This window comes from Mesorhizobium escarrei, assembly GCF_935825525.1.
Lineage (GTDB): Bacteria > Pseudomonadota > Alphaproteobacteria > Rhizobiales > Rhizobiaceae > Mesorhizobium > Mesorhizobium escarrei.
The window spans coordinates 66,203-123,252 of sequence record NZ_CAKXZT010000152.1 but is presented as its reverse complement, the minus strand read 5'-3'; the positions used below and the strand labels follow the sequence as shown (position 1 = coordinate 123,252).

Here is a 57,050-nt window from a genome sequence, read left to right as displayed (position 1 = left end):
CCGGGTTTGGTTCGGCGCACCCTGTCCTTGGGCAAGAACAGGTCGCGGCGGCTGACGCATCCGGCGATGCGGCGGCCTCGCCGGAGCCGTTGAGCGCCGACGAGATGGAGGTCCTGGTTGCGCGGATTGCGCTCTATCCGGACGAGCTGATCGCGGTGATCACGGCGGCTGCGCTTTATCCGCTGCAGATCGTCGAGGCGGGGCGCTTCCTCGAGCGGTACGAGAAGGACAAGAGTTTGAAGCCGAAGGAGAGCTGGGACGGGTCGGTGGTGTCGCTGCTCAACTATCCGGACATCGTCAAGATGATGAGCGACGACCTCGAATGGACGCAGACGCTCGGCGATGCCATCGCCTACCAGCAGAAGGACGTGCTGGTTGCCATCCAGCAGTTGCGCGACGAGGCGGTTGCCAAGGGCGTGATCAAGACCGACGACAAGATCCAGGTGGTCAAGGAGAACGACAATTTTGTCATCAAGTCGGCGAGCCCCGAAGTGATCTACGTCCCGCAATATCCGCCGCAGATGTTTTATGAGCCCAACTATGTGTGGGAGCCGATCCGCTATTATCCCGACCCCTATCCCTATTACTGGTATCCCGGAGCGACCTTCTTCGCCGGGGCGGTGACCGGCGCCATCTGGGCCGCCGCCGTCGACTGGAACGACTGGGGCGTGTGGGGAGGCCGCTGGAACGGCAACGACATCAACATCGATTGCAACAACTGCTTCAACAACCGCGACTTCAACGGCAAGATCAACATCAACGACGTCGACTGGAAGAATGTCGATCGCAGCAAGATCAACATCGATCGCAACCAATTCAACAAGTTCGACCAGAACAACATCAAGAACCGGATCGAAAAGGACGGCGACAACGCCATCCGCGACCGCGCCCGCGACATCAAGAAGAACGACAAGCTCGCCAACAGGGTTCCGGGCAAGACGGCTGCAACGAGAGACGTCCGCAAGAGCACGCTGGACGGGCTGAAGGCCAAGCCCGCCAACGTGACCCGTCCCGCCAAGCCCGCCAACATCCAGAAACCTGCGGCCAAGAAACCTACGGCCAAGCCTACCGCCAATCGCCCGGCGGCGAAGCCGGCCAAGGTGAACCGCCCGGCTGGCAAGCCGAAACCCGCAGCCAGGGTCGACAACCGGCCGAAGAAACCGTCGGGCCTCGGCAACGTCGATCGCGGAAAGGTGACGAGGGTGAGTTCCAACCGCGGCCACCAATCGATGGGCGGCGGCAGCCGAGGTGGCGGCCACAAGCAGATCAAGCGCGGCGGCGGCGGACGCCGGCGTTAACGGAACGGGAGGACAGGATCATGACACAGATGTTCAGCACCACCCGTCACACGGGAGTTTTGCATACGATCCTTCTCCGCTCTGTCTGCGCCCTGGTGCTTGCAGCCAGCATCGCCGTCTCGCAGCCGGCATCCGCGCAGGACGCGCCGCAAGCGCCGGAGATCACCGCCTTCGTGGCCGCTGCCGAGCCGCCCGTCTTCGACACGCAGGAAGCGGCTGTCGAGGCGTTCAAGAAGGCGCTGAACGATGCCGGCAACGGTGCGGTTGCGGCCCTTCTCGGCCTTGATGCGGAGAAGCTGAAGGCCGACGAGAACGCGGATGAGACGCTGGCGGCGATCAAGGAGGGTGTGGCCAAGCAGCTTGTCCTCGATGGCGAGGGCGACCGCCGCATACTGCAGATCGGCGACAAGTTGTGGCCGCTGCCTTTTCCGATCGTCAAGGGCGAGGATGGCAAGTGGGCTTTCGACACCTATGCCGGGCTCGAAGAGATCGTGAACCGGTATGTTGGCGAGAACGAGCTCACCGCGATCGAAACGATGCGCGCCTATGTCGATGCGCAGGAGGACTATGCGTCGCAGGATCGCGACGAGGATGGTGTGGAGGAGTTCGCGCAGAAACTGATAAGCTCGGAAGGTGCTACCGACGGGCTCTACTGGCCAACCGACGACATCAACGGTGAGAGCCCGGCTGGCGCCAATATCGATCAAGCCGAACTTCAGGAAGCGGCCAAGGGCGAAGGCTATTTCGGCTACAAGTACAAGATCCTGACCGGCCAGGGCGACCATATCGCCGGAGGCGCCTACGACTACGTCATCAACGGCAGCATGATCGCCGGCTTCGGCCTCATCGCCTGGCCCGCCAAATATGGCGAGACAGGCGTAAAAACCTTCGCCGTCAACCAGCACGGCGTCGTCTACGAGGCTGATCTCGGGCCAACCACCGAGCAGATCGTCAAATACATCGACCGCTTCAACCCGGACGAAACCTGGCAGGTCGTGGCCGACTGAGGGAAAATCGTTCGGATGTTCGCCACGGCCCAAGTGATGGGAACGTTATGTCCTCGCCGAATCTCAGGCCAGCGGCTTGCGCCAATGCTTGGAGCGCTCGCTTGAGGTCTTCCTGACCGATGTTGTTGCTAATCCACCAGCCGGACGCAGTCCGCATGAGAGCAGAGCGTGGGGGATCGCGCGTCACCGCTATTGGCAACGCGTTTCCGGATCGTCTTATCGCAAAGCCCCTTGGGCTAATAGCCTGTACTTTTCGAAGATCGCCAGCTTCTGCGGATAGGTGATCCGTACCCTGGCGTTGCACCCGTCGCATCTGAAGTGCGCGATCGTTTTCAGCGCAGAGCCCTTCCTTACCGCCGGATGCGAGCAATCCGGACAATCGAATGTGAGCGCAACATCAGACAAGTCTTGGGCTAAACCCATTTCCATCTCCTTCGCAAGCGCTGTGGCTACACTCTGTCGGGGCTCAAGGGGGCAATGCAGATGCCAATCCGGCTGCGCCAACGCGGCACTAGAACAATTCGCCTCGGAACGCCGCCAGGCTAGTGCGCCTCCTCTGCGCCCTTTGAAAGACGAAGAGACCTAACTTCATCCAGCAGTTCGCGCTCCTTGGTAGTAATGTTTCGGAAGATTGCGACAATCGCCACCGCTAAGGCCTCGGCATCCCGGCTTGAAGAGTCAATGTGTTCATCTGCGCAAACCTGATCGAACACGCGTTCGCAAAGAGCCAGATCATGAGGGCTGAGGCAGGTGCGATTGGAACGCCGACGCAGCATCTGTGCGAACCTTTCAGGGCCCGTTACCCGTGTTTGCGGCGGGCTTTTTTTGCCGATGAACCGCTGAGGCGTGTATTTGAATAAGTCTACTCGCTGACCGGTGATTGGTCTTTCAATAGTCCCAAATCAGCGCGCACTCGCGAGCTCTATACTGTCCAGCAATCATAAGTTGTCGGTAATCTCGCAGTTTTTGTTCGGGGACATGAAATCCGCGCCGAAATTCCGCCGCCTCTTTCGGAGTTCGAGTGCAACCGAGTTTACTGGCGGTGACTTTCAAACTCGCCAGTGAGCATCCGACCTTGGCTGCAATATCTTTCAAAGGTTCGTTATTAAAATATCCATCAAGAATTATCTTGCGACGAGCTTCAGCTTTTAGCTTTGCGTTCATTTCGTTGTCTTCTCAACTACGCTTTCACCGTGCCAGACTCTATACGCGCCAGGTTGAAGAGTGTCGTTATCGTCGCATCCAGAAACTTATCTCGGAATGCATTTCTTGCTGTAACCAAGCGTGATGGCTCTGTGGACTCGTGTTCCGCTAGTCTTGCCAGATGCCTGTGATACACCACATGATTGCGGTGGAGATGGGCATACCAGAATCGGATACGGCACTACGCGATGGACGCTAAGAGGCAGGACAAGGCGCTTGCGAGGCAGGCGCTTGAGCGCGATCGACGTCGTTGGCCGCGCGAAGCTCAACCTGACAATGAGGCTGCCCCGTCACTTGCACCGGCGCTCGAACCTTTGCGCTTTTCGACGCTCGAACTGGCGCCAGAGGATCAATTCGTCGCCTGGCAGGCGCATATGGCTCCGCTTGTCGAGATCAAGTTGCCGGATGACAAATCGCTCGACGATGGCTTTGCCGCCGACCACACGGCTTGGAACTTCGGCGGCATGCTGATCGTTCAACAGCGCGCACCAGCTCATGGTTATATGCGTTCTGCTGCGAAGCTTCGGTCCAGCTCGATCGATCACTGGTATATCGCTTTACCGCATACTGGCCGGTCGTGGACGGAGGTCGATCGCCGCGTAGCGGAAAACCAGCCGGGCAAATTGGAGATTCGATCGCTTGGCTACCCGTTTCGCGGGAGGGCAACGGAATCCCAAAGTCTCTTTCTCTATTTGCCGCGCGATTTGTTCGCCGATGCGGCGGCAACCCTGGACGCAAAGAATAATTCAATTCTGTCCGGCAACTTTGCCGACCTTTTGCTCGACTACCTCTACAGCATCGAAGCAAGACTGCGCAGTCTCACGGCTGATGATCTGCCCCGCATCGTGCACGCAACACGCAGCATGATCATTGCCTGCCTCTCGCCCCCGGCGGAACATGCCGCGGCCACCGAACAATTGATGAGTGTCGCGCTGATGGAGCGAGCCCGTCGATACGTCCACAACAATCTGGATGCGGCTCATCTGACGCCGGATTCAATGTGCCGGGCGCTCGGCGTCTCGCGCTCTCGTCTTTATCAGTTGTTCGAACCGAGCGGTGGTGTTCTCCACTACATACAAAGTCGCCGGCTTCTGGCAGCCCATGTTGCGCTTAGCGATCCGTCGGACAGCCGGCGCATTGTCAATATTGCCGAAGCCGTCGGGTTTAGTTCAGCGGCTAATTTCAGCCGAGCCTTCAGCAAGGAATTCGGTTACAGCCCCCGCGAAGTCCGAAGCTCCGTGGTGTTGCCGCGCCCCGCCCACTCTGTTTCGCATGCCGGACACGAGGAGGCCTCTTCCTTTGAACATTGGCTCAAAGCGCTCGGAAGCTGAGTACAGGATCGCGCATGGTTGAAGTGGGGCGGGCTCAAAACAGGGGCGGGGAAGATCAGCCGCCTCATGGACCATAGCCAATTCCCGATTTATTAAGCAACTGTTCATCGATATCGCTGCCAATCACAGCGGAGCATACACTGCAGCTAGGCAGCATGAGACGCTTGTTGAGACTGCGAGTTGTATGTTTGCCAAGCTTGACAGTTATGCTAATTCGGGGTGGGGGACGTGGATTCTCATCGCCTATGGAGGTGGCTATTGCAGCCGGAGGCATCAGGCGTCGGCACTGAAAGTGAGGGGCCTTCCTCAAGCGATGCACCACGTCCCGGCGAAGCGCTGCTCGCTGACCTTTTGGCGAACACGACCGAACTGTTGTCGTTCTATGATCGCGACTTCTGTCTGACGCACTACGCAACCAAGCTCAAAGGCGTATACGGAGGCGCGGTGGTGCCGGGTGCCGCCGTTTGGGAGATCTACCCGAGCTTCCTCGATGCCAGGTATCGCGACGAATTTCTTCGTGTGTTCCGCGGCGGCTCACCGGCAAGCATCGATTTGCCGCGATCATCGGGCGAAGCGCCGCGGTCCGCTTTCGTTTTCGCGACCGCAAATGGTGTGGGAATCATTGAATCACGCGGGCGCGATGGCCGGAGCGTAGTGGAGGAGCAAGAGCATGTAATTCTGCTCCATCAGGCGACGCACGACGTGCTGACCGGACTGCAGAATCGGCGGCGATTCGGCGAGCGACTGCAGCAGGCAATGGCGGCCCTCGGCGTATCAAAGCCGAAAGCCGCCCTTCTGCAAATCGACCTCGACGATTTCAAAGCGGTCAACGACACGCTCGGCCATGGAGCAGGCGACACTCTTCTTCAACTCGCGGCGGGTCGTATTCGCGACGCGCTGCAGGACGGCGAATCCGCATACCGGTATGCCGGCGATGAGTTCGCTGTCATCCAATTGGGAAAGGAGCAGCCGGCAGAGGCTGAGCGCCTCGCCGGATCGCTGGTCGACGCGTTCAAGAAACCGTTCGTCATTAACGGGATTCCCGTCTTCGTCGGCTCGAGTATCGGAATTGCTTTCGGGCCGGAGCACGGGACCGATGGCGAACAGTTGATGAAAGCCGCTGACATTGCCCTTTATGCGGCCAAGACAGATGGACGTGGCTGCGCTCGAACATTCAACCGCTCGATGCTGCTCTTGCTCGAGCAACGCGAGAATCTGAGGCGCAGCCTTCGAACCGCGCTGGAGCGGGGCGAGCTTTATCTGGAATATCAGCCGCTCATCCGGCCTCCCTCGTCGGTGATGGGTTTCGAAGCGCTGCTGCGGTGGCGGCACCCCGAGGTCGGAACCATTCCACCCAACGTGTTCATACCGATCGCCGAAGCCGACGGTCTGATGGACGAGATTGGACGATGGGTGCTCGAGGAAGCCTGTCGCCAGGCATTGACGTGGCCTTCCTCGCTGACAGTCGCAGTGAACCTGTCGCCGGCTCAGTTCCTTAGCGGTTCACTGACGGATACAGTCGCTCAGATCATCGACGCAGTTGGAATCGAAGCCGACAGACTTGAACTTGAGATAACCGAGACGGTCCTGCTTGAAAAGACGATCGACAATATCGACACGTTGAACACTCTGAACGTTTTGGGAATACGAATTTCGCTCGACGATTTTGGAACATACTACTCATCGTTAAGCTACCTTAAAAACTTTCCCTTCGATACTTTGAAGATAGATCGGTACTTTATTGCGGACCTGGAAACCGATCTCAAAAGCCAAACGATCGTGCGATCGATCATGACTCTGGCGCACGGCCTGGGGATAAATGTCACTGCCGAGGGGGTCGAGACGTCGGCACAGGCACGGTGGCTGATCAAGGAGAATTGCGATTGCCTGCAAGGCAACTTCCTGGGAAAGCCGCTTGGAGCCGAGGCGATCAACGATTTCATCAGGCGGTCCCCGCTGAGGGTGGTACGGGCGATGGAGGAATCAAATCGGGCGCTCTAGCGCCTTGCACCCTTTGTTAACGATGAAGTGGAGATTTGTAGAACGATCGAAGCAGATACCGCGCAATTCTTCGAGTTGGTACGAGACTGACTCATCACGGGCGCGTAAAAAACTTTTCGTCGCGGAGGCCATCACCCCGCGAGGGCTCAACACTGATGGAAGAAGTGAGGATGCCGATGGGAACTGTTCATCATGACCTGGCTGAGCCGACTTTTGAGCCGATGATTCAGATCGACATGGAAATCAAAGCTTTTGTCTCCGCGTGGAAACATTGCGACTATGTCTCGACGTACATGGCCCGGATGATCAGCCAAAACAGGTCAGACTCGGTCCGGCATTCAAATCTCTTTTCTTCCGCCTTTAACGAATTGCTGGAAGTCGCCTTTCGTACGCGCCATGCCGACGGCGAATTGGCATGCAGGGTGTCTCGCCATGGCGCGACGGACAGGATCGAGTTGACATTCCCGTGCGTGCCAGAGGAGCGTCAATTCTACGAACAAGCCGTGTCGCTGGTCGCAGGATCCGAGGTCCGGGAGCGATATCTCAATTCGGTATCCGGGGATCTCGCCCCGAGCCGGGAGGTGGTTCTTTTGGAACTGGCCATCGACTACAACGCGACTCTCAGGGTCGAGGAAGCCGACGGTGATGCGATCAAGCTTGTCGTGGATCTCCCGCTCGAGGGCTTGCAAAATTGAACCCTTACGACCTTCTCCCTCGTTTCAAGGCGCAATACGACGCCAACAATCAGGAGTTCTCCATATCGGGGGTGGTCCGACCTCAGGCAATCGATGAACTTGGACCCAGCATAGCATTGCTTCGCGATGCGATCGGCCGTGTGCGCGGCGTTCTCTACGTCAATGTCAGGCGCCTGACGCAGATGAACAATGCTGCGTTTCACAGCTTTTCGAGGATTATCATTGACGCTTGTCGGGCTCGACCCGATCTCAAATTCGTCGTCATCACGTCAAGCGTTGTCGGATGGACCTCGCGAAAATTCGGTCGCCTGAGCGGAATCGAACCGAACATCATCGTCGAGGAGTATGACACCGAATTTTATCCGGGGCAGGGCTTCCTCGAGGAAGGCGGGTTCGTGCCGATCCTGCGCACACAAACAAAGATGACCTGGCGCCACGAGCGCGCAATCTTGCCCCGACACGGCATGAGGCCCGGGATCGTGATGGCCGACATATGCTGCGGTATAGGTGATTTCGCCGTGCTCGTGCAGAAGGAGTTCCAGCCATCGCGGATCGTCGCCCTCGACCACTCCAGGTCGAGCCTCGCCTATGCGCGAAACGTGGCTGCGGAGTTCGACATCAAGGGCATCGAGTACACTTATGGTGATGCATCAGAAATGCTGCTCGAGGAAAATCAGTTCGACCTCGTCACGTGCCGCCATTCGCTGCAGGTGTTCAACAAGCCCGAACTGATCCTCAGGGAACTGTTTCGCATCTGCAAGCCGGGCGGACGTGTCTACATCACCAATGAAAAAAATTCGCACTGCCTGGGCGAACCACGCGCCGACAGCATCCAGTGGACCTATAACGAGGTCGCCAAGCTGTGGGCGCACTTCCAGATGGATATTGAGCTCGGCCCGAAGAGCAAACGCTACCTGACCGAAGCGGGGCTCGAAGACATTCGGGTCGAGTCCTTCATGGTCACCAACCACGACGGCGATCCACAGGACTTCGCGGACGTCATAGCGGCATGGGAGAATGTTTATGCAGGCGAGATGGCTACCAAGCGAGGTGACACACCGGCGTTTATCAGGCGGTTCCGACAGGGCTTCCAGGACCACATCTTCGCTGCGCTCCACTCCAAGGGCTATGCCGGCTGGCCGATCTGGGTTGCATCGGGACGCAAGCCGCTATGACCGATTTGGATGCAACACCGCCCAGACCCTGGCCTGTCCTCCGGCTTAACAGCTTCCGCGCTAAATTCTTGATCGTTGTGGGTGGGGCGGTGCTGTTCGACCTCCTCGTCGGCGGCGGCGTCGCACTGTGGAATGTGAACCGGCTTTCCCGGGACGCGACGCACCAGATCGAGAGCGGCCTCACCAAGGCAAGCCAGGAATATCTCCAGAACTATATCGCGACGACGGCGCTGCGCGCCGATCTCCTGTTCGGCCGCATGCACTCCGAGGTGACCGCACTTGCAGCCTCCATGCAGAGACTAATAGATCATCCGGAAGCAAAAGATGCGATCGGCAAGGCGTTGGCGAAGAACCCATATTTTAATGCGCCGCTTGCATATGACGCCACGGGAAACTGGGTACAGACCCGGCAAGGGTCACCTTCGGTCATGAGTGTCTGGGGATATCTCCTCTCCGCTGATCACCAACCAAAGCCCGAAATTCTCCGCGACATTCAGGAGAGTGCGATCTTCGATATTTTTGGCACAAGCCAGATGTCAACTGGCGCCAAGAAGCTGCAGGTCTACTACGTAGGGCCGAAGGCAGGGCCGATCATGCGCACGATTCCTTATTCCGATCAGGCGCAGACCTTCGACAAGCTTTATCCAGGCCACGACAAAGCGAATTTTTGGGATTTCTTCTTTCCTGGCGTCTATGAAGGCTGGGAAGGCTGGATCAGGGAGCCCGATTCGCGCCCCGTAAAGGGCAACGACATCACTGCGACTGCTCCTTATATCGACGCGATTACCGGCAAGCTCATAGTGAGCTTCTTCCACCCACTTTGGACGAAAGACCGCAGTAATGTCGCCGGCATGGTCGCTGCCGACGTTACGCTCGATCAACTCGCTGACATCGTCGAAAGCGTGAAGGTCGCCGATACGGGCTTCGGTTTTCTCACCATGTCGAACGGCAATGTGCTCGCGATCAAGCCTGAAGGCGAGAAAATGCTCGGGCTCAAGATCGCAAGTGGTGCGGCAGGTCAAGGCGTTACCGGCCTCGATCGCTCGCTCAAAAAGAGTACGCACGCGACCGTCGCAGCGCTCGAACTTCCCGCCGACGACAAGACAGTCATTAAGCATATTTCGATTGAGGAAAACGGCAAAGCCCAACCGTACATCGTCGCACTTCGCCGACTAAACCCAGTCAATCTCTGGAATAGTACGGGGTCCATCACGGCCGAAACTCTGATGCTTGGCTTCGTCGTCCCCGAACGGGAAATTTATGCTTCCCTCCTTGCAGCGCAGCAGAGCATTTCCAGCGCAACCAACCGGATCCTGATCACCCAGATCATCGCAGTTATCGTTTCGCTTCTGATCGTCTTTGCGGCTGTCTTCGGAATTTCAAAGCGGATCACTGCCGGCCTCAGTGCGCTTGCCGGGGCCGCCAAACGGTTGCAGGCGAAAGACTATTCAGTCCGGGTAAGCATTCCGACGCGCGACGAGGTTGGAGCGGTGGGGGTCGCTTTCAACCGGATGGCTGAGCAGATCAGCTTTCACACGGAAAACCTCGAGCAGCTCGTCGACGAACGAACCAGGGAGCTCGGGGACGCCAACCAGGAGATTTCGGCACTCAACGAAAAGCTGCGAGACGAGAACGTCCGCCTTGGTGCCGAACTCGCGGTTGCCAGGCAGATCCAGATGATGGTCCTGCCGAAACAATTCGAACTCGAAGCGATTCCGGGGCTGGAGATCGCAGCCTACATGCGGCCGGCCGATGAGGTCGGCGGCGACTATTACGACGTCCTGCAGAACGGGTCACGGGTTAAGATCGGCATCGGCGACGTGACCGGTCATGGTCTTGAGAGCGGCGTGCTGATGCTGATGGTCCAATCCGTTGCACGCGCGCTGCAGGAGACCGACGAAGCGAATCCGCACCAGTTTCTGGATCGGCTGAACAGAGCGATCTACAAGAACATCGAGCGGACGAACACCGACAAGCATCTCTCGCTGGCCTTTCTTGACTTCGAAGATGAGCGGGTAACGCTATCCGGCCAGCATGAGGACGTTCTTGTCGTGCGTGCGGATGGGGAAGTCGAACGTATCGATACGATTGATCTGGGTCTGCCGGTTGGCCTGGAGAATGACATCTCGAAGTTCATTGCCACGCGTGACATCCTGTTCGGAAGCGGCGACGTGATCGTGCTGCACACCGACGGTGTGACCGAGGCGGAAAACCACGAAAGAAAGTTGTTCGGGTTCGAGCGCCTCAGCCAGAGCGTACAAAGACGTCACGGCAGCAGCGCCGAGGACATCAAGACTGGGATCATCGACGATCTGATGGCCCATATCGGGATCCAGAAGATCCACGATGACATCACCCTCGTGATCATAAGGCACACATAGCAATGACAACGCTGTTCGGTACCCCTGATATTGCGATCGGGATGAAGGAGAGCGTCAGTCGCGTGCGGCTGTTCGACGGACCTCTCGATTTGAGTTGGCGTCATTGTGCCACGACCTCGGACTTCATCGCCGATGTTTTCGCGTTGCGCTTCCGGTCGTCCCGCAATGATTACATGGAAGTGCGGCACAGCATCGGATATCTGGTCAATGAGCTCATCGAAAATGCCGTCAAGTTTCGTGCACCGGGCGAGATCCTGATCGAGGCGTCGATGGATTCGGAGTGCTTCAAGCTCAAGGTGTCGAATGACGTCGATGGTAAAATTGCGCCTGGGTTCCAAAACCTCCTGGCGGACATCACGGCTGGCGACCCAGTGGACCTGCTGATACAGCGAATTGAGCTGAATGCCGCGAACCCCGAGGTGACAGGCTCCGGACTCGGATTGCTGACGTTGATGAGCGACTACGGCGCACGCCTGGCTTGGATATTCAGCGCCGCCGACGAATGCGATCGGATTTGCGTGGAGACATATGCCTCTATTCCGATCTCGCAAATTCACAACTAAATGAAACGAAGCCAGGCTATGGAAATCAAGACAGACGACTACCGCGTGTGGACTGAAGGAAGCGAAATTTTCTTCGACGGTGCAATGCGGCTTGCCAGTTCCGACGCCGGTGCGCCTATCACGGCGTTGGCGGCCAGTGTTCTTGCCTCGAATCCCGCTTCAATTACGCTCAATCTGAAGGACCTTCACTTCCTCAACTCTTCCGGCATCAACCTGCTGGCGAAATTTACCATCGAGGTACGCAAGCATCCCGATGTTCGACTCGTCGTGCGTGGAACGCCCGACATACCCTGGCAGTCGAAATCATTGCCTAATCTGAAGAAGCTGCATCCCGCTGTGGTGCTTTTGATGGACTGACCAAGGTAGTCAGCAATCAGAGCAATTCCAGGAAAAGTGCGAACGGTTTTCCGTCCGGATTGCAGTCAAAAAATAAAGAGATAGAGCGGTTCTGCGGTTCCGTGAAATGACGAACCGCTCTCGCCCGGATATCTCACTAACCAAGGGCTGCGTAGGCTGGCGGCGGACAGCAATAAGCCGGTCGGGAACGGTGCAAGAGCGCCGCGCCGAGCAAGATATGTACGCCAGGATAAGTATTAGGATGCAAAGCTAACGACAGATCGGCCTCGTGCGCAGATGCTTGCAATGGCTGGGCGGGGGCTTGGCGGGGGCTCGGCACAGGTGGCAGGCATCACGTTGGGGGATGTCGCGCTGCCTGTGCCGATTAGCCGCCGCTGCGCGGTCAAAGGTTGCGTCATTGAGTAAGCGTGCCAAGGTCAATGGCGGCCGACTGGAGTTTCTTCCGCCGCAGATCCCGGCTCGGGTCGAGCGGCCGCCTGAAGATGAGGGCTGGGTCCACGAGGCCAATCTCGACGGCTATCGAACCCAGATCATCATCGATAATGGCGGCGTGCGTCTTTACAGCAAGAACGGCCGTGACTGGACTACGAAATACTGGCCCATTGCACTAGCCGTCGATCTGCCATGCCGGACGGCCATTCTCGACGGCGAGGTCATTGTTCCCGGCGAGCAGGGCGCTTCCGATTGCCCTGCGCTGGAAGCCGCGATCTGGAACGAGCCGAGCCGGCTGGTGTTCGTCACTTTCGATATCCTCCATCTCGACGGCCGCGATCTAGGCTCCTTGCCGCTGCTGCAGCGCAAGCAGGCGCTATGGCAACTGCTCGAGCCTGGCAACGGCAAGATCCAATACGGTGAGCACTTCGAGGGCAGTGCGCTGGCACTCTTCCGCACCGTCGAGAAGATTGGGCTCAATGGAATTATCTCGAAGCGCGCCGACAGCCGCTACAGGAGCGGACTGTCGAACACATGGCTGAAGGCCAAATAATTCGAAGAAGCCGACTCCCGAGTTGGGGGTCTTTTATGAGCCAGGTACGGCTCCACTGGCCCTGATCGCTGCCCACGGGGCGTCCAGACGCGACACGCATACCAATCTGGCGGAACAAATCATGATCATTCTCATTGTGGTGATCATCAAGGGAGATTGATCATGGGTGACCGGCACAACCCAAAAATCGAGGCACCGGCAAATGTCGAAAAGGACCCGGAAGATTGGATCAGCGGAGATGATCCCATGACACCCGCACAAGCCTCCTATTTGAAAACTTTGGCCGAACAGGCCGACGACCCTGACGCCTATGCTGACGGCCTCAGCAAGGCGGAAGCCTCTAAACGCATTGATGCACTCCGTGGAGAAGTTAGGCCTGTAGTGCCCGCTTGTGGCTCCTGGTCTCCAGCGACGGGGGCCGTTCCATCGAACCAGGCAGCGGCTCTGTCCAGTTTGTTACCGTGGTCTGGAGGCTTGCGGTGCTCTGTACGACGAATTGGGTGACTGCGGCCAAAACTTGGTCAAGAAGCGCGAATCAACGCCGGGAATGAGCTGCATTGCGTTCTGCAACCGCTCGCTGGATAGTCCTGGCGATGTTGCAGACCTTAATGACTCATTGGCCCCAGATCCTCGCGATCATTCCGCTGGTGATGGCGGCCATCGGCATCGTCCACGCCATAATGACCAAGGAAGACGTCCGCGCCGCCACAGGTTGGGTCGGCGTGATGTTGCTGTCGCCATTCCTTGGCGCGATCATCTACGCCGTTGCCGGCATAAACCGCATCCGTCGTGCAACGATCAGCGCCATGCGGCCCGTTTCCAGCGGGGCGGCTTCCGCAAAACATGAGCGCAACATTGCCGCCGAGGAATTGATTGCCGAGCGGTACGGCCAACGCTTCACCGGCCTGAAGACATTGGGCGACAGAGTGGCCCGACGTGCCCTGACCTCGGGAAACGCGATTGCGATATTGGAGACAGGTGACGAGGCCTATGCCGCAATGTGCCGAGCGATTGACGGCGCTCAACGCACTATCCTTCTCGAGACCTACATCTTCGACAATGATGATGTCGGGCGGCTTTTCGTGGACTCTCTCGCCGGAGCCGTCCAGCGGGGTGTCAGCGTTCGCGTGCTGATTGATGCCGTCGGGGCGCGTTACTCCATCCCCAGCATTCTTGGGCGTCTGCGACAAGCAGGAATCACAGCAGCCCTCTTCAACGGCAACATTGTCATGGGCCTGCGTCTTCCCTACGCCAACCTCAGAACGCACCGCAAGATCCTGGTCGCCGATGGCACGATTGCGTTCACCGGCGGGATGAACATCCGAAAGGGATTCTCAGCCGAGTTCGCCGGCTCCTCCAGCGCGAGGGACACGCATTTTCAGGTCACCGGGCCGGTCGTAGCCGACCTTTTTTCGGTTGCCGCCGAAGATTGGCGCTTCGTGAGCGGCGAGGTTCTGAAAGGCGACACCTGGCGAGTGGCGACGCTTCCCGCGGCTCCCGGTCAACCGATGCTGGCGCGGGCGGTTGCATCCGGCCCGGATGCCAGCATCGAAACGAACCACAACTTGCTGATCGGGGCATTTTCCATCGCCCGCAAATCGATCCGCATTATGTCGCCCTATTTCCTGCCGGATCGGGAACTGATCAGCGCGCTGACGACCGCGGCCCGGCGAGGCGTCGAGATCGACATCGTGGTACCGGCGGTGAACAATCTCTTCCTTGTCGACCGGGCGATGACGGCGCAATTCGATCAGGTCCTGAAACACTATTGCCGCGTATGGCGCACGGAGGGCTCGTTCGATCATTCGAAGCTGCTGACGGTCGATGGAGTTTGGGCTTATATAGGATCCTCCAATCTTGATGCCCGGTCCCTGCGGCTGAATTTTGAGATTGATATAGAGGTTCTTGATGCAGGCTTTGCCGCGGAGATTGAAGCGCGGATCGGATCGGCAATTGCCTCCGCCGCGTCTGTAACGATCGAAACCTTGAGAGCCCGGCCATTCATCGTCCGCCTGTTCGACCGAGTGTTGTGGCTGGGATCGCCCTACCTTTAGAGGCTTTCTCGTTCTGCCGGGCGGAATTCGGGTGACGCAGCCATCGCTCCTTTTGAGCGCCGCATCTCGTCAGGGCAGGGAAGCAGCGATTGCAGATCCTATTTGAGTGAGACAAAGCTAAGTCTTGAAGGTAGTGAAGACGAGCAGCAGATTCATGCAAAGAACTGGACATAGCTTTCCTGCAAGTGTGCTCAAATCCATTCGCGACAGAAAAAAGCAGAAGGCGAAGGCTGCGCCGTCCGAAGGGACACGCCCCGCGGGGACCCTGGTCGCATCTTACAACGTTCACAAATGCGTGGGCGTCGACAGAAAGTTCGATCCCGAACGAATCGGTCGCGTCATCCGGGAAATCGGCCCGGATGTCATTGCGTTGCAGGAAGCGGACAATCGCTTTGGAGATCGTGCCGGCCTTCTGGATCTGCTGCGTCTCGAATTGGAAACGGGCCTGGTGCCGGTGCCGGTGTCCGGAAACGGCAAAGGGCACGGCTGGCACGGCAACGTTCTGCTTTTCAAACGGGGCATCGTTCGCAATGTCCATCAGATAAAGCTCCCGGGGCTGGAGCCGCGCGGAGCCCTGGTTGCCGAAATCGATCTGGACGAGAAACGAACTCTGCGCATTATCGCAGCCCATCTCGGCTTGCTGCGCCGATCGCGCTCCGAACAGGCCCGTGTCGTGCTCGAAATCATGAACAGACCGGACGAAAAACCAACACTGCTGCTCGGCGATTTGAACGAATGGCGACTTGGAAACCGTTCCGCGCTGAATGCGCTGCACACGACTTTCGGTCCCGCGCCGCCGGCGGTCCCCACCTTTCCATCGCGTCTTCCGCTGCTGTCGCTCGACCGGATCATGGCAAATCGACACGGAATGATCTCAACCGTCGAAGCCCATGACACGCCGCTTTCGCGGGTCGCCTCCGATCATCTGCCGCTTATAGGATTCGTTCGCCTGTGATGTAGCTGCCCAGCCCCATGGAAGGAGATCGGTTCAAAGGGAAGCTCTAGTCTAGACTAAGACCAGCAGAGCGGGGGCGGCCCAGCGGCCGGCTCAGCCACGTTGTCGGTGCCGTTCGGATCGATCTTCGTCAGTCGCTCTCTGGCATCGATCACGCGCCTTTGCTCGGCCCTTATTCGGCCGCACAACGCGAGATTAACGGCGACGCCGCCGTCCTCGTCCAGCAACTCATTCGCGCGCTTCAGGGAGTTCTCGGCTCGTTTTACTCCCTGTCTGGCCTTGGCCGCTTCGAGGCGATTAATTTCAAGCATTTTCCCGCGTCCTATGCGGTTGCGGTCCCTTCAATAGTAGTTAACCGGCGTCGATCCCGATTGTTCCGGCCGCGCCGGTGGCTATTTCCCGCTTATAAAAGAGTAGGGGATTGCCGCGCGAGAACGTTGCGCGCGTTCGACACCTGCCATTGGCGGAGGGAGTGTCCGCCTCCGCCTAATCCAAGGAGTTCCGATAACGTCCCGCTCGCCCGCTTGAACCCTTGCATTGCAAGGATTTGAGTTCCGATAACGTTCAAGGGGTTTTTGCAAAGTCCCGCAACAAGTTGTACGTAAATTTGTTCGCAGGGAAAACTCGAATGCAAATCAACCGCCTGTCCGTCGCTGCCGTCAACGCCAAGACCAAGCCCGGCCTACACGCCGACGGTGGCGGACTTTACCTCCAGATTGCCAAGGGCGGCTCGAAGTCGTGGATTTTCCGCTATATGCTTGCCGGCAAGCCGCGCAAGATGGGCCTGGGTTCGGTCCACACGGTGTCACTCAAGCTGGCGCGCGAGCGCGCCGCAGAGCAGCGCCTCAAGCTCCTCGATGCAGACGACCCAATTGAAAAACGCAAGGCCGAACGGCTGGAGAAGCTGGCAGCGTCCGCAACCGTCCTGACCTTCAAGGAAGCGTCGGAGCGCTACATCAAGGCCCATGCCGCCGGCTGGAAGAATGCCAAGCACGGCGACCAGTGGAAGAGCACACTCGAAACCTACGCGTGGCCTGTCGTCGGCGCTCTGCATGTTGCGAAAGTTGAGGACGGCCACATAAGCCAGATACTTGACCCTATCTGGGCCACGAAAAACGAGACCGCCAGCCGTCTCCGGGGTAGGATCGAAAGCATTCTCGATTGGGCGCGCGTGAAGGGCTTCCGCCCGAAGCACAGCGACAATCCCGCGCGGTGGAAGGGCCACCTAGACAAGCTGCTGCCGAAGCCGTCAAAGGTGAAGAAGGTCAGGCGCCGGCCCGCGTTGCCCTACACCGCGCTTCCCGGCTTCATGGAGAAGCTTCGCGGCATGAGCAGCATATCGGCCAGGGCTTTGGAGTTCACGATCCTGACCGCCGCTCGCACTCAGGCCATCACTGGCGCGACGCTGGAGGAGATCGACTTTGAGGCAAAGCTCTGGACCGTTCCCGGCTCACGCCAAGGAACGAAGCTCAATGACGACAATCGCGAGCATCGCGTTCCGCTCTGCGACCGGGCGATTGAGATATTGCAAACGACGCCACGCGAGAAGAACAACCCGCACCTGTTCACTGGCGGCAATCCCGGCAAGGGACTGAGCACCGCCGCAATGGCGGAACTGCTAAAAGGCTTCGACCTGCCATCTGACACGCCGGGGCGCCAGCCCGTGGTTCACGGCTTCCGCAGCTCGTTCCGAGACTGGGCTGCAGAGCAGACCGCGTACCCGAACGAAATGCTCGAGATGGCGTTGGCACATATCGTCAGCGACCAGACCGAAGCCGCGTACAGGCGCGGCGATCTAATGGAAAAGCGGCGCCGGCTGATGAAGGACTGGGCCGAATTCTGCAGCTCGGCGAAACCGGCTGCGGCGGACAACGTCACGTCGATCAGGGCTAGCGTGCTGTAATGCGCGACGACAACTGGACAGTTTTCGTGATCGCGGTCCTCTCCTTGGCTGCTCCACAGCGGTTTCGGTCTCTTCTAAACCCAAACGCACGGTAAAATGGGGCGCGCCAGGCGAAGCACGGCCGTCATCAGGAGGCGACGGCGCGGGCCTCGTAGCGTTTCCGGCGTAGATGGGAGGCGACGCGGCAGCTGTCGCTGCAGAAGCGGGCGGTGATCATCTTTCCACGCTTTAACCCACCGCCGACGTGCATGGTTGCCCCACAATTCGCGCATTTGCGCCGTGTAGGGGGTGCCGCGCGGCTTTCCCCGAACTTGCTCCACATGTCATACTTCAGCAGGGCGAGCATGGACGGCAATTCGGTGACCCAAAGCGCACCCGGCTTCGGTCGCAGCACGGCGCGAGTTGTCAGCTTGCCGCCCAGCGCCCGCAGAACGCCCTCGCTGTCGTCGCTCGAGCTGGTAGTCCACGAGCGCAGCAATGTCGCTGATGTAGCCGTCAGCAATGACTTGGGCGAGCGTTTGCCGTCGGTCGTCGGTCGGCAACATACCTGCCGATTGGTCGATCGGGCCGAACACCTTCATGAAGCTGCAAAGGTCATCAATGGTCTGAATGCTGCGAAGCCAGGCTGACGCCGCCGCTATCCGCGAGCGAGCGCGACGCCGCAATCGCAGCATTCGCCGATATAAAGCGCCGGCAGCGGGCTGTGCAGCTGCTTGCCGACGATTACGGCTATCCACGCGGTTGGTACCGCTCGCACGGCAGTTTCTGTCTCGGCCAGCTGGAGCGGCGGTCGAACCACACCCGGAGAGGCGAGTACGCGTGGGCCGACCAACACCCTTTGCTCGACCACGTGTTCTATTATCGTGTCGGCAGGCGCCCGGCTGCTATCGTATCGCACCCCTACCATGTCGACGAGCGGGCCGTCGCCGAGCTTAGGCAGAGGTATCTGCTCAACGTCGTGGTCGACGACTACCCGTCGTGGCGGAACCCAGGCTGGACAAGAACGCTCGTCATCACGCCCGACGAGGAGCGCATCGCCGAGCTTGGCGCCGAAGCTGAGCGCCTGAGGGCGCTACACGGCAAAGGGTCGATTCAGAAATGGCGCGACCACCTGCAGGGGCGAAAGCCCCTGTATCTTCGAGGACGCGCCGGTTGGCCGTTCCCGGCCCCCGGCTTCGGCTCCAAGGGCGTGCCCGACCCGGCGTATGGCCAGCTCCGGGGTGTGTCATGAGCAGCGGGTTCTTCCAAACGCACGGTCCGCGCCTTGCCGAGCTGGGCTACGATCTGGTGCCGATCAAGATCGGTCCGGTCAGCGTCTGTAGTGGCATCTGCAAACATGCATCGGGGCGCTTCAGCGATAGCGAAATCGGCGAGGCCTGGGCGCAGAGCCTGAAGTGGCCCGGCCTACAGATCACAGAGAGAGTATATCATGACGAATAAGCTCATCCGCGTCAGCGGCTGCAGATATGATAACCCGGTCGGCAAGCGGATCGAGCGCGCGCCTGATGGCTCAATCGCGAAAACGGCGCTGTTAGACGAGCGCAGCAAGAAGGCCGAGGTGTTCAACGAGGAGCACGCTTCGGCCACTGAGGCGTTCGCTCACCGCCGGTCTGCCGACGCCCGCACGATGTTCTTCACCGGGACGTTCGCGCCCGGCCTGACTGACGTCGTTATGGTCCCGAAGGGCTTGGTGACGGAGGCGCGCGAGCGTTTCGGTCCCGACGGTGGGTCGGTTGTGGCCGCCACGAAGGAGTATCTAGCCTTCCGTGAAGGGCCGGGCCTCCTGACGATCGACATCGACCGCAAGGACCGCAAAGAACTCGCCGCCGTCTACCCCGACGCGGAGCCGTTCCGTTTCATGACGTTTGAAGAGGTCGAGCAGGCGATCGGCGAGGTTCTCCCTGAAGCGAACGGCTGCCCGCTCATGATCTGCGCGAGCGCGTCCAGCATGATCGTCGACGCGGTGACCGGCGAGCTGGTGAAAGGCCCTGGCGGCTGGCGCGTTTGCATCCCGGTCGACAACGCCCGTGAAGTTCCGCGCATCCTCAACGTTATGCATCTTCGGTGCTGGGCTCGCGGACTGTTCCGATATGCCTTCCTATCGGACGGCGGGGCGATCCTGGACCGGAGCCTCGCCGATCAAGCGATGGGACGTCCGACGCAGCCGGATTATCCTCGCGCCGATCTGGGGCAAGTGCTGAAGAGGGCGAGCGACGCAGACGCCGAATTCGACGTTGACGGGCCTTATATGACCGCCGCGTCGGTGACGATCAGCGACGAGGAACGCGAGATCGCCGCCGCGAACATAGAGAAGGCTCGGCAGCTGCTCGCCCCTGATAGGAAGAAGCTTGTCTCGAGGCGTGTACGCGAGCACACGGCTGATCTGGTGGCTAAGGGCGTGCCGAAGGACGCGGCCGAGCGGAGCGCGGCGAAGCGCTTTGAGGCGGGCGTGCTGCTCGGTTCGGATGCCATCGCGCTCGACGACGGCGAGGTGGTCTCCGTTGCCTCGCTGTTGGACGACGAAGACATGAAATACGACGGGCGGGTCTGCTTCGACCCCGTCGAACCAGGCTATGACGGCGGGCGTCCAGTCGGCATGATGTTCCTGAACGACGGTGTCAGGCCCGTGGTCGTTAGCTTTGCGCACGGCGAGAAGGTCTACCACCTGCGGCACGACAATGAGACCGCTAAGGCGGCGATGAACGCGGCGGGAGACCGCGCCGAGGTATTCAATCGCATCCTGGCCCTGTCAGACCTCGAACCGGTTGAGCATTCGCAGCGCGAGAAGCAGGCGGTGAAGGCCCTGGGTCTCGGCAACGAGAAGAAATCGCTAAGGGCGGGCGTGGCACGGTTCCGGGCGTGGACGGCGGACCACGAGCATGAGGGGGACGGGGAGGAAGCTGCCCAAGTTGTGCTATACCCGCCCTACGAGCCGTTCAAGGTCGCGCAGCAATATGTGGATGCGCACTGCACCTACAAAGGCGACGCCGCGCAGCTGACCCTGCTTCAGTGGCGCGGCTCGTGGTGGGCATGGAAGGCGTCGAACTGGGCCGAGCTCAGCGAAGCGGCCCTCGAAAAGGACCTGTACGCGTTCACGAACAACGCGGTGCACGCTGTCCCTTTGAAGCCGCCGGCGCCGTGGATGCCCGACCGCCACAAGATCGCCAGCCTCAAGCACGCGCTGCAGGCGGTCTTGCTCGTCAAGGATGAGGTGGAAATGCCTTATTGGACGGACGGGCGCAAGACCGGCACGCTGGTTGCCTGCGCCAACGGCCTACTCGACATCCGGGCACGCGAGCTGATGCCGCACTCGCCGCTCTACTTCAACGTGGTGCACACGCCTATCGTTTATGACCCGTCGGCCATGTGCCCGCAGTTCGGGGACTTCGAGCGGTCGCTATGGCCGCTCGACGACGAAACGCCGCGGACCTTGCGGCAGATGCTCGGCTACCTGGTTTCCGGGCGCACCGACCTGCAGAGCGTCTTCGGCCTGATCGGCGCCAAGCGCGGCGGTAAGGGCACTATCGCGTGGTTGGCTGCCCAGCTTCTCGGCGCGAGCGCCGAGCCGTTGACGCAGGCCGATCTCGGCGACAAGTTTGGGATGGAGCATCTGATAGGCAAGTCGGTGGCGATCATCGCGGACACGCGCACGGCGGGCAAGAACACGCAGATAGTGGTCGAGCGGCTGCTGTCGATCAGCGGCGAAGATGCAGTGCCCGTGCACCGCAAGAACAAGATGGCCTGGCGCGGGCGCATGACCGCGCGCATCATGTGGCTGTCGAACGAAGTCCCATTTATGGGCGACGCCTCGATGGCGGTCGCTTCGCGCTTCATTCTGCTGATGTTCACGGAAACGTTCGCTGGTCGCGAGGATCGTGGGCTCAAGGATAAGTTGAGTGCGGAGCTGCCAGGCATCTTGAACGCCGCCCTCGACGGCTTGGCCGATCTCGAAAAGGAAGGGCGCTTCACGCAGTCGACGGCGGCACGTGAAGGGGTCGAAAAGATCGTCGACATGTCGTCGGCGGAACACACGTTCGTCGAGGAGTTGTGTGAGATGCGCGCGGGTTACCGCGTCGAGAAGCTGCGTCTCTACAAGCGCTACCAGCAGTGGCGGCAGGAGAGGGGTTACAAGGTCGTCGACCTTTCTGTGTTCGCACGCAACCTGTTCGCGGCGTTCCCCGGTCAAATTGGCAGGGCACGCACGCGCAGAGGCGATGACCGCGAGCAGTGTTTCTCGGGCATCAAGCTGCTCGACACTGCCTACGCCACGAAGGAAGAGAAGGCGCGTTCGCGCGTGGTTTGGATGTGGTCGAAACGCCGTCAAACCCTGATCAGGAAACGCCGCGACCCCTGGTCGGGGGTGTGAGAAAACCCCGACCCGAGCGAGAAACCGTCTGTGGCGATGTTCCGCCACTTACGTCTGAACCGTGATGACGCGTGACCAGGTCGGGGGTGGTCAGCGTTATGCCTGGGGTCCAAATTCGGCTCAAACCCTTATGCCGCAAGGACCGGTCAGTGGTGGTCAGGGGTCTTATAACTTACTACCCCGTAGAGGAGAGAATATATTATGGATGTTTTAGATATATTATCTTTTCTAGTAAGCGAGCGAGTTGGATTAACCCCTGACCCCTGTTCGGGATACCCCCAACGCCTCCCCACCGCCGCCTGACTATGCCGACCGAGCTCGAACGTCTCGTGGAAGTAATGGAAGCCAAGGCGGCGGAGACAAAGGCGCCGGTGGCGAAGCCACGACGCCCGAACCACGAGGAGGCTACGATTGTGGGTCGAAAAGCTCGAGCGGTTGCTGCATGAAGGCAAGGATGATGATGACGCCTAAAGGAGATCGTTATATCAAATACATGACGACCACGCAGCCAGCGCCAGCGGACACGCCAACACAAGCGCCGAAAACGGACCGTTATGTCTATAGATTTTTGACGGCCCCTAAAAAAGGCGGCCGACCACCGACATACCGCTCCGAAGCGGCCGCCGCCCTTGCCGAACAAGGTGCCACGCTGGCCGAGATCGCCGCCGAGCTGAAATGCACGGTGCGAACCGTGTCCCGGTGGCGCCTGAATTATGCGGAATTCCGGGAAGCCCTCGACCTTGGCCGCCACAAGAAAAGCGATCGGACAGACCGACGCGCAGTTGGCGCGTGCTGCCATCGCGCAGCGAGAGCGCGACCGCCTTGCCGCTGCCAAGGCAGCCGGCGAGGCAGCTGCCCGTGAGGAGCTCAGGCAACTGGAGCAAATGCTAGAAGGCGCGGTTGCCACCGCCAAGCCTCCTGCCGAACCCGCCAGACCCGTCCGAGCGGTTCCCGGCGCCCCAGAGCCCGCTGACCGCGCCAACGCGGCTGGCGAGGCCTCGAGGCGCAATGCCGAATCCGCGCCGCCCGTAGCCGCCCGCCCGAGCCCGAAGAGCCGCAAGGGCGGCAGGACGGCGGTGGCGAGGCAATGCGCCTCGATGACCCCCGGTCGGACTGGTAGCGTTTTTTTATTTTGGGCCTCAAATCGGCCCGAGGCGGAGCATCTTTCCGCCACTAAGCCTTGATTTCCCCCGCAAAACAAACGCCTCTTGCGTCCTACGTACATATGTGCGCACAATAGGAAAATATTCCCGGAGCCTGCACCATGCCCCGTCAAGCCCGACAGCAGCTCCGCCAACCAGCCCACATGCAAACCGGATGTCGATTTCACTGGCGCAGTAGTTCTGATCTCTGCGTGAAATCGAAACTTTCGCACGAAGCAGCGGCTCGTGATCTGTACACATCCCCTCTATTTACTGGCGCTCGCGGTTTGGCGGAAGGCAATCGAGTGCGATGGTATGTGCTGTCAGCGCTGTATGGCTTGGTCGCGCCACAAGCCGTCGTCGCCCCCTATCTAAGGAAATCAATCACTTCGCCACTTTGAGCGGCGCACTCCCCGGGTTTTCCCCGGATGCTGCTTTTTTGAGCGGCGACGGCACGGGCAGCAAATCAGCCTTCCGAGCCTCTTCCGACACCACCACATGCTCGTAGCGGGCGGCCGACTTTTCGTCCTTCCAGCGCCCGGTTCCAACCAGGCCGCGCGTATCAAGCCCGGCATAGCCCCGCATCACGTCGCCCATGTGTGGCAGAGAATGTGGAAGGAGACGAAAGCCAGGTCTGGTCCGGCGGCTTCCTTTGCCTTCGCCATGAGCGTATAGAGCCGGCCGCATTTGCGGAACCGGAACACCTTCTGCTTTCCCCGATCGAGCCCGCGCGGATGGTTGGCGAGCTGCGCGACCAGGTAGGGCGGCAGATGCACGCCGCGCGGATCGTCGTTCTTGGTCTGCTCGATATAGGCGAATGCCTCGCCCAGGATCAGCCGGTCGCAAGTCAGCCGCAGGCCTTCGTTGAGCCGGCAGCCGGTGTAACAGAGGAAGACCAGGAAGATGCCGAGCTCAGCGTCGATATCGGCCGCGGCGGCGAACAGGCGGAAGGCCTGATCGGGTTGCAGCCAGTCCGTACGTTTGCGGCCTCGCCAGCCCTTCGGACGCCTGATCTTGAAGTCGATGCCGGCGTGCTTTTGCCCGGGCTACTGGCGCAGTGACATGTCGTGGACCGACGGTGAAATTCAGCCCTATGGATGGATGATCGAACTACTTCGAGACGAGGTCGAGCGGTCGCAACAGCGTGATCTAAGGGTCGCCGCATTGGGCTAGATGTCTGATTGGTGTGCGTTGTTCCTGGTCCACTTCGCTAAGTAGAAAATTGTCTCCTCAAGCTCATGGTGGGAACCCGTTGCGGCGCGCCACGCACTTAGCGCTTTTTGTACTAACCTGAGCTTTATAGAGCCGGCACTGATGGGCCGACTGAGCACCCTAATCACGTCGAATCCCCCATACGCGAGCTGCTCTTTGACCTGGCCGACGGTGTACTCGGTAACATGATACTTGGACATGAAGACGATCTTTCGACCGAGTATTGCGCGCACCAGATTCGCCGTTCGATATCGGCTAGGCGTGGAAATGATCACCGAGCCGCCTGGCTTGAGAACATCCTTCATGCGTAGAAGCAGGCCGATTGGGTCTGTCACATGCTCCCAGAGGTTGTTGCACACAACGACATCGAACTTACCCTTTGGATAGGGGGACTTCACCGCATCGGCTACCGAGAAGGATATGTCCGGATACGCAAGGTGCGCCTTGCGAATGGCGGAAAGCGAATAGTCCAGTCCATGGACTTCGGCCTTTGGAAACTGCCGCTTGATTTCGGCGGTTATGTGCCCCTCGCCGCAGCCCACATCGAGGATGCGATCAAGGTGCCCCAATCCACGCAATAGATCCAAAGTGAGATCGAATCGCCGCTGGTGGAAAGAACTTCTGGTGTGGGTAGTTTCCACTGAATAGGGGTCGCCGCCGGCATATTCGTCGCTGTCTGAAAGTTCCTTCTCCGATAAATACACTGGGAAGGGGTAGACATTCGCCGGCTGCCGCGGCGATGCGTTCTCTGTCTCGTCGTTCGCCATTGTGCCCCTCTCCAGGCCGCCTCTTCTGCCGCGACCCTTAACGCCGCCCTTCCCGAACCTCAGCCCTGGTGGCGGTATTAACCGCGGTTCAAATATAGATGTTATTTTCTTCGGCTGCTACGCCCAGGTTAGCCAACTATCGCGCGCCCGTGAGGTTCGACGTCAACCACGGCACAAACACGACCGCCAGGATAAAGGCGACCAGCAAGCCCAGGCCGACAACCCGGGTTTTCATCTTTTGATCAGAGTTCCTCATCGGTCGTAGCAGATACCTGAATCCGGTCCGGCGAACAACTTCGGCCATCGGCAGCTGGACTCCCCAAAATAAGGAATGACACATGGACCTGTCCTTGTACTTTTCAGACCTTCTCGGGTAAGGGAAGGCCGGCGCCTGCTTAGGGGGTGTTGGGGTAAATTGCCTTTTTGGGCCCGGCCGGGGATTGGGGTCCGCCGCACGAACAAGCTAACAGAGGTTGGGCGTGGTCGGAGGTACGCGATCACGGAAATCCCGCGCTCCCGCCGGTTTCGTCGATCGATCCACAAGAAAAGGTCGCTCTACGGAAGCACTTTAATATAGAAACCAGAGCGCAACTCCGAGTTGCCGACAACGTAGACGCGGTGAAACGTTGTCGGTTCGGCAGCCGCACTCAGATCGGGCTCGATCAGCTTCCAGCGATCAGCCGGAAGCGTCCTAAGAGGAGCATCGATCACCAAGTCAAAACCAGCGTAACGGCTATGAGTTTTCTTGCTCAGGCAGGACTTGATAGCCGCGCCAATGCTGCTGAGTGCAGCCTCAGTCGTGTACATAGCGCGTTTTCCGGCAAGCTTCGCCTCAAACTCTTTCTGGGGCGCTTCGTCTGACAAGCCCAAATAGCCGCGACCACTCCCAGTCTCGTTCAGTTCCTTGGCCAAAGCAACGCGCTCTCGGGCCTTGGCAAGCGTCACTTCGATCCCGCGCACCTCGCCGTCATTAGTCCGAATCCAGCAATCGGGCGTGCTGTTGTCGAACGGAAAGCGAAGAGATCCTTTGAAGCCGATCTCACGAAGGTACTTCATCGCAGGCACAACTTCATCGGAGAGTTTCTTGAACGGAATTTGCCTGGCACGGAATCGCTGAACTTCCTGCGCAGTGCGATCGCCAGCAAAATATCCATGGACCAGCGCGTCAGCGGTTTCGAAGTCGGTCCAGTCCGACAGCACTTTGTAAATCGTATCCAGCTTTGATTCTGACATCGTAAGAATATCGCTCGAAAGGCATCGCCCCAGCAAGGGCGGCTTGACGATTGAGCAAGTGGCCGGCACCGGCCCCGCTAACAGCGCGGTCAGGCAAGGGCCGCGACCGCCGCGCGCCGGCCATCAGTAGGCAGGCGGCCATGCCGACCACGTCGCGCTGCCTATGCGCCAGAGGCGGTTGGCGGCGATGTAGAGCGTCATTCTGCGTGCCGGGTCACGCGGCCGGTCTTTAGGCCTTTGGCCGAGTACCACCTTGTTGGCTTGTCAGCCTGTATTTCCTCTAGCACGCCCACATAGGTGTCCAGGCCGATCACGAGCATTCGCTTCAGCGTGTTTCGATGGGAGAAGACGGCAAATCCAGGAGATGTTGACGCCTTTTCCTCATCGCCAAAAAGCCAGATAAACCCGTCGCTGTGAATGATCTCGCTCGAAAGGTCATTGAAAGAAATTCGGATTTCCTTGGGGTCGGAGATGTCGAAGTGATCTTTTACGTCCAAAAGGCCAAGCATTGGCTCTAGGAAAATCTCTTCACCTCCTCGTGTTGATTCATGGGAGATAACCGTCGTGAAGCGCGATTTGAGCTTATCGGTTACCGCAACATCTTCTATCAGCTTCCGGACGATGAAGGCCGAGTAGAAAATCGGTCGTTCGGCACAGAAGATTTCTTCATACTCCGCGTCAGGCCGGATGCGGATTGCACGAATCTCATCGGCAAATCGTGCGAGTTCGACTTTCCATAGCTCATCGTGGAACTGCATCCAGATACACCCCGCTGTTTAAGAGGAACTGGTGCCCTAAGTCAGCATCAGTCGCAAGCCGCCCGGTCTTCAAAGCCGAGCGGCGTTGACGATTTCAGCGAATGAGAGCATCGACTTGATCGCTAGGTAGGCTCAGACGCTCTACCAGAGCCGCTGCGACGCGCTCAATCATTTCCCGATGTTGGATGACCGCCAAACGGGCCTTTGCTCCCAGGCGGGTCTCATGAAATGCCAAGAAGACTGCCCCTGGAGTGCGCCCCGCTTGCCTCAGGGTGGCGGGCTACCGTGTGTCTGGCGCTTTATACTCAACAGCATGGCCCAGTGCAGTGCTTACGATGTCGATTGTTGCGACCGCTGCCTCACGGTGGTGGGCTATTGCGGTATGAGCGGATAAAGACGAATTTCAGTCTCTTCTTTCTGCGACATCATATCTTGCGCACCAATTCGGTATTTGAACGCAAGATAGGCCATATTCGGCTCGCGGTTCCCTATCGATAATAGTTTTCTTCCTTCATCAAAAGCAGCTTCGAACTGCAAAGCGTCGATCTGACGCGTCGAGCCAGGATGAATGACGTATTCGGCATTTCCGTAAGCTGTGACTTTGTTCCCTTCGTTCATCCTAATCACCGATGGCAAGCGGTCGTCGCTCCAGCCGAATTGAATTCCCTCCAAATCGCTAATCGTGAGGGAGGGGAAAAAAGCAGTCATCGAGGACACGTTATCGAGCCAAAGACGGATGCGGAAGTGGAGGCTCAAGCCTACTCCCATGAACTGGTACACGTCTGTTCTGAGCTTAAGCTTGGGAACTGCTCTTCTACGAAACGCGTCCTCTATGTCGTAGTGTTCCATTGGGTAGCTGGCGCTGCCCGATCGCTTAAAGTATCGCCCGGTCATTTGGCACATATGCGGCCGACGCTCAGACCTAGGGACGTCAATCACCAAGTATCCCAAAGATTCGTCAGCATGAGATGGAAACCCGGCAACTCGAACGCCGTCGTTTTTGGGCTGCAACAAATCGCCAACGGCCGAGTTCAAAGCACTGAGAGCCGCCTTCCAGTTGGGGAGCGGTTCAAGGGAGTTCGCACAATCGAGACCATCAGTGGTGTTTCTGCGACAGTCAACCCCGATCACCACCACCCCTCCGGCGGAGTTGCTGAAGGCCGAAAGTGCCTTGGCAATACTAGTTCGGCCCTCTCTGGTTAGTTGGGCCTGGGCATTGAAGGCTGCGCCGGGTTTGCCACGGCCGGAAACCTTGAAGTCAAGCCTAAGCCCCTCTTCGATCTCAAGAAGGGTAGCCTCATGAAGGAATGGTTCCTTGCCAGAAATGATCTCGTCAAATTCCAATAGCTCACCCGTGCTGCGCTCAAGGGGCGACCCGCCGATAGTGGCAGGAAGCCCCCGGAAAGCAGCGTACGTCAATTTGTGCGTTTTTCTGCTGAAATGACAATTTCTGTAGCCAAATCAACGGCAACTGGCGGAGGGAGTGGGATTCGAACCCACGGTGGGCTTGCACCCACGCCGGTTTTCAAGACCGGTGCCTTAAACCGCTCGGCCATCCCTCCATCGTGATTTTTCAACCACTTGGATGCTCGTCCTGATCTCAACGCGTACCCTGTGGGGCACGCCTCGGAGATCGTTCGCGCTTCATTGCTCTAGTGCGCCCAACGAAGTCCTGTCAACCGGCTGTTGCCGGTTCCTGCCAAGGGCAGGGCACGGGCGCTTGACGGCGGGGCTCGAGCAGGACGAGCAGCGCTGCGGCGAAGGTCGAAACGCCGTGATTTTTCACAGTGATCGCCGGGGCGGCTCGTGCCACAATCTCGCCCGGTTCGGACCATAATCGGTTAATACGGTGATAAACAATTCCTGTGCACAAGGGATTGCGAATCAAGGTGGCGCTGGCGTTGTCGGGTAGGTTTTAGCCCTGCCGACGGTCAAGTTGCGGTGCCTTTGTTGAGAGGGGACAATCGAAAAATGCAGAGCACGACGCGCCCGCGTCTTCGTCGCGCTTCCGCTTTCGCGTTGTGTGCCCTGTCGGCTGCCTTGCTGGCGGCTTGCGCTGCGCCGCCACAGCCCAAGGCAATGGTCAACAAGAAGCCTCGCTCCAAGGAATATTTTGCTGAATCCGTGTATGGCGTAAAAGCCAGCCCGCGCGTTACATTCAAACTGTCGGGCCTGCAGCGTGGCGGCGGACGCGATCAGCTCGGCAAGCCCTATCAAGTGCGCGGCAAGTGGTATTATCCGAAGGAAGACAAGCGCTATGCCAAGAAGGGTCTCGCATCCTGGTATGGCGAGGCCTTCCACGGCAGGCTGACCGCAAACGGCGAAGTCTACGACATGACGCATCTGACCGGCGCGCATCCGACAATGCCGTTGCCGAGCTATGCGCGCGTCACCAATCTGAAGACCGGCAGTTCGGTCATCGTGCGCGTCAACGATCGCGGTCCTTACCATGACGGGCGCATCATCGATGTGTCGAAGCGCGCCGCCGAAATGCTCGACTATGCCAATATCGGCACGGCCAAGGTGAAGGTCGAATATGTCGGACGGGCGCCGCTTCACGGCAATGACGAGCAATATCTGATGGCCTCTTACCATCCCGGCAACAGGGCGCCGGATCCGTCGGACGGACTGCCCACCGGTGTCATGATCGCCATGAATGGGCCATCGCCGAGCACGGGGTTGGCCGCCGCTCCCTTTCCCGGTCAGTTGACGAATTCGCCATCAGCACAGCCTGTCGTGGCGGCGCAGACGCCGGCCGCTGGCAGCGTGACGCTGCCCGATTTCGGGCCGATCGTGCCGGAACGGCCGCAGATCAATCTGCCGCCGCAATCGCCGTTCGCCGTAGCGACGCTGTCCTACGCCAACGAACCCGTGCAGCGCGCCTCCGTTGTCTTTGCCGCGCTCGATGGCGCCGGCATGTCGCCTGCCGAAATCCTTCAATCGTGGAAGCGGCAAGGTCCTTCGGCCGCTTCACCCACCGACTATATCGCGGCGGGCTCGTTCGAGGATGCCGCCGAGGCGCAGCAGGTGGCAACCCAGCTTTCCGGCTTCGGCAAGACCGAAATCCAGCGCTCGGAATTCGAGGGCAAGGACTGGTATTCGGTCAATCTCTATCCGGACGGCCATGGCAGCCTGGACGACATGCTGCAGGCGGCATGGTCGCATGGCGCACCGGACGCGCTCGTGGTTCGGAATTGACCGGCAAAACCTGGAGTTTGCCCAGTTGTCGATCGCGCGGTTGATCGGCCGGGACAAAGCCTGATAGAGCTTGCGCAGAACTACCGGCTGACAGGTCGAACTTCTCATGAAATTTCGCTTCGCCGCGCCTCTCGCCGGGCTTCTGGGTTTTGTTCTCCTGCTGCTTTCGCTGGTGCCGGCCGGAGCGCAGCTTTTCGAGACCAAGGCTGCGCAGGCCTTCATGATCGATGCCGAAACCGGAACAGTGCTGTTTTCCAAGGATGCCGACAGGCCGATTCAGCCGGCGTCGCTGGCCAAGCTGATGACGATGGAGGTGGTGTTCCACACCATCAAATCGGCGCGCGTGACGCTCGACGATACATTCGTGGTGAGTGAGAACGCATGGCGCACCGGCGGCGCGCCATCCGGCACGTCGACAATGTTTGCCCAGCTCAAGTCGACGATCCGGCTTGCGGACCTGATCCAGGGCGTGACGGTCCAGGCAGCCAATGACGGCTGCATCATCATCGCCGAAGGTTTTGCCGGATCGGAGGCGAATTTCGCGACTGAGATGACTGAGCGGGCAAGGCAGATTGGCCTCAAGAAATCGACATTCGTCAATGCAACCGGTCTGCCGGCCGACGGTCAACAAGCGACGGTTCGAGAGCTAGCGCTCCTTGCCCTGCATATCTGGCGCGCGTACCCGGACCTTTATCGCTACTACGGCCAGAAGGACTTCACCTGGAACAAGATCACCCAGAGGAACCGCAACCCGCTGCTGGCGATGGATATCGGCGCCGACGGCCTGGCGATCGGCAGGAGCGATGCATCCGGCTTCGGCATCGTCGGCTCGGTCAGCCATGGTGGCAGGCGGGTCATTGCGGCGATGAGCGGTCTGGCAAGCGATCGCGAGCGCGCCGAGGAAGCGCGAAAACTGCTCGATTGGGGCCTTCGTTCCTTCGAGAAAACCGAGATTTTCGCCAAGGACGAAGTGGTCGGCGAGGCCCAGGTTTTCGGCGGTGCGAAATCCGGCGTGGCGCTGAAGGCAAAAGCGCCCGTGGTCATCTTCCTGCCGATCGCCAACCGCGACAGACTGACCGCCAGGATCGTCTATGAGGGACCGGTTGCAGCCCCCGTGGAGGAGGGACAACCGGTGGGTGCGCTGCGGGTCTGGATCGGTGATACGCTGAGCCAGGAGACGCCGCTTTTCGCCGCCGAGCCGGTTGGCGTCGGCTCGCTGCCGCGACGCGCGCTCGATGCCGCCAAGGAACTGGCGGTCGGCTGGCTGCGTTAGCAGCCGCGGCGTGGACCTTTTCTCAAGTCAGGACTATTACGGTCCCGCAGCATGGATAAAGGCTTTGGTGAGCGGATTCTTCATCACCTTCGAAGGCGGAGAAGGGGCAGGCAAGTCGACGCAGATCGAGCGGCTGGCCAGCAAGATGCGCGCCAAGAAATACGATGTCCTTGTCACGCGCGAGCCGGGCGGCTCGCCAGGCGCCGAGGCGGTCCGGCATGTCCTTCTTTCCGGCGCTGCCGAGCCATTCGGTCCCAGGATGGAGGCGCTGCTGTTCGCCGCTGCCCGTTCCGACCATGTCGAGCAGGTCATCCGGCCGGCGGTCGAGCGCGGCTCGATCGTGCTTTGTGATCGCTTCATGGACTCCTCGCGCGTCTACCAGGGCGTCACCGGCGGCCTCGATCCAGCCTTCATGGGCGCGCTGGAGAAGGTCGCCATCAACGGCATGGTGCCCGACATGACGCTGATCTTCGATATCGACCCGGCCGAAGGACTGCGGCGCGCCACCGCACGCCGGGGCACCGATGCCGGCGCCGACCGCTTCGAAAAGGAAACGCTCGATATCCACCAGCGCCGCCGCCAAGCCTTTCTGGCAATCGCCGCGGCAGAACCCGAGCGCTGCATCGTCATCGACGCGTCCGCCGACCCCGACACGGTGGAGAATGTCGTCTCCGGCGCCGTGTTCGCAGCGCTGGAGACGATGACGCCGAGGCACAGGAAGCAGGCGCCGGGATGATTTTCGAACGGATCGCACCAGAACAGCACGACACACTTGACGGCGTACCGGAGCCATCCGAGACGCCGCGCCTGGTCGGACATGACCAGGCCGCGAACATGCTGGCGTCAGCCTATCGCTCCGGGAAGCTGCCGCATGCGCTGATCTTTGTCGGGCCGGTCGGCATCGGCAAGGCGACGCTCGCCTTTCATCTGGCGCATCATCTGTTGAAGCATCCGGCGTCCGAACAGGCGCCGGAGGTCCTTGCCGTTCCCGATCCGGCGTCATCGCTGTTTCGCCAGATCGCCACCGGCGCGCATCCTTCGGTGCTGCATCTGACCCGCCCGCCGAACGACAAGACCAAGAGCTTTAAGACGGTCGTCACCGTCGACGAGATCCGCAGAGTCAGCCGTTTCCTGTCGCTGACCTCGCATGACGGCAGCTACCGGGTGGTGATCGTCGACCCGGCCGACGACATGAATACCAATGCGGCTAACGCCTTGTTGAAGAGTCTTGAAGAACCACCTGCACGCACCTTGTTCATCCTCATCGTCCATGCGCCGGGCAGCCTGTTGCCGACGATCCGCTCTCGCTGCCAGATGGTGCGGCTCACGCCGCTCGATGCCGAGAGCCTGATGACGGTCCTGGAGAGCGTCGAACCCCCGCCACCGGACGATCCCGCGGCGCGCGCGGCACTGGCCAAGCGGGCAGGGGGCAGCGCGCGCACCGCAATCCTGTTGACGCAGTATGGCGGGCTGGAAATCGCCGAGACGCTCGACGCGCTGGCGACAGCGGGAAAGAGCGATGTTGTCGGCGCCTATCGCCTGGCGGAGGCGGTGGCCGGGCGCGACCGGGCGATCCAGTTCGATATCTTCAACCGCCGTGCGCTCGACCTGCTCTCGACCGGCGCAAGCCAGGCCGCGCTGGCGGGCGATCTGGCGCGGGCCAAAACGCTGTCGGATACTTGGCACGAGGCTTTGAACGCTATATCTGAAACCGACACCTACAATCTCGACAAGAAGCAGCATGCCTTGACCATGATCGACCGCCTGAATTCTGCAATGCGAATGTGACGGCCCATCGGGATGGCAATCGCCGTTTCGATGCGATATCTCACCGGCATCTTTCATTCAGACATTCATGACGGCTCATCCATGGCACGCGAAAAATACTACCTCACGACGCCGATTTTCTATCCGAACGGCAAGCCGCATATCGGTCATGCCTACAATGTCATCGCCAGCGACACGCTGGCCCGCTTTCAGCGGCTCGACGGCAAGGACGTCTTCTTCGTCTCGGGAACCGACGAGCACGGTTTGAAGATGCAGCAGACGGCGGACGCCGAAGGCCTGACGCCGAAAGCGCTTGCCGATCGCAATTCGGCGATCTTCCGCTCGATGCTTGAAGCGACCGGCTGTTCGAATGATGTTTTCATCCGCACCACCGAGGAGCGCCACTACAAGGCCTGCCAGGCGATCTGGACACGCATGGCGGAAAATGGCGACATTTACCTCGACCGCTATAGCGGCTGGTACTCGGTGCGGCAGGAAGCCTATTTCGACGAGGCCGAAACCAAGGTCGGCGACGACGGCGTGCGTCGCGAACCGCTCGGCTCGCCCGTCGAGTGGACCGAGGAAGAGAGCTATTTCTTCCGCCTTTCCGCCTATCAGGACAGGTTGCTCGCGCTCTATGAGAGCAGCCCCGAATTTGTTGGACCGGCGGAACGGCGCAACGAAATCGTCAGCTTCGTCAAATCCGGGCTGAAGGACCTGTCGATCTCGCGCACCACCTTCAAATGGGGCGTGCCGGTGCCGGGCGACGACAAGCATGTGATGTATGTCTGGGTCGATGCACTGACCAACTACATCACGGCTGCCGGTTATCCGGATGCGGCCGATGACAGATGGTCCTTCTGGCCGGCGAACGTCCACGTCATCGGCAAGGACATCGTCCGCTTCCATGCCGTCTACTGGCCGGCCTTCCTGCTGTCGGCAGGGATCGACCTGCCGAAGCGCGTATTCGCGCATGGCTTTCTGTTCAACCGCGGCGAGAAAATGTCGAAGTCGGTCGGCAATGTCGTCGATCCGTTTGCGATGATCGAGCATTACGGTCTCGATCAGGTACGCTATTTCTTCATGCGCGAGGTGCCGTTCGGCCAGGACGGCAGCTACAGCCACGAGGCCATCGTCAACCGCACCAATGCCGACCTCGCCAACGGTCTTGGCAATCTGGCGCAGCGCTCGCTGTCGATGATCGCCAAGAACTGCGGCGGCGTGGTGCCGAAACGCAGCGATCTGGCGGAGTCCGACAGGGCGATCCTCGACCAGGCGGTGGAGGCGCTTGCTACTGCACGCAAGGTGATGGCGGAGCAGGGCATCCACCTGGCGCTGGCGGCGATCTTCGGCGTTGTGGCGGAGGCCGATCGCTACTTCGCCTCGCAGGAACCCTGGGCGCTCAGAAAGACCGATCCGGCGCGCATGGAAACGGTGCTGTGGACGACCGCGGAAGTCGTCCGACGCGTGGCGCTGCTGTGCCAGCCCTTCATTCCGGGATCGGCCGCCAAGCTGCTCGACCTGCTGGCTGTGCCAGAGGACAGCCGCGATTTCGTGCATGTCCACGCGGACTATGCGCTGGTATCAGGGGTTGCTTTGCCCGCGCCGGAGGGCGTGTTCCCGCGTTACGTCGAGCAGCCGGACGCTGACATCTGATGTTGGTCGACAGTCACTGCCATCTTGACTTTCCGGACTTCGCAGAGGAGCGGGCGGCCATCGTCTTCCGCGCTTTGGCCGCTGGAATCGGCCGCATGGTGACGATCTCGACGCGTGTGAAAAGGTTCCAGCAAGTGCTTGAGATTGCTAGGTCTTTTGACGAAGTCTACTGCTCGGTTGGCACCCATCCGCACAATGCCGCCGAGGAGCTGGACGTGACTGTCGAGGCGCTTGTCCGGCTGTCCGCTCATCCCAAAGTGGTGGCGATCGGCGAGGCCGGGCTCGACTATTTCTACGATCATGCGCCGCGCGATGCGCAGGCGCAGGGTTTTCGCACGCACATCGCCGCAGCGCGCGAGACGGGCCTGCCACTGGTCATCCATGCGCGCGATGCCGACAGCGACATGGCCGATATACTCGAGGACGAAACAGGGAAGGGCGCCTTCCCCTTCGTCCTGCACTGTTTTTCGTCAGGGCGCAGGCTGGCCGAGATCGGCGTGGGGCTCGGCGGCTATGTTTCCTTTTCCGGCATCGTAACTTTCAAGAATTCGGCCGAACTGCGCGCCATCGCCGCCGATGTGCCACATGACCGCCTGCTGGTCGAAACCGACGCGCCATACCTCGCGCCGATACCGTTTCGCGGCAAGCGCAACGAGCCTGCCTATGTCGCGCATACGGCCAAGGTGCTGGCCGAAACGATTGGCGTCAGCGAAGGCGAAATCGCCGCCGTCACCACCGACAATTTCTTCCGGCTGTTCAGCAAGATGCCGCGCCCGGCCGCGCCGAGCGCCTGACGCATGAGCGACCGGCTGCGCCTCACCATTCTCGGCTGCGGCTCTTCGCCGGGCACGCCGCGCATCACCGGCGACTGGGGCAATTGCGATCCGGCCAATCCGAGGAACCGGCGCATGCGCAACGCAGCGCTCATCGAGCGGATCGCGGCAAACGGCGACAGGACCACAGTCGTCATCGACACCGGACCGGATTTCCGCGCGCAGATGCTGCTGGCAGCGGTCAGGCGCATCGATGCGGTCGTCTATACGCATCCGCATGCCGACCATATCCACGGCATCGACGATTTGCGCGGCTTCGTGCTCGAGCAGCATCACCGGATCGACATCCATGCCGACCAGCCCACCATGCTGCGGTTGCGGCAGGCGTTCGCCTACTGTTTCGAGACACCGTCAGGCAGTTCCTATCCGCCCATCGTCGAGCCCCATATCATCGACCATGCCAGGCCGGTCGTGATCGAAGGCGAGGGGGGTACCCTCGCCCTCGAGCCGCTGCCGCAGATCCATGGCGACATCATATCGCTTGGTTTTCGCATCGGCGGCCTCGCCTATTGCCCCGATGTCAGTGATTTCCCCGAGGCCACGGCCGAACGGCTGCGCGACCTGGACGTGCTGGTCATCGACGCGCTGCAATACAGGACACATCCGAACCATCTGTCGCTCGGCCAGGCACTCGGCTGGATCGAAAAACTTGCGCCGAAAAAGGCCGTTCTGACGCACATGCATGTGCCGCTCGACTACGCTGCGGTGATGGCCGAGACGCCGGCGGACGTCGAGCCGGCCTATGACGGCATGACGATCGAAATCCCTTATGAATCTGCATGATAGGTTCGGTTCTTCATGGCTGGAAGCATTGATCGTGTGACCAGGGCAGCGGCCGATGCCGGCCTCGACATCGAAATCACGCGCATGGGTGCCTCGACACGCACCGCCGAGGAAGCCGCCGCGCAATGCGGCTGCACGGTCGCTCAGATCGTCAAATCCTTGGTGTTCCAGGGAGAAACCAGCGGAAAGCTGTTTCTCTTCCTGGTTTCCGGCTCCAATCAGCTGGATCTGGCCAGGGCTGCCGCACTGACCGGCGAGCCGCTGAAGCGCGCCGACCCGCGGCAGATCCGCGACGAAACCGGCTTTGCCATCGGCGGCGTGGCGCCGATCGGCCATCTGATTGCGATCCCGGCGTTCGCCGACGAAACGCTGCTCGGTTTCGATCGCGTTTGGGCTGCGGCCGGCGCGCACGACGCGGTGTTCGCCGCCGAGCCACACGCAATGGTCAGGGCAGCGCAGGCTGTCGTGGTGACGCTGGCAGTCTGAGTCGAGCACGCTGATCGCAAGCCTCGGGGCTGCAGCGAGCGCCGCCCGGCGCACTCCTATTCGGCGGCGATGGCGGTGGGCGGCAGCATGATTTCGGGCGCCGCCGGCGCGAACAACATCTTTACAAAGCTGCGGAAGGCGAGGATCTGGCGCTCTAACACGCGGGGGTCGCCGAGCCCCCGCGACATGATGATGCCGCCATCGATCACACAAGAGAACATGATGGCCACGTCTTCGAGGTCCATGCCTTTGCGGGCAGGATAGACGGCCGCGATCTCGTTCAGCGCATCGCTAAACCGCCCGTTCCAGGAGCGGACGGCGGTGGTGGCGATGTCGCGAACGCTGCGGTCGAAGAGGCGCTCCTGATAGGTGAACGTCGCGATCAGGCAGCCGGGGTGGCCGTTCGGCAGGTCGCCCATCAGCTCGGCAAGCAGCTTGAGCGTGATCAGGAACGACTGCAACGGATCATCGGACAATTGCCGGCCGCGGTGAAACACATCATCGAAGATGCGGTCGTTCTCCTCGACGTAGCGCAGCATCAAAGCGCGGGCGAGTTCGTTCTTATCCTTGAAATGATAGAAGAAGCCGCTCTTGGTGATGCCGGCTTCGGCGATCACCTCCTCGATGGAAGTCGCGCCGAACCCCTTGGCGAGCACCGAGGTCTCGGCGATCTCCAGAATGCGTTCGCGCGTTTCCGCACCCTTGCGCATGACCGAATGCCCTCAAATCTACTGTACCGGCGGTATGGTTTTCACACCCGCCAACATCGGCACCGATAGCAATACGACCAGCCCAGCGCGGCTATCCGTCTGCAATTGCTGCGGTTTCCGCTTCGTTGGAGTACCGGACCACAAGCCTTCTACCGCACCGGCGGCACGTGCTGCTAAAACCTGGCTATTGCGAACCGGTCGCCACCAGGGCGGCACGGTGTCATCTTACCACTGGAGACAAACATGGCCAAGTACCGCCAGAATCTGCCGCAACTCGCCAACAGAACATTCCTGAGCGATGGCGGCATGGAAACGACTTTCATCTTTCACGAAGGCCTCGAGCTTCCGCATTTTGCTTCATTCACGCTGATGGCAACGCCTGAAGGCCGGCAGAAGCTGAGGGAATATTACGTCCGTTATCTGACCATTGCGTGCAAAAATGGGACCGGCTTCATCCTCGACACGCCGACGTGGCGGGCCAACCCGGATTGGGGAACCTTGCTCGGCTACGGGCCGGAAGCGTTGCGGGTCGTCAACGAGAGCTCGATCGAGCTTCTTCTGGACCTGCGCAAGGAGTTCGAGACCGCCGAAACGCCCTGCGTCATCAGCGGCGCGATCGGGCCGCGCGGCGACGGCTACAAAGCCGGCAAGATGGACGCCAACGAGGCGGAAGCCTATCACGCGGCGCAGATCGAGAGTTTCGCGCGGACCGAGGCCGACATGGTTGCGGCCTATACGCTCACCAATTTCCACGAGGCAATCGGTGTGGCGCGGGCGGCCAAGGCGCATGAGATCCCCTGCATGATCTCGTTCACCGTGGAGACGGACGGGAAGCTGGTCACCGGCATGGCGCTCGGCGAGGCGATCGACAGGGTCGACGACGCGACAGACGGTGCGCCAGCCTACTATATGATCAACTGCGCCCATCCGACGCATTTCATGCAGGCGCTGAACAAGGGCGAGCGCTGGCTCGATCGCGTCTATGGCGTGAAGGCGAACGCTTCAGCCAAAAGCCATGCCGAACTGGATGAATCGGAAACGCTCGACGCGGGCGACCCGGACGATCTCGGGCGGCGCTACAGCAGGCTGACAGCCTCGTTTCCGACGATGCGCATCCTGGGCGGCTGCTGCGGCACCGACCACCGGCACATCGCGGCGATCTGCGAGGCCTGCGTGCCGCAGGCGGCGTAGGAACCTGTCCCAGGAGACGCCACGCTACCAACCGCAGTTCTGCTGGTCCAAGGAAATAAGGAACTGTGGTTGGGCCGAAAAGCACGCAATCAAAACCGCATCTCGGTTCCATAATCTATCTTATGCAACATCATCAGATGGGTGAAATCTCAGCGCGAGCCGACCAAAGACTCTCTGATTTTTGCGTCGACTGGCTTAGCGTAGGATAATGACTGCCTCGCCTCCATTTCTCGGCTTTCCCGATCGCCACGCCAATGGCCGCATGCCCCGTGGGGTGATCTTCGGAGCCGGTCACGGCAGCACCTATCCCGGCTCTGAGTGTGACCTAATGACCGTCTGAAAGGCGCCGCACCCTGCCCTTCGCTATGGTTGTTGCCGGGGCTATCAAAGCCAACGCCCGGAAATGCCGAGCAGCGTTTGCTATGACACCGTAGACTCTCGGGAAGCCGATTTTCTGTCAAACCGGCCTCCGCGCTTGCCGCTCCTTGTCAGAAGTCAACATCGCCGAAATCGCCGCCGCCATCGGAGCCGGCATCGCTTGCCTGGTCGGCAGCGGCTTCGTCTGGCTGTGACGCCGCCGGCTCGGTTGCCTGCGCTTCGCTTCCGCCAAACATGCCTGCGATCGCGTTGCCGAGAAGCACGCCGCCGGCCACGCCCATCGCAGTTTGCGCGGCTCCTGCGAGAAAACCGCCGCCTGCCCTCTGCCGATCATCGCCCGAAAGCGGCTCCTGCGGCGCAGCGGCAGCGGTGCGCCCGACCCGCGGGACCGAACCCGAGCGCCTGGCGCCGCTGCTGCCAAAGAGGCCGCCAAGCAATCCGCCGCCGGCAGACTGCTGTGCCTGTTGTTCCAGTTCTTCGATGCGGGACTGTGCCGCGTTCAGCGCCTGTTCCTGCACAACGATCGTCTGCGCCATGTAGTATGGCGCACCGGGCTGCCGGGCAATCTGATCGCTGATGAACCGTTCCGCTTCGGCGTCGCGCGGCGGCGTCTGCCGCTCGACATTCGCAAGTTTCTCGAAAAGATTGCCGATCGCCTGCTGGTCGTTCCTGTCCATGGGAAGCAACTCCGATATCCAGGCGCGCCGTGTTTCGAGCGATTTTCGCGACGCGCTTCAAAGTCTCTGCTTATGCATGTCGCCGCGCCAAACCGTTGCCGCGACATGCATGGATTTGGCGCGGCTATTCGCGCTCGCCGGTGAAGTTCAACAGCAGCTGGAAGATGTTGATGAAGTTCAGATAGAGCGAGAATGCACCGAAGACGGCGAGCTTCTGCTGCGATTCCGCACCGAAATTTTCCGCAAACTGCTCCTTGATCGTCTGGGTATCCCAGGCGGTGAGACCGATGAACACGGCGATGCCGATCACCGAGATGGCGAACTGGAGCGCGGTCGAGCCGAGGAAGATGTTGACGATGCTGGCGATCACCACGCCGATCAGACCCATGATAAGGAAGGACGAGAACTGGGTCAGGTCGCGTTTGGTCGTGTAGCCGTAAAGGCTGGTCGCGCCGAACATGGTGGCGGCGATGAAAAAGGTGCGCGCGATGCTGGTCCCGGTGAACACCAGGAACACGGAAGCCAGCGACAGGCCCATGACCGCACAGAATGCCCAGAACATCGCCTGAGCGCCGGCGGCGGACATCGTCTGTATCCGGAACGAGAACAAAAGCACGAAGGCGAGCGGCGCCAGCATCACCACCCACTTCAACGGGCTGGAAAAGATCGGCACGTAGAGGGCTGGCGTGGAAGCCACCACGAAGGCGATCACGCCGGTAACGACGAGGCCAACTCCCATGTAGTTGTAGACACGCAGCATGTGCTGGCGCAGGCCTTCGTCATAGACGGCGCCGGTTTGGGCTCCGACGCCGGTGCGGTATCCTAGATTGGGGGTGTTCATGCGGGTTCTCCTTTGTGAAGGTCAGTAAAGCGTGTTGGCGAGCGTTTCTGCGGTGCGATCGAGATCGCGGACACCGCTTCGGGCGACGACTGCGTAGGCAACTTCGCCGATCTGGAAATAGGCCGAGGAAATTTCGCCCGACGGGGCGACGGTCGGCTGGACCACGTCGAACGTTCCGGGCCTGATCGCGAACAGCGAGACCAGTCCCAGGTCTCTTGTTTCGACCGCCATCTCGACGCTCGGGCCGAACTGCGACGGATAGATCTGGACGTCACGGACCTTCCAGTCCTTCGGCAGCGACGGCATGACGATTGCCGTGGCAGCGCGGATTTCGTCCGCATCGTAATCCGGCGCTTCCGGCTGGGATGACATGGCCTCGCGTATGATCGTCGTCCTGTGTGCCCGGATCGCCTCCTCCAGATAGACCGGCGGCTGGGTCGAGGCGACGACTTTCGTCACGGATATCGGCCCGACGATCCCGTTAGCCAACCAGCCCGCAGCCACCAAGACTGCAACCGCCGCAGCCCGCTGCAACATGCGCAACGCGCGCCCTCGAGCCAGTCCCCTTTCCAGCCGCCGTGCCGCATCAGCCGTCGCCGGCCGCGCCATGCCCTTGCATCCGGCAAGCGCCACGCGCAGTTCGTCGCGCGTCCTGAGGTCGGACATCACGCGGGCGGCAGCCTCGGGACGGGCGGAAAGAAACGCCTCGACCTCGATGCGGCGGGCAACGTCCAGCTGGTCGTCGACATAGGCGTCGAGGTCGGCATCGGTCACCGGGTCGCGCAGTTCGCTCATCATGGACATCACGGGCCTCCCACGATCTTGAGGTGGCTTTTCGCACGTGCCGGCAATTTGTCCTCCATCTCGCGGAGCGCTGCGCGCGCCCTGCCGATGCGCGACATCAGCGTACCCAGCGGTACGCCGCTGGCCTCGGCCGCCTGGCTGTAGCTAAGTCCCTCGATGGCGACGAGATGCAGCGCCGAACGCTGCTCATCCGGCAATTTGAAAAAAGCTTCGCGCACCTGTGCCAGGCGGACGGAATGCTCCTGGGGTGCCTGCATGCTGGCGTCGGCAAGATATCCGGCCTGCTCGACGCGCACCGCTTCGGATTTGCGGGACCGCAAGCCGTCAATGAAAGCGTTGTGGACGATCGACAGCAGCCATGCGCGCAGATTTCCGCCGGGTCGAAAGGTGCCGCGCCGCTCATAGGCACGCACCAGCGCGTCATGCACCAGATCCTCTGCTTCTGCGCTGTCGCGCGTCAGCGAACGCGCGTAGCGCCGCAGAGAACCAAGCTGTCCTATGATATCGAAGCGTGGCATCGACCCTCTCATGTCCTGTTTACGGAGCATGGCAGGGTTTTAATCCCGCTCTTTGAGTTTTTTGCGATCCGGGAAGGTCAGGCATCGCCGTACAACGCCACCGCGATCGAGCAGCTCTCCCCCCAGCCGACACAATTCGCCGCGCTGTTTTAGCGCCACCGGGAATTCGATGTTTACACGTGAATTAATTTGTGACGCGGAAAATTGCGAAGGTGTCATCATTTTCGGGGCACTTGCGAGTTATAGGCGGGAAACATTCACCGCCGAATCTTCCCATCGCCGACGGCCCTTTGGGCCCGCTTTGTTCAACGAATTATCGACCCGACATGACAAGCCCCGACATGACAGGCAATGTGCCAGCCCAGCGGGATACCCGCATCGATGTCTTCCGCGCGCTAGCGCTGCTGACGATCTTCGTCAACCACGTGCCGGGGACGATCTTCGAGTATGTCACGCACAAGAATTTCGGCTTTTCCGATTCGGCCGAAGCCTTCGTGCTGATTTCGGGGATTGCCGTTGGGCTCGCCTACGGACTGAAGTTCCAGCCGGGGAACCGGTTGCTCATCACCCTGAAGGCCTGGCGGCGTGCCGGTGTCCTCTATGTCACCCACGTCATGACCACTGTCGCGACGCTGGCGATCTTCTCGGCGGCTGCATTGCATTTCTCGCGGCCCGATCTTTTGAAGCTGATCAACATCCAGATGATCATCGAGGACACGCCGGAAGCGCTGCTCGGCATCGCGGCGCTCGGGCATCAGATCGGCTATAACAACATTCTTTCCATGTATGCCGTCGTACTTCTGATGATGCCGCTTTTCCTCTGGATTGGCACTTTCAGCCTGCGCCTGATGCTCGCTGCGTCCGCTCTTCTCTGGCTCGTCGCGGGTATTTTCCAGATCGCGCCTTCGAATTTTCCCGGCGATGGCTTCTGGTTCCTGAACCCGCTCTCCTGGCAGTTCCTTTTCGTCATCGGCATCGCCGGCATGCTGCATATCAAGCGCGGCGGCGAAATCCGCTTCAACTGGATGATGGCGAGCGCGGCCGTCCTGTATCTGGTCGGCGCGCTGATTTGGGTGCGGCTGCCGCTGTGGGGCATCGAGACGGCCTCCGGCCTGCCTACCGTGCTGACCGGCTTCGACAAGACATTCCTGTCGCTGTCGCGCCTCATGCACATTCTGGCGATCGCCTATCTGACCGTGGCAATCCCGGCGCTTTCCAACCTGGCGAAGACGAGGCCCGGACACCCGCTCGCGGTTCTCGGCAAGCATTCGCTGCCGGTCTTCGTCGCGGGAACGATCCTCGCCATGATCGCGCAGGTGATGAAAGTCGTCAGCCCGGGCGGCCTCCTCTACGACTCGATCCTGATCTCGGCAGGCATCGCGCTGCAGTTCGGTTTCGCCTATTACCTTGAATGGTTGCCGCGGATCGGTTGGGGCGGCAAGAAGCAGCAATCTGGAGCCGCCTTGCCGTCTGCTGCTCTCAAACCGGCATGATAGAACGGCGCGACGCGCCCTGCGATCAAGGCCCTCCCCGGGTGCGAGCTTCCTCCAGGCCAGGCCAAGGATTTCTGTGTCCAGTCGCCCGGTTGGCGGTTTTCAGCCTGGCGCAAATGAAAACCGCTGGCGCAGCACAGCCGATTTGCGTATCACTCCGCCGCCAACGGAACCGCGCCGATGTTCGAAGACCTCCAGCCTGCCCCAGCCGACAAGATCCTCGCCTTGATCGGCCTTTACCGCGCCGATCCCCGCCCCGGTAAGGTCGACCTCGGCGTTGGCGTCTACAAGGATCGCGATGGCAAGACGCCGGTGATGCGCGCCGTGCGCGAAGCCGAAAAGCGATTGCTGCAGAGCCAGGACACCAAGACCTATCTTGGCCTTGCCGGCGATACCGGCTTCAACACGGCGATGGCGAGGCTGGTTTTTGGCCCTGCGGCCGAGTTTTCGCGCATCCGTGCGGCGCAGGCGCCCGGCGGCTCGGGCGCGCTGCGGCTGGTGGCCGAGCTGCTCAAGAGGACGCGATCGGACGCGACGATCTGGCTGTCGGACCCGACTTGGCCGAACCACATGCCGGTGATGCGCGCCGCCGGCCTGCAGATACGCGAATATCCCTACTTCGACGCAGCCTCAGGTGCTGTTCGCTTCGCGGACATGATGAGCTCACTGGCGACCGCCAGGAGCGGCGACGTGGTGCTGTTGCATGGTTGTTGCCACAATCCAACAGGCGCCAATCTGGACACCGCGCAGTGGGCTGAAATAGCCGACCTCGTCGTCGAACGCGGCCTGCTGCCCTTTGTCGACATTGCCTATCAGGGGTTTGGCGAGGGCCTGGACGCTGACGCCGCCGGCTTGCGCCTGCTGGCAGCGAAAGTCCCGGAAATGGTCGTTGCCTCGAGCTGCTCGAAGAACTTTGCCGTGTATCGCGACCGCGTCGGCGCGGCAATGATCCTGGCGAAAGACAGCGCGCAGGCGGATGTCGCAATGAGCCAGATGCTGTCGGCCGCACGCGCCATGTACTCGATGCCGCCGGACCACGGCGCGGCCGCGGTGCGCATCGTGCTTGAAGACGCCACGCTGCGCGCCGACTGGGAAGCGGAGCTCGAGGAGATGCGCCTGCGCATGCTGCGGCTTCGGGTGCAGTTCGCCGAAGCGCTGCGGCGGCAGTCCAATTCCGATCGCTTCGATTTCGTCGCCAGCCATCGCGGCATGTTTTCCCGGCTTGGCCTGTCCGAAGCGCAGGTCGAGCGGCTGCGTGACGAGCACGGCGTCTATATGGTCGGCGACAGCCGCATCAACGTCGCCGGCCTGCCGGAAGACGGCATGGACGCGCTCGCCAAGGCGATCGTCTCTGTGCTCGTCTGAGGTTTTGAGCAGCGCTGTGGACAATCGCCCCTCGCCTGCCGACGGCGTTGGCTACACGGTCGGACGCAGGCTAGCATTCGACCGATGAAACCCTCGAAAGATATTTCCCGGCTGATCGAGATCATGGCGGCGCTGCGGGCGCCGAAAACCGGCTGCCCGTGGGATATCGAGCAGGATTTCTCGACCATCGCGCCCTACACGATCGAAGAAGCCTACGAGGTGGCGGACGCCATCGCGCGTGGCGACCTGGACGATCTGCGCGACGAGCTCGGCGACCTGCTGCTGCAGGTCGTCTACCATGCGCAGATGGCTGAGGAAGCCGGTGAATTCGCCTTTGGCGACGTGGTCCAGGCCATCACCACAAAAATGATCCGCCGCCATCCGCATGTCTTCGGCGACGATGAGGCGCGCAGCGCCGGCATGGCCAAGGGCATGTGGGAGAAGATCAAGGCCGAGGAAAAAGCGGAAAAGCGAAATGCCCGCCTCGCCCGCGGGCACGATCCGGAGGATCATGGCAAGGGTTTTCTGGACAGCGTACCGGTTGCCCTGCCCGCTTTGACCCGGGCGCTCAAGCTGCAGGAAAAAGCGGCCCGCGTCGGCTTCGACTGGAGCGAGGCCACGCCGATACTCGACAAGATCGAGGAAGAGATCGGCGAGTTGCGTCAGGCCCTTGCCAAGGGCGATACAGCTTCGATCAGGGACGAGTTCGGCGACATGCTGTTTGCCGTCGTCAATCTCGGGCGTCATCTCAAGGTTGATTCCGAAGCGGCGCTCAGCGGCACCAACGAGAAATTCCGGTGGCGGTTCCACTATGTCGAGCAAGCGCTGGAAGCGTCAGGAAACACGCTGGAAAGGGCGACGCTCGACGAGATGGAGGCGCTTTGGCAGCAAGCTAAAAGCGCGAAGTAGCAGAAATTATCCGTTGTTTTTACGGTGCAATCTGGCTTCTATCTCTTCGTGCGCGGTTTGCGTCGCTTTGAGCGACACGGTTATACCGCCATCTTCATTGTCAGTGCGCGAGACGACGTCGCCATTGCGGTAGAGCCAGTCGACGAACCCAAGCTGGTCGGGCTTGAGCGTGACGGTCAGTGTTTCCAGTTCGCCTGAAACTCGTGTCTCGATGATCCCCTTCAGCACGTCGATGCCCTCGCCGGTGGCGGCCGATATGGCAATCGGCGGTGCCTTCCTGCCGTCGATGCCGTCGGCGAGCAACCGCTCCCGGTTGCCCTCATCGAGCCGGTCGATCTTGTTCCACACTTCGATGACACGCCTGCTGTCGCCGGCATCGACGCCGAGATCGGCGAGGATGCGCTCGACATCCTCGGCCTGGGCGGCCGTGTCGGGGTCCGAAATATCGCGCAGATGGATGACGAGATCGGCCTCGACCACCTCTTCGAGCGTTGCCCGGAAGGCCGCGATCAGATGCGTCGGCAGGTCCGAAATGAAACCGACCGTATCCGAAAGGATGACCGGCGTGCCGTGCGGCAGCCGCACCCGACGCAGTGTCGGGTCGAGCGTGGCGAACAGCATGTCCTCGGCCAGCACCCCTGCTCCGGTCAGCCTATTGAACAGCGTCGACTTGCCGGCGTTGGTATAGCCGACGATGGCCACCACCGGGAACGGCACCTTCTTGCGCTTGGCGCGGTGCAGGTCACGGGTGCGTCGCACTGTTTCGAGCTCGTGCTTGAGCTTGTTGATCTTGTCCTGCAGGACACGGCGGTCCGATTCGATCTGCGTTTCGCCAGGGCCGCCGAGGAAACCGGCGCCGCCGCGCTGGCGCTCGAGGTGAGTCCAGCTTCGCACCAGACGGCCCTTCTGATAGTTGAGGTGTGCCAGATCGACCTGCAGCGTGCCTTCCTTGGTCCGCGCGCGCTCGCCGAAAATTTCCAGGATCAAGCCGGTGCGATCCAGCACCTTGGCGTTCAATTCCTTTTCCAGGTTGCGCTGCTGCACCGGCGTCAGCGGATGGTCGACAATGACCAGTTCGGCACGGCCCTCTTTGACGATCTCGGCGAACTCCGCGACCTTGCCGCTGCCGAGCAGGGTTGCAGGCCGGGGATCGTTGACGGTCACCACCGCGGTATGGATCGGGTCGAGGTTTATGGCTTGGGCAAGGCCGACCGCTTCGTCGTGGCGAGCCTCGGCAGAACGCGTCAGGCGCGGACGATTCGTGTCTTCGTCGCCGCGCGGCTGGCGGGTAAGCACCGGTACGATGACCACGGCCCGGGTCGGGCCTTCGGCTTCCGTCCCCGGCTGATATGCTGGTTTTTCGCGAACGCTGCGGTCCGCGTCTTTCTTACGTGCCAATCAGGCGCCCTGGCTTTCCTCGCCATCGAACATCTGAACCGGCTGGCTCGGCATGATCGTGGAAATGGCGTGCTTGTAGACGAGCTGGGAATGGCCGTCTCGACGCAGCAGAACACAGAAATTGTCGAAGGAAGTGACCACACCGGTCAGCTTCACGCCGTTGATGAGAAAGATGGTGAGTGGGTTTTTGCTTTTGCGAACTGAATTCAGGAACAGGTCCTGAAGATTTTGCGATCGTTCCGCCATTGTTCTTGTCTTTCGCCGATCCCCTTCGGTTTGCAGGCCAATGCGCCAAATTACCTGGCACATGTCAAGCGCGCAAACACCATCTTGCCGTCAATAACGACAAGCAGAACGAGATATATTGATGTTCATTCCACCTCTGCGGTTATCAGGCTGGACTTTTTTCCGCAACGTCAAAAAAGGCGTGCCGCAAGGAAAGTGTTATCGAGCCCGGATGGCCGTCGGCGACGGGAGCACCGTCGATCGCCACGATCGGCATGGCGATTGTGGTCGCAGAACTGATGAAAACCTCGTGCGCGGCCTTGGCTTCGGCGACCGAAAAGCCCCGCTCCTCGATCTTCAGGCCGAGCTTGGCGGCCACTTCGAACAGCGTGGTGCGGGTGATGCCGCGCAGGATGCCGTGCTCGGCCGGACGCGTCACCAGCACGCCGTCCCTGGTGATGATCCAGGCGTTCGACGATCCACCTTCCTTGACGATGCCGTCGGCATCGACGAACCAGGCTTCCTGGGCGCCGGCTTCCTTGGCCTTCTGCTTGGCGAGCACATTTGGCAGGAGGCCGACCGACTTGATATCGACCCGGTCCCAACGGTTCTCCGGCACGGTGATGACCTTGATTCCGCTCTCGGCCCGCTTGGCGGCAGCAGCGAGATCGGCTTTCCTGGCGGTAACCACCAGCGACGGCTTCGCCCCCCCCGGGAAAACAAAATCACGGCTGGCGACGCCACGCGTCACCTGAAGATAGACCAGGCCATCGGTGACATGGTTGCGGCGGACCACCTCGCGCAGGATAATCGGCAACACGCCCGGCGTGACCGGCCAGTCGATCGACAATTCGGTCAGCGAGCGGTTCAGCCGTCCGAGATGGCGAGGCATATCGACGATGAAGCCGCGCGCCACCTCGCAGACCTCGTAGACACCGTCGGCGAACTGATAGCCACGGTCCTCGATATGCACGAAGGCGTCGGCGTGAGCGACATAGCGCCCGTTCACATAGGCAATGCGCGGCATGGGTCACCCCTGAAGACGTCAGCGCATGACCCCGAAAATCGGAATCTATTTTTCGGGGAAGGATTATGCGCAAAAAACAAAATGCAACAGCGTCCGTTGCGCGTCCCGAAGACGCGCGGTGCTGTAGCGCTTCTTATGCGATTCCGCCGCCGCCGTAACCGATAATTGCGTGGGCCACGACTGGATTAGCTGTCAGACGCCCAACGACTTCAGCTTTCGGTGAAGCGCCGAGCGCTCCATGCCGATGAACTCGGCCGTCTTCGAGATGTTGCCGCCGAAACGGTTGATCTGGGCGATCAGATAGTCCTTCTCGAACTGTTCGCGCGCTTCACGCAATGGCAGCGCCATGATGTGCTGATCGGACTGGTTTGGCGTGCGCGGCATGACATCGCCGATCTCGGCAGGCAAGAGATCGGCGGTGATCGGTGCATCGATATCGTCGCCGCGCGCCAGTATCATCAGCCGCTCGACATTGTTGCGCAACTGGCGAACGTTGCCTGGCCAGTTGTGCGCCTGCAGCACCGCCAGCGCGTCGTCGCCGATGCGCCGCGGCCGGATGCCGGCCTGGCGGGCGATCTGCTTCATGAAATTGTCGACAAGATAGGGGATGTCCTCACGCCGCTCGGCCAATCCCGGCACCATGACCGGAACCACAGCCAGGCGGTGATAGAGATCCTCGCGGAAACGACCGTCGGCGATCATCGCCTCCAGGTTCTGCGACGTCGACGAAATGATGCGGACATCGACCTTGACGCGTTTGGTGCCCCCTACCCGCTCGAACTGCTGTTCGACCAGCACGCGCAAGATCTTGTTTTGCGTTTCGCGCGGCATGTCGGCCACTTCGTCGATGTAGAGAATGCCGCGATGGGCTTCCTCGAGCGCGCCGACCTTGCGTTCGACACCGTTTGATTCGGTGCCGAACAGCTCGACCTCCATGCGTTCGGGCGTGATGTTGGCGGCGCTCAGCGTGACAAACGGGGCGTTCTTGCGCGCCGACAGCGTGTGGATGGCGCGTGCCGCGAGTTCCTTGCCCGAGCCGGACGGCCCGATGATCATGACGCGGCTGTTGGTCGGCGCGACGCGCTCGATGGTCTGGCGCAACTGGCTCATCGCCGACGACATGCCGATCAGGTCGAAGGTTTCGCCGCTGCGCAGCTTGAGATCGGAAACCTCGCGTCTCAGCTTCGAGGTTTCAATGGCACGTTCGGCGATGAGGATTAGCCTATCGGCCTTGAACGGTTTTTCGATGAAGTCATAGGCGCCGCGGCGGATGGCCGAGACCGCCGTTTCGATGTTGCCGTGGCCCGAGATCATCACCACCGGCAGGCTCGGGTGCATCGTCTTGATCTCGTCCAGCAGCGCCAGTCCGTCCAGGCGTGAGCCTTGCAGCCAGATGTCGAGGAAAATCAGCCTCGGCGCCCGGTCGGCGATCGCCGCCAGGGCGCTGTCGGCATCGAATGCCGTGCGGGTTTCGTGACCTTCGTCGCTCAGGATACCAGCGACAAGCTCGCGGATGTCTTCCTCGTCATCGACGATGAGAATGTCAGACGCCATTACCGACCTTTTCAGTTTCTCTTTCGGGTTCCGTCCTGCCTTCGCCGCGCGACGGTACAGTGGCGGCGAGCGGCAGGATGATGCTGATCATCGCGCCTCGCCCGTCGTTGAAATCCGCCGGCGCGTCATGCAATTCGAGCCGGCCGCCATGGTCCTCCACTATCTTCTTGACGATAGCGAGGCCAAGCCCGGTGCCCTTCTCGCGTGTCGTCATGTAAGGCTCGAGCAATCGCTGGCGGTTCTCGCGCGGCAGGCCCTTGCCGTTGTCGATGACATCGATGCGAACCGCACCATTCTGGCGCCCGGCTTGAATCCGGATTATGCCGTGCGAGCGGTCCTTTTGATCAAGTCCGTCAATCGCCTCGGCTGCGTTCTTGATGACATTGCCAAAAGCCTGCGCCATCAGGCGGCTGTCGAAAGTGCCTTTGAGCGGTTCGTTGCCGAATACGCGCTCGAAGGTGATATCGGAGCGGCTAACCTCGACGAGGAACGAGGCTTCGCGCAACGATTCGCGCAAATCGAGGGCCTTCATTTCGGGCTTGGGCATGCGTGCGAAAGCGGAGAACTCGTCGACCATGCGGCCGATGTCCTCCACTTGCCTGATGATCGTATCGGTGCACTGATCGAAAACCTCGCGGTCTTCGGTGATGACTTTGCCGTAGCGGCGCTTGATGCGCTCGGCCGAAAGCTGGATCGGTGTCAGCGGGTTCTTGATCTCGTGGGCTATGCGCCGCGCCACATCTGCCCAAGCCGAGGAACGCTGCGCCTGGACCAGATCGGTGATGTCATCCACCGTCACGACATAGGATTTCTCCTCCGAACCGTCGTCGCCGGCCTCGACCGTGATCTGCACGTTGAAGGTGCGCTCCGTACCGGCGCGATAGAAGGTCACCTGCTCGCGATGGACTGGCTTGCCCGACTTGCGGCCGATCTCGAAGACGCGGCCGACATGCGGCAGCACGGCGGAGAGGTTTTGCCCCAGTGCGGCGGTGGCGGATATGGCCAGCATCGTTTCGGCCGACCGGTTGACGATGGTGACGATGCCATACGGATCGACGCCGATCACGCCGGCGGTGACACCGGCAAGCACGGCTTCCGAAAAACGCCGCCGCTCGTCGATCAAATCCTTGGCGGACAGAATCTCGTTACGCTGCGATTTCAGTTCCAGCAGCATCTTGTTGAAGGTGTCGCCGAGCGAGGCGACGTCGCCGTCGGAGGGCCGAACGGGCACGGCAACGTCGAGATTGCCGGTCGCGACCTCGTCGGCCGCGCCGATGAGCTGGCGGATCGGCCGCACCAGGCGGTCAGCCACGGCGATGCCGGTCCAGATGGCGGACAGAATGATGATCAGCGTCAGCGACAGATAGGGAAGTGCAAAGGCCACCTGCGAGGTGCGGCGATTGTCTTCCAGACCGCGATATTCGTCGCTGTTGGATCTGACAATCTGCCGCGCCTTGATCACCTCCGGATCGACGAGCCGGATGGTGTAGAGATAGAGCCCTTCGATCTCGCGCAGTTTGACGATGGCGCCCATGATGTTGCGCGTCTTCGGTTCGATCAGCACCGGCCTGCCGTCGACGGCACTGCTCATGGCGCCTTCCGGCGGCTCCGGCATGGCAAAATCGGCGTCGGTCTTGGCACTCATGACGAACGAACCGTCGAGCCTGATCAGTGCGGCATGGGCCAGCGAGCGTCCGACGGCTTCCTTGTTCATGAGATCGAGGAAGCCGGTTCGATCGAGGCCGTAGAGCGTGCGGGAGGCGTCGAGATCGTAGGCCATCGACAGGGTCGTTCCCTGGAGGTTGCGCGCGTTCTCCTGCACATAGGCATCGGCTATCGACAGCGACGAATTGACGATCGTCTTGGTGCGGATTTCGAACCAGCGATCAAGACCGATATCGAGCGTGATCGAGGCGATGATCGCCACCATGATGGCGGGAATCGCGGCGACCAGCGCGAACATCGCGACGATCCGCACATGCAGCCGCGACGCCGCCTTGCCGCGCCGGCGCGCCATCACGATACGATGTACTTCGCGGCCAACCAGCGCGATCAGGAACAGGATGAACGCCGCATTGACGGCGATAAGCGCCAGCGTCGTCCTTTCGTCCGGCGTGATCGGCGTGGCGCCGACGAGGATGGCGAAGGAGATCGCCGCCGTAACCAGCGCACCGGCAATTGCCACCACGCCGGGTAGCGCAAGCAGCCGGCGCCCGTCCCTTGTGCCGGGTTCGCTGAAAAGCGTTTCGCTCAGTGTCGGTGCCCGTGGAGCCATGTCGCCGTCTAGAGCCAGTGATTGCGTCGGATGTATGCAACGCATTGTGGCGATTATGCAACAAGTGTGACCTGGACGGAACTGTTTCGGCGGTCGATCCCCTGAAAAGGCTTCGCTCGGTCACACCGGCCCGAAAATCGGGATCGATTTGTTGAAAGCAAACGGCGCTCTTAAGCTTGTCTGGTCGATTTGTAGACGTTGACGCCGAGTTCGCGAATCTTCTTGCGCAGGGTGTTGCGGTTGAGCCCCAGGAGTTCCGCAGCCTTGATCTGGTTGCCGCGGGTTGCCGTCATCGACGCGAGGACCAGCGGATATTCGACCTCGGAAAGGATGCGCTGATAGAGGCCGGCGGGCGGCAAGTCGCCGGCGAACGACGCAAAATAGCGCTGCAGAAAATGTTCCACCGCCTGGCCAATGGACAGATCGTCGGGAATGAGATTGCCGCCGCCGGGGACGACCGGCCTCTCGCCGGTCTTCAGTTCCGCCTCGATGACTTCGGCGGAAATCTCGTCCTGCGAATAGAGCGCGGCAAGTCTGCGGACAAGATTTTCCAGCTCGCGCACGTTGCCTGGCCACGGATATCGCTTCATCAGCTCGATGCCGCCCGTGGAAATGCGCTTGGTCTGCAGGCCTTCGCTGGCGCCAAGCTTGAAGAAGTGCCGGACGAGATCCGGAACGTCCTCGGACCGCTCGCGCAGCGCCGGCAGCCTTAGCGGCACGACATTCAGTCGATAGAACAGATCCTCGCGGAAAAGCCCCTGATTGATCAGCGTGCGCAGATCCTTGTTGGTGGCGGCGACTATACGCACGTCGGTCTTGATCGGCGTGCGGCCGCCGACGGTGGTGTATTCGCCTTGCTGCAGGACACGCAGCAGGCGGGTCTGCGCCTCCATCGGCATGTCGCCGATCTCGTCAAGGAAGAGCGTGCCGCCTTCTGCCTGCTCGAAACGGCCGGTAGAGCGGTTCTGCGCGCCGGTGAAGGCGCCTTTCTCGTGCCCGAAAAGTTCCGATTCGATCAGGTCGCGCGGGATCGCAGCCATGTTGATCGCGACGAAGGGGCCGCCGCGGCGGCGGCCATACTCGTGCAGCGCGCGCGCCACCAGTTCCTTGCCGGTGCCCGATTCGCCCGAAATCATCACCGTCAGGTCGGTCTGCATCATGCGCGCCAGCATGCGGTAGATATCCTGCATGGCGGCCGAGCGGCCGACCAGCGGCATCGTTTCCGGCGGCTCGTCCGCCCGCGCATCGATCTTCGGCCGTCGGGGCTCGGAAAGCGCCCGGTTGACGATGTTGAGAAGCTCGGTCAGGTCGAACGGTTTCGGCAAATATTCGTAGGCGCCGGTTTCGGAGGCGCGAATCGCGGTCATGAACGTGTTCTGGGCGCTCATGACGATGACGGGCAGTTCCGGTCGCGCCTTCTTGATGCGCGGCAGCATGTCGAAAGCGTTTTCGTCCGGCATGACCACGTCGGTGATGACGAGATCGCCCTCGCCCGCCGCCACCCAGCGCCACAGCGTCGAGGCGTTGGACGTAACGCGCACCTCATGACCGACTCGCGATAGCGCCTGGTTTAGGACGGTGCGGATGGCCGCATCGTCGTCGGCGACGAGAATATTGCCGCGAACCGTCATTTGCGGTCTCCTTCGCCATCATCGTCTGTGCCGAACGGCGTTTCTTTCCAGGCTGGCATCAGGATGCGGAAGGTGGTTGCGCGCGGCGTCGAATCGCATTCGATGATGCCGCCATGCTCGCCGACGATTTTCGCGACCAGCGCCAGACCAAGCCCCGACCCGTTCGGCTTGGTGGTGATGAAGGGATCAAACAGGATCGGCAGGATATCTTCGGAGACGCCAGAACCGTTGTCGCGCACGCAGAATTCCAGCGGCAGCGACACGCGGCCCTGCGATCCAGGAACGGAAACACGGATGCCCGGCCGGAACGCGGTCGACAGGGTGATCTCGCCTTGCGGATCGCCGCCAATGGCCTCGGCCGCATTCTTGACCAGGTTGAGGAACACCTGGATCAGTTGGTCGCGGTTGGCGAAAACCGGAGGCAATGATGGATCATAATCCTCCAATATCTTGATCCGCTTCGCAAAACCGTTCTTGGCAATCGCTTTCACATGGTCGAGAACGACATGGATGTTGACCGGATAACGATCGACGGGCCGCTCGTCGGAAAACACCTCCATGCGATCGACCAGCGAGACGATGCGGTCGGTCTCGTCGGTGATCAGCCGGGTCAGCGCGCGATCTTCGTCGGAAGCCGACAGTTCGAGCAGCTGGGCAGCACCGCGGATGCCGGATAGCGGGTTTTTGATCTCGTGGGCAAGCATCGCGGCAAGGCCGGTCACCGAGCGTGCCGCACCGCGGTGTGTCATCTGCCGATCGATCTTGTCGGCCATCGACCGTTCCTGGAACATCACCACGACGGAGCCCGGGAATTCCGGCACCGGCGCGACGTAGAGATCGACGACCTTCTCGATGCCGAGGCGCGGCGACGATACGTCGACCCGATATTCGTTGACGGGTGCCCGGCGCTCGCGCACCTGGTCGACAAGCGTCAGCAACGGGCTGCCGAAGGGAATGAGCTTGGGCAGGGTATTGCGGGCGAGCATGGTCGCGCTCGAGCGGAAGAAATCCTCGGCATCGGCATTGGCGAAGGTGATGAACCCTTCCGCATCGAGCATGATCACCGGGCGGCGGATGGTGTTGAGCACGATGTGGGCGGCGTCCGCCATGTCCATGTTCTGTGCAACGGTGGCATTCATGCTGCGCTCCGCAGGTTCATCGCCTCGGCAGCGCTTGAAAACACCTCACGCAACGCGGCAATGACGCGGACCGGCTCGAAGCAGGTGAGGATGGCCTTTCGCTGCTCACCGACGACGCCAGCGGCGTGGCGGTCGAGATACCAGCCAAGATGCTTGCGCGCCTGGCGCACGCCGCTTTCGATGCCGTAGAGCGTTAGCATGTCCTGGTAGTGAGCAACGACGTAGTCGGCCAGCGCTTGCGGGCTTTCCGGCACGCCGGGCATCGCCTCTTTTGCCGCGGCCGCCGCGATGCTGCCTGCCGTCCAGGGTGCGCCGTAGTGCGCCCGGCCGATCATCACCGCGTCGGCGCCCGACTGGTCGAGGATCATTGCTGCCTCCGTCGGCGAGCCGACATCGCCGTTGGCAACGACCGGGATCGATACAGCCTGCTTTATGCGTGCGATGGCGCGCCAGTCGGCCTTGCCCTGGTAGAACTGGCAGCGCGTGCGGCCATGCACCGTCACCATCTGAACCCCCGCCTGCTCGGCGCGGCGCGCCAGAATAGGCGCATTGAGCGCGCTTTCGTCCCAGCCGAGCCGCATCTTGACCGTGACCGGCACACCGACGGCGCCGACCACCGCCTCGATCAGCGACAAAGCGTGATCGAGATCGCGCATCAGCGCCGAACCGGCATAACCGCCCGTCACCTTCTTGGCCGGGCAGCCCATGTTGATGTCGATGATGTCGGCGCCCTCGCCCGCGGCTATGCGGGCGCCCTCTGCCATATGCGCCGCCTCACGGCCGGCAAGCTGGACCATGTGCACGGGCAGCCCGGAATGGCGGATGCGCAGGCCGCAACCGGCTCTGCCCCTAGCAAGTTCGCCGCTCGCCACCATCTCGGACACCACCAACCCGGCGCCATGCGCATAGGCACGCTGCCGGAACGGCTCATCTGTTATGCCCGACATGGGCGCGAGAAAAGCGCGATTGCGGATTCTCACACGACCCACGTCCAGCGGAGAAGCCAATTTGGTCAGGTCAACCATGCACAAAAACCAAGCATTTATAATAGCTGCACATTCTCTAGCCAGAATGGCGGCAATGTGCAACGCGCAATGACGTCACATTAAGGCGCATTTGGGAAAAATGCTGGCACTAGCCAAAGCGGCGTGCGTACTTGGGGGACGCTTTAGCACTTGCATCTGCCCATGATCTCTCCGAAAAGCGATTCCACTTTTCGGGATGATGCGCTAAGCGTCTCGGCATGACAGACGCAAGCGAAACGCAGGCTTTGGCTGCGGACGACAAGGTTGCGGTCGTTATCGTCGCCGCCGGCCGTGGCGCGCGCGCCGGTCAGGCCGACGGACCGAAGCAATACCAAAGGATCGGCGGCCGTGCCGTCATCGCGCGCACATTGGACGTGTTTTTGGCGCATCCGCGAATCGGTCCTATCGTTGTCGCCATTCATGCCGACGACAGCGCGCTTTTTCGCAGCGCCGCCGGCGCCGACGCCGATCGGGTGGTCACGGTGACCGGTGGAGCGTCCAGGCAGGA

General features: G+C 60.8%; 53 protein-coding genes, 1 tRNA gene and 1 pseudogene (2 of these 55 running past the window's edge). 33 read left to right on the top strand and 22 right to left on the bottom strand.

Going from position 1 to position 57,050, the window contains the following annotated elements; genetic code table 11:
- On the top strand, positions 1-1,298 hold the 3' portion of the coding sequence (locus NMG80_RS27830) for a DUF3300 domain-containing protein (protein WP_254021068.1). The gene continues 55 nt to the left of window position 1, outside the view; 1,298 of the gene's 1,353 nt are visible here — the last part of the coding sequence; its start codon lies off the left edge, out of view; the stop codon is at positions 1,296-1,298.
- A gap of 20 nt (positions 1,299-1,318) precedes the next feature.
- Positions 1,319-2,305 (top strand): DUF2950 domain-containing protein, encoded by a 987-nt coding sequence (locus NMG80_RS27825; RefSeq protein WP_254021067.1) that lies wholly within the window; start codon positions 1,319-1,321, stop codon positions 2,303-2,305.
- 888 nt (positions 2,306-3,193) lie between these two features.
- On the opposite strand, the gene NMG80_RS27820 is transcribed toward NMG80_RS27825, so the two are convergent.
- Positions 3,194-3,469, bottom strand: coding sequence for a hypothetical protein (locus NMG80_RS27820; protein WP_254021066.1), 276 nt, complete (start codon positions 3,467-3,469; stop codon positions 3,194-3,196).
- A gap of 227 nt (positions 3,470-3,696) precedes the next feature.
- On the opposite strand from NMG80_RS27820, the gene NMG80_RS27815 reads away from it, so the two are divergent.
- The 11 genes and pseudogenes from NMG80_RS27815 (at position 3,697) to NMG80_RS27765 (ending at position 16,005) form a co-directional block, all read left to right on the top strand.
- On the top strand, positions 3,697-4,839 hold the full coding sequence (locus NMG80_RS27815; RefSeq protein WP_254021065.1) for a helix-turn-helix domain-containing protein: 1,143 nt from the start codon (positions 3,697-3,699) through the stop codon (positions 4,837-4,839).
- Between the two features lie 258 nt (positions 4,840-5,097).
- Positions 5,098-6,840: a putative bifunctional diguanylate cyclase/phosphodiesterase gene (locus tag NMG80_RS27810; RefSeq protein WP_436798697.1), complete on the top strand. Its 1,743-nt coding sequence runs from the start codon at positions 5,098-5,100 to the stop codon at positions 6,838-6,840.
- Positions 6,841-7,016: 176 nt separating this feature from the next.
- Positions 7,017-7,535: a ubiquinone biosynthesis methyltransferase UbiE gene (locus tag NMG80_RS27805; RefSeq protein WP_436798703.1), complete on the top strand. Its 519-nt coding sequence runs from the start codon at positions 7,017-7,019 to the stop codon at positions 7,533-7,535.
- Complete coding sequence (locus tag NMG80_RS27800; RefSeq protein ID WP_254021063.1) at positions 7,532-8,710, top strand: class I SAM-dependent methyltransferase; 1,179 nt, start codon at positions 7,532-7,534, stop codon at positions 8,708-8,710. The genes NMG80_RS27805 and NMG80_RS27800 overlap by 4 nt, the downstream gene beginning before the upstream one ends.
- Complete coding sequence (locus tag NMG80_RS27795; protein ID WP_254021062.1) at positions 8,707-11,091, top strand: SpoIIE family protein phosphatase; 2,385 nt, start codon at positions 8,707-8,709, stop codon at positions 11,089-11,091. Before NMG80_RS27800 ends, NMG80_RS27795 begins: the two co-directional genes overlap by 4 nt.
- Before the next feature lie 2 nt (positions 11,092-11,093).
- Positions 11,094-11,654 carry a slr1658 superfamily regulator gene (locus NMG80_RS27790; RefSeq protein ID WP_254021061.1) on the top strand — a complete coding sequence of 187 codons (561 nt, stop codon included), beginning with the start codon at positions 11,094-11,096 and terminating at the stop codon, positions 11,652-11,654.
- 18 nt (positions 11,655-11,672) lie between these two features.
- A complete protein-coding gene (locus NMG80_RS27785; protein ID WP_254021060.1) occupies positions 11,673-12,011 on the top strand; it encodes a slr1659 superfamily regulator in 339 nt (112 codons plus the stop codon).
- A 397-nt stretch (positions 12,012-12,408) separates the two neighbouring features.
- On the top strand, positions 12,409-12,996 hold the full coding sequence (locus tag NMG80_RS27780; RefSeq protein ID WP_254021059.1) for an ATP-dependent DNA ligase: 588 nt from the start codon (positions 12,409-12,411) through the stop codon (positions 12,994-12,996).
- Positions 12,997-13,158: 162 nt separating this feature from the next.
- A pseudogene (locus NMG80_RS27775) lies at positions 13,159-13,365 on the top strand (DUF3072 domain-containing protein); the annotation flags it as partial.
- Between the two features lie 224 nt (positions 13,366-13,589).
- Positions 13,590-15,050, top strand: coding sequence for a phospholipase D-like domain-containing protein (locus NMG80_RS27770; RefSeq protein ID WP_254021152.1), 1,461 nt, complete (start codon positions 13,590-13,592; stop codon positions 15,048-15,050).
- Positions 15,051-15,204: 154 nt separating this feature from the next.
- Positions 15,205-16,005, top strand: coding sequence for an endonuclease/exonuclease/phosphatase family protein (locus NMG80_RS27765; RefSeq protein ID WP_254021151.1), 801 nt, complete (start codon positions 15,205-15,207; stop codon positions 16,003-16,005).
- Positions 16,006-16,061: 56 nt separating this feature from the next.
- Here the strand turns inward: NMG80_RS27765 and NMG80_RS27760 are convergent, their stop codons facing one another.
- Complete coding sequence (locus NMG80_RS27760; protein ID WP_254021058.1) at positions 16,062-16,316, bottom strand: hypothetical protein; 255 nt, start codon at positions 16,314-16,316, stop codon at positions 16,062-16,064.
- 317 nt (positions 16,317-16,633) lie between these two features.
- Here NMG80_RS27760 and NMG80_RS27755 point away from each other — a divergent pair, with 317 nt between their 5' ends.
- The 7 genes from NMG80_RS27755 to NMG80_RS37465 all read left to right on the top strand — a co-directional run bounded on the left by NMG80_RS27755 (position 16,634) and on the right by NMG80_RS37465 (position 23,817).
- Positions 16,634-17,908 carry a tyrosine-type recombinase/integrase gene (locus tag NMG80_RS27755; protein ID WP_254021057.1) on the top strand — a complete coding sequence of 425 codons (1,275 nt, stop codon included), beginning with the start codon at positions 16,634-16,636 and terminating at the stop codon, positions 17,906-17,908.
- A gap of 344 nt (positions 17,909-18,252) precedes the next feature.
- Positions 18,253-18,537: a hypothetical protein gene (locus NMG80_RS27750; protein WP_254021056.1), complete on the top strand. Its 285-nt coding sequence runs from the start codon at positions 18,253-18,255 to the stop codon at positions 18,535-18,537.
- Positions 18,538-18,746: 209 nt separating this feature from the next.
- Positions 18,747-19,139 (top strand): hypothetical protein, encoded by a 393-nt coding sequence (locus NMG80_RS27745; protein WP_254021055.1) that lies wholly within the window; start codon positions 18,747-18,749, stop codon positions 19,137-19,139.
- A complete protein-coding gene (locus NMG80_RS27740) occupies positions 19,136-19,348 on the top strand; it encodes a hypothetical protein (RefSeq protein ID WP_254021054.1) in 213 nt (70 codons plus the stop codon). Before NMG80_RS27745 ends, NMG80_RS27740 begins: the two co-directional genes overlap by 4 nt.
- Positions 19,338-22,274, top strand: a complete 2,937-nt coding sequence (locus NMG80_RS27735) for a DNA primase family protein (RefSeq protein ID WP_254021053.1) — start codon at positions 19,338-19,340, stop codon at positions 22,272-22,274. Before NMG80_RS27740 ends, NMG80_RS27735 begins: the two co-directional genes overlap by 11 nt.
- A 442-nt stretch (positions 22,275-22,716) precedes the next feature.
- Entirely contained in the window at positions 22,717-23,136 is a 420-nt protein-coding gene (locus NMG80_RS37470) for a helix-turn-helix domain-containing protein (protein WP_367186018.1), read from the top strand.
- 402 nt (positions 23,137-23,538) lie between these two features.
- A complete protein-coding gene (locus NMG80_RS37465; protein WP_367186017.1) occupies positions 23,539-23,817 on the top strand; it encodes a DUF6884 domain-containing protein in 279 nt (92 codons plus the stop codon).
- Here the strand turns inward: NMG80_RS37465 and NMG80_RS27730 are convergent.
- From NMG80_RS27730 to NMG80_RS27700, 7 genes are all read right to left on the bottom strand, one after another.
- A complete protein-coding gene (locus NMG80_RS27730; protein WP_436798696.1) occupies positions 23,801-24,001 on the bottom strand; it encodes a hypothetical protein in 201 nt (66 codons plus the stop codon). The genes NMG80_RS37465 and NMG80_RS27730 overlap by 17 nt on opposite strands.
- Entirely contained in the window at positions 24,001-24,339 is a 339-nt protein-coding gene (locus NMG80_RS27725) for a site-specific integrase (protein WP_254021150.1), read from the bottom strand. The genes NMG80_RS27730 and NMG80_RS27725 overlap by 1 nt, the downstream gene beginning before the upstream one ends.
- 246 nt (positions 24,340-24,585) lie before the next feature.
- Positions 24,586-25,395, bottom strand: coding sequence for a class I SAM-dependent methyltransferase (locus tag NMG80_RS27720; protein ID WP_254021051.1), 810 nt, complete (start codon positions 25,393-25,395; stop codon positions 24,586-24,588).
- 555 nt (positions 25,396-25,950) lie between these two features.
- The gene (locus tag NMG80_RS27715; protein ID WP_254021050.1) at positions 25,951-26,628 is read right to left on the bottom strand and encodes a hypothetical protein; all 678 of its coding nucleotides are present in this window, start codon (positions 26,626-26,628) and stop codon (positions 25,951-25,953) included.
- 197 nt (positions 26,629-26,825) lie between these two features.
- Entirely contained in the window at positions 26,826-27,386 is a 561-nt protein-coding gene (locus NMG80_RS27710) for a hypothetical protein (protein WP_254021049.1), read from the bottom strand.
- 372 nt (positions 27,387-27,758) lie between these two features.
- A complete protein-coding gene (locus NMG80_RS27705; protein ID WP_254021048.1) occupies positions 27,759-28,730 on the bottom strand; it encodes an AlbA family DNA-binding domain-containing protein in 972 nt (323 codons plus the stop codon).
- A 128-nt stretch (positions 28,731-28,858) separates the two neighbouring features.
- Positions 28,859-28,948, bottom strand: a tRNA-Ser gene (locus NMG80_RS27700).
- Positions 28,949-29,357: 409 nt separating this feature from the next.
- On the opposite strand from NMG80_RS27700, the gene NMG80_RS27695 reads away from it, so the two are divergent.
- From NMG80_RS27695 to NMG80_RS27660, 8 genes are all read left to right on the top strand, one after another.
- Complete coding sequence (locus tag NMG80_RS27695; RefSeq protein WP_254021047.1) at positions 29,358-30,584, top strand: septal ring lytic transglycosylase RlpA family protein; 1,227 nt, start codon at positions 29,358-29,360, stop codon at positions 30,582-30,584.
- A 106-nt stretch (positions 30,585-30,690) separates the two neighbouring features.
- Positions 30,691-31,857, top strand: a complete 1,167-nt coding sequence (locus NMG80_RS27690) for a D-alanyl-D-alanine carboxypeptidase family protein (RefSeq protein ID WP_254021046.1) — start codon at positions 30,691-30,693, stop codon at positions 31,855-31,857.
- A gap of 64 nt (positions 31,858-31,921) precedes the next feature.
- Positions 31,922-32,593 carry a dTMP kinase gene (tmk, locus tag NMG80_RS27685; RefSeq protein WP_254021045.1) on the top strand — a complete coding sequence of 224 codons (672 nt, stop codon included), beginning with the start codon at positions 31,922-31,924 and terminating at the stop codon, positions 32,591-32,593.
- Complete coding sequence (locus tag NMG80_RS27680; protein WP_254021044.1) at positions 32,590-33,645, top strand: DNA polymerase III subunit delta'; 1,056 nt, start codon at positions 32,590-32,592, stop codon at positions 33,643-33,645. Before tmk ends, NMG80_RS27680 begins: the two co-directional genes overlap by 4 nt.
- An 81-nt stretch (positions 33,646-33,726) precedes the next feature.
- On the top strand, positions 33,727-35,280 hold the full coding sequence (gene metG / locus NMG80_RS27675; RefSeq protein ID WP_254021149.1) for a methionine--tRNA ligase: 1,554 nt from the start codon (positions 33,727-33,729) through the stop codon (positions 35,278-35,280).
- Positions 35,280-36,074 carry a TatD family hydrolase gene (locus NMG80_RS27670; protein WP_254021043.1) on the top strand — a complete coding sequence of 265 codons (795 nt, stop codon included), beginning with the start codon at positions 35,280-35,282 and terminating at the stop codon, positions 36,072-36,074. Before metG ends, NMG80_RS27670 begins: the two co-directional genes overlap by 1 nt.
- 3 nt (positions 36,075-36,077) lie before the next feature.
- The gene (locus NMG80_RS27665; protein WP_254021042.1) at positions 36,078-36,896 is read left to right on the top strand and encodes an MBL fold metallo-hydrolase; all 819 of its coding nucleotides are present in this window, start codon (positions 36,078-36,080) and stop codon (positions 36,894-36,896) included.
- A 15-nt stretch (positions 36,897-36,911) separates the two neighbouring features.
- The gene (locus NMG80_RS27660) at positions 36,912-37,382 is read left to right on the top strand and encodes a YbaK/EbsC family protein (protein ID WP_254021041.1); all 471 of its coding nucleotides are present in this window, start codon (positions 36,912-36,914) and stop codon (positions 37,380-37,382) included.
- Positions 37,383-37,438: 56 nt separating this feature from the next.
- Here NMG80_RS27660 and NMG80_RS27655 read toward each other — a convergent pair whose 3' ends face one another.
- The gene (locus tag NMG80_RS27655; protein ID WP_254021040.1) at positions 37,439-38,092 is read right to left on the bottom strand and encodes a TetR/AcrR family transcriptional regulator; all 654 of its coding nucleotides are present in this window, start codon (positions 38,090-38,092) and stop codon (positions 37,439-37,441) included.
- A 243-nt stretch (positions 38,093-38,335) separates the two neighbouring features.
- Here NMG80_RS27655 and NMG80_RS27650 point away from each other — a divergent pair, with 243 nt between their 5' ends.
- The gene (locus NMG80_RS27650; RefSeq protein ID WP_254021039.1) at positions 38,336-39,283 is read left to right on the top strand and encodes a homocysteine S-methyltransferase family protein; all 948 of its coding nucleotides are present in this window, start codon (positions 38,336-38,338) and stop codon (positions 39,281-39,283) included.
- Positions 39,284-39,771: 488 nt separating this feature from the next.
- On the opposite strand, the gene NMG80_RS27640 is transcribed toward NMG80_RS27650, so the two are convergent.
- The 4 genes from NMG80_RS27640 to NMG80_RS27625 form a co-directional block, all read right to left on the bottom strand.
- Positions 39,772-40,338, bottom strand: a complete 567-nt coding sequence (locus NMG80_RS27640) for a DUF2076 domain-containing protein (protein ID WP_254021038.1) — start codon at positions 40,336-40,338, stop codon at positions 39,772-39,774.
- Between the two features lie 124 nt (positions 40,339-40,462).
- Positions 40,463-41,179: a Bax inhibitor-1/YccA family protein gene (locus NMG80_RS27635; RefSeq protein WP_029352369.1), complete on the bottom strand. Its 717-nt coding sequence runs from the start codon at positions 41,177-41,179 to the stop codon at positions 40,463-40,465.
- A gap of 21 nt (positions 41,180-41,200) precedes the next feature.
- Positions 41,201-41,974 (bottom strand): anti-sigma factor family protein, encoded by a 774-nt coding sequence (locus NMG80_RS27630; protein WP_254021148.1) that lies wholly within the window; start codon positions 41,972-41,974, stop codon positions 41,201-41,203.
- Between the two features lie 8 nt (positions 41,975-41,982).
- Positions 41,983-42,501, bottom strand: coding sequence for a sigma-70 family RNA polymerase sigma factor (locus NMG80_RS27625; protein ID WP_254021037.1), 519 nt, complete (start codon positions 42,499-42,501; stop codon positions 41,983-41,985).
- A 326-nt stretch (positions 42,502-42,827) separates the two neighbouring features.
- Between NMG80_RS27625 and NMG80_RS27620 the strand changes: the two genes are divergently transcribed.
- From NMG80_RS27620 to mazG, 3 genes are all read left to right on the top strand, one after another.
- Positions 42,828-43,994, top strand: coding sequence for an OpgC family protein (locus tag NMG80_RS27620; RefSeq protein WP_254021036.1), 1,167 nt, complete (start codon positions 42,828-42,830; stop codon positions 43,992-43,994).
- A 180-nt stretch (positions 43,995-44,174) separates the two neighbouring features.
- The gene (locus NMG80_RS27615; RefSeq protein WP_254021035.1) at positions 44,175-45,359 is read left to right on the top strand and encodes an amino acid aminotransferase; all 1,185 of its coding nucleotides are present in this window, start codon (positions 44,175-44,177) and stop codon (positions 45,357-45,359) included.
- A gap of 84 nt (positions 45,360-45,443) precedes the next feature.
- Entirely contained in the window at positions 45,444-46,268 is an 825-nt protein-coding gene (gene mazG, locus NMG80_RS27610; protein WP_254021034.1) for a nucleoside triphosphate pyrophosphohydrolase, read from the top strand.
- Positions 46,269-46,274: 6 nt separating this feature from the next.
- On the opposite strand, the gene hflX is transcribed toward mazG, so the two are convergent.
- From hflX to dusB, 8 genes are all read right to left on the bottom strand, one after another.
- A complete protein-coding gene (gene hflX, locus NMG80_RS27605) occupies positions 46,275-47,666 on the bottom strand; it encodes a GTPase HflX (protein ID WP_254021033.1) in 1,392 nt (463 codons plus the stop codon).
- Positions 47,667-47,912, bottom strand: a complete 246-nt coding sequence (gene hfq, locus NMG80_RS27600; RefSeq protein WP_006202172.1) for an RNA chaperone Hfq — start codon at positions 47,910-47,912, stop codon at positions 47,667-47,669.
- A 145-nt stretch (positions 47,913-48,057) separates the two neighbouring features.
- On the bottom strand, positions 48,058-48,918 hold the full coding sequence (locus tag NMG80_RS27595; protein WP_254021032.1) for a D-amino-acid transaminase: 861 nt from the start codon (positions 48,916-48,918) through the stop codon (positions 48,058-48,060).
- A 192-nt stretch (positions 48,919-49,110) separates the two neighbouring features.
- Complete coding sequence (gene ntrX, locus NMG80_RS27590) at positions 49,111-50,472, bottom strand: nitrogen assimilation response regulator NtrX (protein WP_254021031.1); 1,362 nt, start codon at positions 50,470-50,472, stop codon at positions 49,111-49,113.
- Positions 50,462-52,747 carry a sensor histidine kinase NtrY-like gene (locus tag NMG80_RS27585; RefSeq protein ID WP_254021030.1) on the bottom strand — a complete coding sequence of 762 codons (2,286 nt, stop codon included), beginning with the start codon at positions 52,745-52,747 and terminating at the stop codon, positions 50,462-50,464. The genes ntrX and NMG80_RS27585 overlap by 11 nt, the downstream gene beginning before the upstream one ends.
- Positions 52,748-52,917: 170 nt before the next feature.
- A complete protein-coding gene (gene ntrC / locus NMG80_RS27580) occupies positions 52,918-54,378 on the bottom strand; it encodes a nitrogen regulation protein NR(I) (protein ID WP_023799224.1) in 1,461 nt (486 codons plus the stop codon).
- Entirely contained in the window at positions 54,375-55,517 is a 1,143-nt protein-coding gene (locus NMG80_RS27575) for a two-component system sensor histidine kinase NtrB (protein WP_254021029.1), read from the bottom strand. The genes ntrC and NMG80_RS27575 overlap by 4 nt, the downstream gene beginning before the upstream one ends.
- Entirely contained in the window at positions 55,514-56,542 is a 1,029-nt protein-coding gene (dusB, locus tag NMG80_RS27570) for a tRNA dihydrouridine synthase DusB (RefSeq protein ID WP_254021028.1), read from the bottom strand. Before dusB ends, NMG80_RS27575 begins: the two co-directional genes overlap by 4 nt.
- A gap of 218 nt (positions 56,543-56,760) precedes the next feature.
- On the opposite strand from dusB, the gene NMG80_RS27565 reads away from it, so the two are divergent.
- Positions 56,761-57,050, top strand: the 5' end (the start) of a protein-coding gene (locus tag NMG80_RS27565) for a bifunctional 2-C-methyl-D-erythritol 4-phosphate cytidylyltransferase/2-C-methyl-D-erythritol 2,4-cyclodiphosphate synthase (protein ID WP_254021027.1). The gene runs 940 nt beyond the window's last position; only the first 290 of its 1,230 coding nucleotides appear in the window; it begins with the start codon at positions 56,761-56,763; its stop codon lies off the right edge, out of view.

What these genes read in the sequence shown, in the direction of transcription:
- NMG80_RS27665 (WP_254021042.1), top strand. Translation starts at nt 36,078, where the DNA reads ATGAGCGACCGGCTGCGCCTCACCATTCTCGGCTGCGGCTCTTCGCCG.
- hfq (WP_006202172.1), bottom strand. Translation starts at nt 47,912, where the DNA reads ATGGCGGAACGATCGCAAAATCTTCAGGACCTGTTCCTGAATTCAGTT.
- NMG80_RS27825 (WP_254021067.1), top strand. Translation starts at nt 1,319, where the DNA reads ATGACACAGATGTTCAGCACCACCCGTCACACGGGAGTTTTGCATACG.
- NMG80_RS27615 (WP_254021035.1), top strand. Translation starts at nt 44,175, where the DNA reads ATGTTCGAAGACCTCCAGCCTGCCCCAGCCGACAAGATCCTCGCCTTG.
- NMG80_RS27680 (WP_254021044.1), top strand. Translation starts at nt 32,590, where the DNA reads ATGATTTTCGAACGGATCGCACCAGAACAGCACGACACACTTGACGGC.
- NMG80_RS27625 (WP_254021037.1), bottom strand. Translation starts at nt 42,501, where the DNA reads ATGCCACGCTTCGATATCATAGGACAGCTTGGTTCTCTGCGGCGCTAC.
- NMG80_RS27620 (WP_254021036.1), top strand. Translation starts at nt 42,828, where the DNA reads ATGACAAGCCCCGACATGACAGGCAATGTGCCAGCCCAGCGGGATACC.
- NMG80_RS27650 (WP_254021039.1), top strand. Translation starts at nt 38,336, where the DNA reads ATGGCCAAGTACCGCCAGAATCTGCCGCAACTCGCCAACAGAACATTC.
- mazG (WP_254021034.1), top strand. Translation starts at nt 45,444, where the DNA reads ATGAAACCCTCGAAAGATATTTCCCGGCTGATCGAGATCATGGCGGCG.
- NMG80_RS27595 (WP_254021032.1), bottom strand. Translation starts at nt 48,918, where the DNA reads ATGCCGCGCATTGCCTATGTGAACGGGCGCTATGTCGCTCACGCCGAC.
- NMG80_RS27755 (WP_254021057.1), top strand. Translation starts at nt 16,634, where the DNA reads ATGCAAATCAACCGCCTGTCCGTCGCTGCCGTCAACGCCAAGACCAAG.
- ntrC (WP_023799224.1), bottom strand. Translation starts at nt 54,378, where the DNA reads ATGACGGTTCGCGGCAATATTCTCGTCGCCGACGACGATGCGGCCATC.
- NMG80_RS27730 (WP_436798696.1), bottom strand. Translation starts at nt 24,001, where the DNA reads ATGCGGGGCTATGCCGGGCTTGATACGCGCGGCCTGGTTGGAACCGGG.
- NMG80_RS37465 (WP_367186017.1), top strand. Translation starts at nt 23,539, where the DNA reads ATGCCCCGTCAAGCCCGACAGCAGCTCCGCCAACCAGCCCACATGCAA.
- NMG80_RS27690 (WP_254021046.1), top strand. Translation starts at nt 30,691, where the DNA reads ATGAAATTTCGCTTCGCCGCGCCTCTCGCCGGGCTTCTGGGTTTTGTT.
- NMG80_RS27575 (WP_254021029.1), bottom strand. Translation starts at nt 55,517, where the DNA reads ATGAATGCCACCGTTGCACAGAACATGGACATGGCGGACGCCGCCCAC.
- dusB (WP_254021028.1), bottom strand. Translation starts at nt 56,542, where the DNA reads ATGGTTGACCTGACCAAATTGGCTTCTCCGCTGGACGTGGGTCGTGTG.
- NMG80_RS27770 (WP_254021152.1), top strand. Translation starts at nt 13,590, where the DNA reads ATGTTGCAGACCTTAATGACTCATTGGCCCCAGATCCTCGCGATCATT.
- NMG80_RS27795 (WP_254021062.1), top strand. Translation starts at nt 8,707, where the DNA reads ATGACCGATTTGGATGCAACACCGCCCAGACCCTGGCCTGTCCTCCGG.
- NMG80_RS27805 (WP_436798703.1), top strand. Translation starts at nt 7,017, where the DNA reads ATGGGAACTGTTCATCATGACCTGGCTGAGCCGACTTTTGAGCCGATG.
- NMG80_RS27635 (WP_029352369.1), bottom strand. Translation starts at nt 41,179, where the DNA reads ATGAACACCCCCAATCTAGGATACCGCACCGGCGTCGGAGCCCAAACC.
- NMG80_RS27765 (WP_254021151.1), top strand. Translation starts at nt 15,205, where the DNA reads ATGCAAAGAACTGGACATAGCTTTCCTGCAAGTGTGCTCAAATCCATT.
- NMG80_RS27720 (WP_254021051.1), bottom strand. Translation starts at nt 25,395, where the DNA reads ATGGCGAACGACGAGACAGAGAACGCATCGCCGCGGCAGCCGGCGAAT.
- NMG80_RS27735 (WP_254021053.1), top strand. Translation starts at nt 19,338, where the DNA reads ATGACGAATAAGCTCATCCGCGTCAGCGGCTGCAGATATGATAACCCG.
- NMG80_RS27815 (WP_254021065.1), top strand. Translation starts at nt 3,697, where the DNA reads ATGGACGCTAAGAGGCAGGACAAGGCGCTTGCGAGGCAGGCGCTTGAG.
- NMG80_RS27660 (WP_254021041.1), top strand. Translation starts at nt 36,912, where the DNA reads ATGGCTGGAAGCATTGATCGTGTGACCAGGGCAGCGGCCGATGCCGGC.
- NMG80_RS27785 (WP_254021060.1), top strand. Translation starts at nt 11,673, where the DNA reads ATGGAAATCAAGACAGACGACTACCGCGTGTGGACTGAAGGAAGCGAA.
- NMG80_RS27585 (WP_254021030.1), bottom strand. Translation starts at nt 52,747, where the DNA reads ATGGCTCCACGGGCACCGACACTGAGCGAAACGCTTTTCAGCGAACCC.
- NMG80_RS27760 (WP_254021058.1), bottom strand. Translation starts at nt 16,316, where the DNA reads ATGCTTGAAATTAATCGCCTCGAAGCGGCCAAGGCCAGACAGGGAGTA.
- NMG80_RS27630 (WP_254021148.1), bottom strand. Translation starts at nt 41,974, where the DNA reads ATGAGCGAACTGCGCGACCCGGTGACCGATGCCGACCTCGACGCCTAT.
- NMG80_RS27640 (WP_254021038.1), bottom strand. Translation starts at nt 40,338, where the DNA reads ATGGACAGGAACGACCAGCAGGCGATCGGCAATCTTTTCGAGAAACTT.
- ntrX (WP_254021031.1), bottom strand. Translation starts at nt 50,472, where the DNA reads ATGGCGTCTGACATTCTCATCGTCGATGACGAGGAAGACATCCGCGAG.
- NMG80_RS27695 (WP_254021047.1), top strand. Translation starts at nt 29,358, where the DNA reads ATGCAGAGCACGACGCGCCCGCGTCTTCGTCGCGCTTCCGCTTTCGCG.
- NMG80_RS27820 (WP_254021066.1), bottom strand. Translation starts at nt 3,469, where the DNA reads ATGAACGCAAAGCTAAAAGCTGAAGCTCGTCGCAAGATAATTCTTGAT.
- NMG80_RS27740 (WP_254021054.1), top strand. Translation starts at nt 19,136, where the DNA reads ATGAGCAGCGGGTTCTTCCAAACGCACGGTCCGCGCCTTGCCGAGCTG.
- NMG80_RS27710 (WP_254021049.1), bottom strand. Translation starts at nt 27,386, where the DNA reads ATGCAGTTCCACGATGAGCTATGGAAAGTCGAACTCGCACGATTTGCC.
- NMG80_RS27670 (WP_254021043.1), top strand. Translation starts at nt 35,280, where the DNA reads ATGTTGGTCGACAGTCACTGCCATCTTGACTTTCCGGACTTCGCAGAG.
- NMG80_RS37470 (WP_367186018.1), top strand. Translation starts at nt 22,717, where the DNA reads ATGAAGGCAAGGATGATGATGACGCCTAAAGGAGATCGTTATATCAAA.
- NMG80_RS27750 (WP_254021056.1), top strand. Translation starts at nt 18,253, where the DNA reads ATGGACGGCAATTCGGTGACCCAAAGCGCACCCGGCTTCGGTCGCAGC.
- metG (WP_254021149.1), top strand. Translation starts at nt 33,727, where the DNA reads ATGGCACGCGAAAAATACTACCTCACGACGCCGATTTTCTATCCGAAC.
- NMG80_RS27790 (WP_254021061.1), top strand. Translation starts at nt 11,094, where the DNA reads ATGACAACGCTGTTCGGTACCCCTGATATTGCGATCGGGATGAAGGAG.
- NMG80_RS27715 (WP_254021050.1), bottom strand. Translation starts at nt 26,628, where the DNA reads ATGTCAGAATCAAAGCTGGATACGATTTACAAAGTGCTGTCGGACTGG.
- NMG80_RS27655 (WP_254021040.1), bottom strand. Translation starts at nt 38,092, where the DNA reads ATGCGCAAGGGTGCGGAAACGCGCGAACGCATTCTGGAGATCGCCGAG.